This is a genomic window from Gottfriedia luciferensis, assembly GCF_002156865.1.
GTDB lineage: Bacteria > Bacillota > Bacilli > Bacillales > Bacillaceae_G > Gottfriedia > Gottfriedia luciferensis.
The window spans coordinates 115,343-173,013 of record NZ_NCTA01000003.1 but is presented as its reverse complement, the minus strand read 5'-3'; the positions used below and the strand labels follow the sequence as shown (position 1 = coordinate 173,013).

60 protein-coding genes (2 of these 60 running past the window's edge) are annotated in these 57,671 nt (G+C 31.2%); 39 read left to right on the top strand and 21 right to left on the bottom strand.

Going from position 1 to position 57,671, the window contains the following annotated elements:
• The 3 genes from adhE to B7R67_RS04515 form a co-directional block, all read left to right on the top strand.
• Positions 1-1,793, top strand: partial view of a bifunctional acetaldehyde-CoA/alcohol dehydrogenase gene (gene adhE / locus B7R67_RS04525; RefSeq protein WP_088067957.1) — the 3' portion only. 811 nt of this gene lie to the left of the window's left edge; 1,793 of the gene's 2,604 nt are visible here — the last part of the coding sequence; its start codon lies beyond the left edge, outside the window; it ends in the stop codon at positions 1,791-1,793.
• 105 nt (positions 1,794-1,898) lie between these two features.
• Entirely contained in the window at positions 1,899-2,810 is a 912-nt protein-coding gene (locus tag B7R67_RS04520; protein ID WP_088067955.1) for an RluA family pseudouridine synthase, read from the top strand.
• A 6-nt stretch (positions 2,811-2,816) separates the two neighbouring features.
• On the top strand, positions 2,817-3,503 hold the full coding sequence (locus tag B7R67_RS04515; protein WP_328587363.1) for a copper homeostasis protein CutC: 687 nt from the start codon (positions 2,817-2,819) through the stop codon (positions 3,501-3,503).
• A gap of 222 nt (positions 3,504-3,725) precedes the next feature.
• On the opposite strand, the gene B7R67_RS04510 is transcribed toward B7R67_RS04515, so the two are convergent.
• The 6 genes from B7R67_RS04510 to phaQ form a co-directional block, all read right to left on the bottom strand.
• Positions 3,726-4,553 (bottom strand): CAP domain-containing protein, encoded by an 828-nt coding sequence (locus tag B7R67_RS04510; protein WP_235822083.1) that lies wholly within the window; start codon positions 4,551-4,553, stop codon positions 3,726-3,728.
• Positions 4,554-5,251: 698 nt separating this feature from the next.
• Positions 5,252-6,616: an N-acetylglucosamine-specific PTS transporter subunit IIBC gene (gene nagE / locus B7R67_RS04505; RefSeq protein ID WP_088067953.1), complete on the bottom strand. Its 1,365-nt coding sequence runs from the start codon at positions 6,614-6,616 to the stop codon at positions 5,252-5,254.
• Between the two features lie 180 nt (positions 6,617-6,796).
• Positions 6,797-6,985: an alpha/beta-type small acid-soluble spore protein gene (locus B7R67_RS04500; protein ID WP_088067951.1), complete on the bottom strand. Its 189-nt coding sequence runs from the start codon at positions 6,983-6,985 to the stop codon at positions 6,797-6,799.
• Positions 6,986-7,076: 91 nt separating this feature from the next.
• Positions 7,077-7,520, bottom strand: a complete 444-nt coding sequence (locus B7R67_RS04495) for a MaoC family dehydratase (protein WP_088067949.1) — start codon at positions 7,518-7,520, stop codon at positions 7,077-7,079.
• Between the two features lie 57 nt (positions 7,521-7,577).
• Positions 7,578-8,087 (bottom strand): hypothetical protein, encoded by a 510-nt coding sequence (locus B7R67_RS04490; RefSeq protein WP_088067947.1) that lies wholly within the window; start codon positions 8,085-8,087, stop codon positions 7,578-7,580.
• A 46-nt stretch (positions 8,088-8,133) separates the two neighbouring features.
• The gene (gene phaQ, locus B7R67_RS04485; RefSeq protein ID WP_088067945.1) at positions 8,134-8,553 is read right to left on the bottom strand and encodes a poly-beta-hydroxybutyrate-responsive repressor; all 420 of its coding nucleotides are present in this window, start codon (positions 8,551-8,553) and stop codon (positions 8,134-8,136) included.
• 206 nt (positions 8,554-8,759) lie between these two features.
• On the opposite strand from phaQ, the gene B7R67_RS04480 reads away from it, so the two are divergent.
• The 7 genes from B7R67_RS04480 to B7R67_RS04450 all read left to right on the top strand — a co-directional run bounded on the left by B7R67_RS04480 (position 8,760) and on the right by B7R67_RS04450 (position 14,431).
• A complete protein-coding gene (locus B7R67_RS04480; protein ID WP_088067943.1) occupies positions 8,760-9,230 on the top strand; it encodes a DUF4349 domain-containing protein in 471 nt (156 codons plus the stop codon).
• A gap of 24 nt (positions 9,231-9,254) precedes the next feature.
• A complete protein-coding gene (locus B7R67_RS04475) occupies positions 9,255-9,995 on the top strand; it encodes a 3-oxoacyl-ACP reductase (protein WP_088067941.1) in 741 nt (246 codons plus the stop codon).
• 33 nt (positions 9,996-10,028) lie between these two features.
• Entirely contained in the window at positions 10,029-11,108 is a 1,080-nt protein-coding gene (phaC, locus tag B7R67_RS04470) for a class III poly(R)-hydroxyalkanoic acid synthase subunit PhaC (protein ID WP_088067939.1), read from the top strand.
• Between the two features lie 134 nt (positions 11,109-11,242).
• Entirely contained in the window at positions 11,243-12,460 is a 1,218-nt protein-coding gene (locus B7R67_RS04465; protein WP_088067937.1) for an NAD(P)/FAD-dependent oxidoreductase, read from the top strand.
• A gap of 153 nt (positions 12,461-12,613) precedes the next feature.
• Entirely contained in the window at positions 12,614-13,282 is a 669-nt protein-coding gene (locus B7R67_RS04460; RefSeq protein WP_088067935.1) for a DUF421 domain-containing protein, read from the top strand.
• A gap of 24 nt (positions 13,283-13,306) precedes the next feature.
• Positions 13,307-13,813, top strand: coding sequence for a DUF3189 family protein (locus B7R67_RS04455; protein ID WP_088067933.1), 507 nt, complete (start codon positions 13,307-13,309; stop codon positions 13,811-13,813).
• Positions 13,814-13,999: 186 nt separating this feature from the next.
• Complete coding sequence (locus B7R67_RS04450) at positions 14,000-14,431, top strand: DinB family protein (protein ID WP_158095022.1); 432 nt, start codon at positions 14,000-14,002, stop codon at positions 14,429-14,431.
• Between the two features lie 67 nt (positions 14,432-14,498).
• Here the strand turns inward: B7R67_RS04450 and B7R67_RS04445 are convergent, their stop codons facing one another.
• Together B7R67_RS04445 and B7R67_RS04440 are read right to left on the bottom strand one after the other, a co-directional pair.
• Positions 14,499-14,801: a DUF3905 domain-containing protein gene (locus tag B7R67_RS04445; RefSeq protein WP_088067997.1), complete on the bottom strand. Its 303-nt coding sequence runs from the start codon at positions 14,799-14,801 to the stop codon at positions 14,499-14,501.
• A gap of 144 nt (positions 14,802-14,945) precedes the next feature.
• Positions 14,946-16,688 carry a B12-binding domain-containing radical SAM protein gene (locus B7R67_RS04440; RefSeq protein ID WP_088067929.1) on the bottom strand — a complete coding sequence of 581 codons (1,743 nt, stop codon included), beginning with the start codon at positions 16,686-16,688 and terminating at the stop codon, positions 14,946-14,948.
• Positions 16,689-17,219: 531 nt separating this feature from the next.
• Between B7R67_RS04440 and mtnB the strand changes: the two genes are divergently transcribed.
• The 3 genes from mtnB (at position 17,220) to B7R67_RS04425 (ending at position 18,923) form a co-directional block, all read left to right on the top strand.
• On the top strand, positions 17,220-17,855 hold the full coding sequence (gene mtnB / locus B7R67_RS04435; protein WP_088067927.1) for a methylthioribulose 1-phosphate dehydratase: 636 nt from the start codon (positions 17,220-17,222) through the stop codon (positions 17,853-17,855).
• A 358-nt stretch (positions 17,856-18,213) separates the two neighbouring features.
• On the top strand, positions 18,214-18,411 hold the full coding sequence (locus tag B7R67_RS04430; RefSeq protein WP_088067925.1) for an aspartyl-phosphate phosphatase Spo0E family protein: 198 nt from the start codon (positions 18,214-18,216) through the stop codon (positions 18,409-18,411).
• Between the two features lie 65 nt (positions 18,412-18,476).
• Positions 18,477-18,923, top strand: coding sequence for a MarR family winged helix-turn-helix transcriptional regulator (locus B7R67_RS04425; RefSeq protein WP_088067923.1), 447 nt, complete (start codon positions 18,477-18,479; stop codon positions 18,921-18,923).
• Positions 18,924-19,066: 143 nt separating this feature from the next.
• On the opposite strand, the gene motB is transcribed toward B7R67_RS04425, so the two are convergent.
• A complete protein-coding gene (motB, locus tag B7R67_RS04420; RefSeq protein ID WP_088067921.1) occupies positions 19,067-19,819 on the bottom strand; it encodes a flagellar motor protein MotB in 753 nt (250 codons plus the stop codon).
• Positions 19,812-20,603 carry a flagellar motor stator protein MotA gene (motA, locus tag B7R67_RS04415; protein ID WP_088067919.1) on the bottom strand — a complete coding sequence of 264 codons (792 nt, stop codon included), beginning with the start codon at positions 20,601-20,603 and terminating at the stop codon, positions 19,812-19,814. Before motA ends, motB begins: the two co-directional genes overlap by 8 nt.
• Positions 20,604-20,813: 210 nt before the next feature.
• Here motA and B7R67_RS04410 point away from each other — a divergent pair, with 210 nt between their 5' ends.
• Entirely contained in the window at positions 20,814-22,508 is a 1,695-nt protein-coding gene (locus tag B7R67_RS04410; protein WP_088067918.1) for a M3 family oligoendopeptidase, read from the top strand.
• Between the two features lie 219 nt (positions 22,509-22,727).
• Complete coding sequence (locus tag B7R67_RS22450; protein WP_235822082.1) at positions 22,728-22,838, top strand: DUF6254 family protein; 111 nt, start codon at positions 22,728-22,730, stop codon at positions 22,836-22,838.
• 194 nt (positions 22,839-23,032) lie between these two features.
• On the opposite strand, the gene B7R67_RS04405 is transcribed toward B7R67_RS22450, so the two are convergent.
• Positions 23,033-23,218 (bottom strand): YkvS family protein, encoded by a 186-nt coding sequence (locus B7R67_RS04405; protein WP_088067916.1) that lies wholly within the window; start codon positions 23,216-23,218, stop codon positions 23,033-23,035.
• Between the two features lie 175 nt (positions 23,219-23,393).
• Here B7R67_RS04405 and B7R67_RS04400 point away from each other — a divergent pair, with 175 nt between their 5' ends.
• The 6 genes from B7R67_RS04400 (at position 23,394) to B7R67_RS04375 (ending at position 28,867) form a co-directional block, all read left to right on the top strand.
• Positions 23,394-23,702: a spore germination protein GerW family protein gene (locus B7R67_RS04400; RefSeq protein WP_088067914.1), complete on the top strand. Its 309-nt coding sequence runs from the start codon at positions 23,394-23,396 to the stop codon at positions 23,700-23,702.
• Between the two features lie 84 nt (positions 23,703-23,786).
• On the top strand, positions 23,787-23,981 hold the full coding sequence (locus tag B7R67_RS04395) for a hypothetical protein (RefSeq protein WP_088067912.1): 195 nt from the start codon (positions 23,787-23,789) through the stop codon (positions 23,979-23,981).
• 344 nt (positions 23,982-24,325) lie between these two features.
• Complete coding sequence (nrdI, locus tag B7R67_RS04390; RefSeq protein ID WP_088067911.1) at positions 24,326-24,685, top strand: class Ib ribonucleoside-diphosphate reductase assembly flavoprotein NrdI; 360 nt, start codon at positions 24,326-24,328, stop codon at positions 24,683-24,685.
• Positions 24,672-26,756, top strand: a complete 2,085-nt coding sequence (nrdE, locus tag B7R67_RS04385; protein WP_088067909.1) for a class 1b ribonucleoside-diphosphate reductase subunit alpha — start codon at positions 24,672-24,674, stop codon at positions 26,754-26,756. Before nrdI ends, nrdE begins: the two co-directional genes overlap by 14 nt.
• 155 nt (positions 26,757-26,911) lie before the next feature.
• Complete coding sequence (gene nrdF / locus B7R67_RS04380) at positions 26,912-27,880, top strand: class 1b ribonucleoside-diphosphate reductase subunit beta (protein WP_088067906.1); 969 nt, start codon at positions 26,912-26,914, stop codon at positions 27,878-27,880.
• Positions 27,881-27,898: 18 nt separating this feature from the next.
• Positions 27,899-28,867, top strand: a complete 969-nt coding sequence (locus tag B7R67_RS04375) for a quinone oxidoreductase family protein (protein WP_088067904.1) — start codon at positions 27,899-27,901, stop codon at positions 28,865-28,867.
• Positions 28,868-29,021: 154 nt separating this feature from the next.
• On the opposite strand, the gene B7R67_RS04370 is transcribed toward B7R67_RS04375, so the two are convergent.
• Positions 29,022-30,266 carry a two-component system sensor histidine kinase NtrB gene (locus B7R67_RS04370; protein ID WP_088067902.1) on the bottom strand — a complete coding sequence of 415 codons (1,245 nt, stop codon included), beginning with the start codon at positions 30,264-30,266 and terminating at the stop codon, positions 29,022-29,024.
• A gap of 304 nt (positions 30,267-30,570) precedes the next feature.
• Between B7R67_RS04370 and B7R67_RS04365 the strand changes: the two genes are divergently transcribed.
• Complete coding sequence (locus B7R67_RS04365; protein WP_088067900.1) at positions 30,571-31,419, top strand: DUF72 domain-containing protein; 849 nt, start codon at positions 30,571-30,573, stop codon at positions 31,417-31,419.
• On the opposite strand, the gene B7R67_RS04360 is transcribed toward B7R67_RS04365, so the two are convergent.
• Both B7R67_RS04360 and deoD read right to left on the bottom strand, forming a co-directional pair.
• Positions 31,416-31,829 carry a disulfide oxidoreductase gene (locus B7R67_RS04360; RefSeq protein ID WP_088067898.1) on the bottom strand — a complete coding sequence of 138 codons (414 nt, stop codon included), beginning with the start codon at positions 31,827-31,829 and terminating at the stop codon, positions 31,416-31,418. The two genes, B7R67_RS04365 and B7R67_RS04360, sit on opposite strands and share 4 nt — an antisense overlap.
• 254 nt (positions 31,830-32,083) lie before the next feature.
• Entirely contained in the window at positions 32,084-32,788 is a 705-nt protein-coding gene (gene deoD, locus B7R67_RS04355; RefSeq protein ID WP_088067896.1) for a purine-nucleoside phosphorylase, read from the bottom strand.
• 304 nt (positions 32,789-33,092) lie between these two features.
• Here deoD and B7R67_RS04350 point away from each other — a divergent pair, with 304 nt between their 5' ends.
• The 6 genes from B7R67_RS04350 (at position 33,093) to B7R67_RS04325 (ending at position 38,808) form a co-directional block, all read left to right on the top strand.
• Positions 33,093-33,821, top strand: a complete 729-nt coding sequence (locus tag B7R67_RS04350; protein WP_088067894.1) for a hypothetical protein — start codon at positions 33,093-33,095, stop codon at positions 33,819-33,821.
• A 10-nt stretch (positions 33,822-33,831) separates the two neighbouring features.
• Positions 33,832-34,650 (top strand): HAD family hydrolase, encoded by an 819-nt coding sequence (locus B7R67_RS04345; protein WP_088067892.1) that lies wholly within the window; start codon positions 33,832-33,834, stop codon positions 34,648-34,650.
• Between the two features lie 391 nt (positions 34,651-35,041).
• Entirely contained in the window at positions 35,042-35,929 is an 888-nt protein-coding gene (locus tag B7R67_RS04340; RefSeq protein ID WP_088067890.1) for a ComEC/Rec2 family competence protein, read from the top strand.
• Between the two features lie 298 nt (positions 35,930-36,227).
• Positions 36,228-37,364 (top strand): N-acetylglucosamine-6-phosphate deacetylase, encoded by a 1,137-nt coding sequence (nagA, locus tag B7R67_RS04335; protein ID WP_088067888.1) that lies wholly within the window; start codon positions 36,228-36,230, stop codon positions 37,362-37,364.
• Complete coding sequence (nagB, locus tag B7R67_RS04330; RefSeq protein WP_167374905.1) at positions 37,361-38,071, top strand: glucosamine-6-phosphate deaminase; 711 nt, start codon at positions 37,361-37,363, stop codon at positions 38,069-38,071. The genes nagA and nagB overlap by 4 nt, the downstream gene beginning before the upstream one ends.
• Positions 38,071-38,808 carry a GntR family transcriptional regulator gene (locus tag B7R67_RS04325; RefSeq protein ID WP_088067886.1) on the top strand — a complete coding sequence of 246 codons (738 nt, stop codon included), beginning with the start codon at positions 38,071-38,073 and terminating at the stop codon, positions 38,806-38,808. Before nagB ends, B7R67_RS04325 begins: the two co-directional genes overlap by 1 nt.
• Before the next feature lie 393 nt (positions 38,809-39,201).
• Here B7R67_RS04325 and B7R67_RS04320 read toward each other — a convergent pair whose 3' ends face one another.
• On the bottom strand, positions 39,202-39,984 hold the full coding sequence (locus B7R67_RS04320) for a Cof-type HAD-IIB family hydrolase (RefSeq protein ID WP_088067872.1): 783 nt from the start codon (positions 39,982-39,984) through the stop codon (positions 39,202-39,204).
• Positions 39,985-40,154: 170 nt separating this feature from the next.
• Here B7R67_RS04320 and glcT point away from each other — a divergent pair, with 170 nt between their 5' ends.
• The 5 genes from glcT (at position 40,155) to B7R67_RS04295 (ending at position 45,882) form a co-directional block, all read left to right on the top strand.
• A complete protein-coding gene (gene glcT / locus B7R67_RS04315) occupies positions 40,155-41,009 on the top strand; it encodes a glucose PTS transporter transcription antiterminator GlcT (protein ID WP_088067870.1) in 855 nt (284 codons plus the stop codon).
• A 241-nt stretch (positions 41,010-41,250) separates the two neighbouring features.
• Complete coding sequence (gene ptsG / locus B7R67_RS04310) at positions 41,251-43,299, top strand: glucose-specific PTS transporter subunit IIBC (protein ID WP_088067868.1); 2,049 nt, start codon at positions 41,251-41,253, stop codon at positions 43,297-43,299.
• Positions 43,300-43,441: 142 nt separating this feature from the next.
• Complete coding sequence (locus tag B7R67_RS04305) at positions 43,442-43,705, top strand: phosphocarrier protein HPr (RefSeq protein WP_088067866.1); 264 nt, start codon at positions 43,442-43,444, stop codon at positions 43,703-43,705.
• Positions 43,705-45,414 carry a phosphoenolpyruvate--protein phosphotransferase gene (gene ptsP / locus B7R67_RS04300; protein WP_088067864.1) on the top strand — a complete coding sequence of 570 codons (1,710 nt, stop codon included), beginning with the start codon at positions 43,705-43,707 and terminating at the stop codon, positions 45,412-45,414. The genes B7R67_RS04305 and ptsP overlap by 1 nt, the downstream gene beginning before the upstream one ends.
• 168 nt (positions 45,415-45,582) lie before the next feature.
• The gene (locus tag B7R67_RS04295) at positions 45,583-45,882 is read left to right on the top strand and encodes an ArsR/SmtB family transcription factor (RefSeq protein ID WP_088067863.1); all 300 of its coding nucleotides are present in this window, start codon (positions 45,583-45,585) and stop codon (positions 45,880-45,882) included.
• Positions 45,883-45,945: 63 nt separating this feature from the next.
• On the opposite strand, the gene B7R67_RS04290 is transcribed toward B7R67_RS04295, so the two are convergent.
• Positions 45,946-46,560 carry a nitroreductase family protein gene (locus B7R67_RS04290; RefSeq protein WP_088067862.1) on the bottom strand — a complete coding sequence of 205 codons (615 nt, stop codon included), beginning with the start codon at positions 46,558-46,560 and terminating at the stop codon, positions 45,946-45,948.
• A 411-nt stretch (positions 46,561-46,971) separates the two neighbouring features.
• On the opposite strand from B7R67_RS04290, the gene B7R67_RS04285 reads away from it, so the two are divergent.
• Both B7R67_RS04285 and B7R67_RS04280 read left to right on the top strand, forming a co-directional pair.
• Positions 46,972-47,862, top strand: coding sequence for an NAD(P)-dependent oxidoreductase (locus B7R67_RS04285; RefSeq protein ID WP_088067995.1), 891 nt, complete (start codon positions 46,972-46,974; stop codon positions 47,860-47,862).
• Between the two features lie 24 nt (positions 47,863-47,886).
• A complete protein-coding gene (locus B7R67_RS04280; protein WP_088067861.1) occupies positions 47,887-48,336 on the top strand; it encodes an RDD family protein in 450 nt (149 codons plus the stop codon).
• Positions 48,337-48,781: 445 nt separating this feature from the next.
• Here the strand turns inward: B7R67_RS04280 and B7R67_RS04275 are convergent, their stop codons facing one another.
• A complete protein-coding gene (locus tag B7R67_RS04275; protein ID WP_088067860.1) occupies positions 48,782-49,942 on the bottom strand; it encodes an aminotransferase A in 1,161 nt (386 codons plus the stop codon).
• Positions 49,943-50,086: 144 nt separating this feature from the next.
• Between B7R67_RS04275 and corA the strand changes: the two genes are divergently transcribed.
• Positions 50,087-51,031 (top strand): magnesium/cobalt transporter CorA, encoded by a 945-nt coding sequence (corA, locus tag B7R67_RS04270; protein ID WP_088067859.1) that lies wholly within the window; start codon positions 50,087-50,089, stop codon positions 51,029-51,031.
• A 164-nt stretch (positions 51,032-51,195) separates the two neighbouring features.
• The gene (locus B7R67_RS04265; protein WP_088067858.1) at positions 51,196-52,500 is read left to right on the top strand and encodes an ATP-binding protein; all 1,305 of its coding nucleotides are present in this window, start codon (positions 51,196-51,198) and stop codon (positions 52,498-52,500) included.
• A 72-nt stretch (positions 52,501-52,572) separates the two neighbouring features.
• Here B7R67_RS04265 and B7R67_RS04260 read toward each other — a convergent pair whose 3' ends face one another.
• Positions 52,573-53,751: a DUF3967 domain-containing protein gene (locus tag B7R67_RS04260; protein WP_158095021.1), complete on the bottom strand. Its 1,179-nt coding sequence runs from the start codon at positions 53,749-53,751 to the stop codon at positions 52,573-52,575.
• 271 nt (positions 53,752-54,022) lie between these two features.
• Complete coding sequence (locus tag B7R67_RS04255) at positions 54,023-54,289, bottom strand: phage holin (protein ID WP_088067856.1); 267 nt, start codon at positions 54,287-54,289, stop codon at positions 54,023-54,025.
• 364 nt (positions 54,290-54,653) lie between these two features.
• On the opposite strand from B7R67_RS04255, the gene B7R67_RS04250 reads away from it, so the two are divergent.
• Positions 54,654-55,559: a chemotaxis protein gene (locus B7R67_RS04250; protein WP_088067855.1), complete on the top strand. Its 906-nt coding sequence runs from the start codon at positions 54,654-54,656 to the stop codon at positions 55,557-55,559.
• A gap of 99 nt (positions 55,560-55,658) precedes the next feature.
• Here B7R67_RS04250 and B7R67_RS04245 read toward each other — a convergent pair whose 3' ends face one another.
• Positions 55,659-56,198: a YkyB family protein gene (locus B7R67_RS04245; protein WP_088067854.1), complete on the bottom strand. Its 540-nt coding sequence runs from the start codon at positions 56,196-56,198 to the stop codon at positions 55,659-55,661.
• A 213-nt stretch (positions 56,199-56,411) separates the two neighbouring features.
• Positions 56,412-56,771, bottom strand: a complete 360-nt coding sequence (locus B7R67_RS04240) for a hypothetical protein (RefSeq protein WP_088067853.1) — start codon at positions 56,769-56,771, stop codon at positions 56,412-56,414.
• Between the two features lie 240 nt (positions 56,772-57,011).
• Between B7R67_RS04240 and B7R67_RS04235 the strand changes: the two genes are divergently transcribed.
• Positions 57,012-57,671 carry the start of an EAL domain-containing protein gene (locus B7R67_RS04235; RefSeq protein WP_158095020.1) on the top strand. The gene runs 1,428 nt beyond the window's last position, so the window shows 660 of its 2,088 coding nt (coding positions 1-660); the start codon lies at positions 57,012-57,014; its stop codon lies beyond the right edge, outside the window.

Sequence of the window (57,671 nt, the reverse complement as noted above, 5' to 3'; positions counted from 1 at the left end):
TGAAAACTGAATTAAAAGAAAATAATTGTCACTTTGCTACAAAAGAAGAAAAGAAGAAACTAGAAAAGCTTGTCATTAATGAAACAACTTGTGCTGTAAACGGTGATATTGTAGGAAAATCAGCATTTGAAATTGCAACATTAGCTGGAATAAAAGTAGCTGAAGATACTAAAATTTTAATTGTTGAGTGCAATGGTGTTGGTGATAAAGAACCTTTAACTAGAGAGAAATTAAGTCCGGTATTAGCTTCAATCAAAGTTAAAGGCAAAGAAGAAGGATTTAAACGTTGTGAAGAAATGTTAGAGCTTGGTGGTTTAGGACATTCTGCTGTCATTCATAGTCAAAACGAAGAAATTCAAAAAGAATTTGGATTAAGAATGAAGGCTTGTCGTGTTATATCAAATTCTCCATCTGCACATGGAGGTATTGGAGATTTATATAATGCTTTTATTCCTTCATTAACATTAGGATGTGGTTCACATGGTAAAAATTCTGTATCAACCAATGTTACGACAGTGCATTTATTAAATATAAAAAAATTAGGAAGAAGAAATATGAATATGCAATGGGTTAAACTTCCACCAAAAATTTATTTCGAAAAGTATTCAACAGGTTATTTAGAGAAAATGCCAAATGTTAAAAAGGCATTTATCGTAACTGATGAAGCAATGGTTAAATTAGGGTATGTTGATGTAATTAAATACTATTTAGAGAAAAGAAACGAAAATATTCAAATTGAAATTTTTTCAGATGTAGAGCCAGATCCTTCAGATGTAACTGTTATGAAGGGTGCTGCTAGGATGGCTTCATTTGATCCTGATACAATTATTGCTTTTGGTGGTGGATCAGCAATGGACGCTGCAAAAGGAATGTGGATGTTCTTTGAATATCCTGAAACAACTCTAGATGGACCGAAACAAAAGTTTTTAGATATTCGAAAAAGAGCTTATAAATATCCTAAATTAGGCCGCAAAGCTCAATTCGTAGCAATTCCAACAACTTCAGGGACAGGTTCAGAAGTGACACCTTTCGCAGTAATTACAGATAAAGCAAATAATATTAAATATCCTTTAGCTGATTATGAATTAACACCAGATGTAGCCATTATTGACCCTCAATTTGTAACAACTGTTCCAAAAAGTATTACAGCGGATACTGGTATGGATGTATTAACTCATGCTATTGAGGCATATGTAAGTGTACTAGCAAATGACTATACTGACGGTCTCGCTTTACAGGCAATTAAATTAGTATTTAATTATTTACCAAGAGCATATAATGACGGAAATGATTTTGAAGCTCGTGAGAAAATGCATAATGCATCAGCGATAGCTGGTATGGCATTCGCAAATGCATTTTTAGGAATTAATCATAGTTTAGCACATAAAATTGGAGCAGAATTCCATATCCCACATGGCCGTGCGAATGCGATCTTAATGCCACACGTTATCAAATTTAATGCTAAGAAACCAACAAAGTTTACAGCATTCCCTAAATATAAGCATTTCATTGCTGATGTAAGATATGCTGAAATAGCACGTTTCTTAGGACTTCCAGTTACAACAACCGAAGAGGGAGTTGAGAGCCTAATTAATGCTGTAATTAGTTTATCAAAAGAGTTAAATATAAATATGAGTATTGAAGCACAAGGTGTAAGTGAAAAAGAATTTAAAGAGAAAGTATCTTATCTAGCTGACCGTGCTTTCGAGGACCAATGTACTACTGCAAATCCAAAGTTACCACTTGTGAAGGAGCTTGAAGAAGTATATATGAATGCATTTAAAGGCTGTTAATTCACAAATTCATAAGTAAAATTAAGGAGCACTTTAAAATGGGTGCTCCTTTTTTGAACTTTCTTATTTTGATATAATAGCCATATTGAAAGTGGTGATTAGAAAATGGAAGTAAAGAAGTTAGATTCCTGGTTCCAGGTAAAAGTAAGTGATGCACAGAAGAATCAAACGATTGAATCGTATTTAAAGAATGAATGGCAATTCCCGAAAAAGCTCCTTCATGAATTAAGAATGGCAAAAGGATGTAAAGTTAATGGTGAAATCAAACCATGGAATATGATACTTCTACCCGATGATCAAGTTGAAATTTTATTGTTCAATGAAGAAGATTACGGTGTGACTCCTCAAAATCAATCAATCGAAATTTGCTATGAAGATGATCATTTACTTATTGTAAATAAACCATTTGGAGTCGATACTCATCCTAATGAAAAGGGACAATTAAACACATTAGCAAATGGAGTAGCATATCATTTTCAAGAAAACGGATTGAAAATTAAAGTAAGGCACATTCATCGTTTAGATAAAGATACAACAGGTGGTGTAGTATTTGCTAAACATGCATTAAGTAGCTCAATTCTAGATTCAATGCTAAGTCAGCGTAAAATTAAGCGTACTTACACAGCAATTGTTGAGGGAAATGTTAAGTCTCTAAAAGGTACAATTAATGAACCAATCGGAAGAGATCGACATCATCCAACTAGAAGAAGGGTTTCTCCTAAAGGAGATAAAGCAATTACCCATTATACGAAGAAAAAATATATCTCCAAATCAAATATAACGATCTTAGAGTGCCAGTTAGATACAGGTCGAACTCACCAAATCCGAGTTCACTTAAGCTTTTTAGGGCACCCATTGATTGGAGATGTTTTATATGGTGGTAAACGTAAATTATTGAATCGTCAAGGATTACATGCAAGTAATGTTCAATTGATTCATCCATTTACGAAAGAGGAATTATCGATCAACATTCCATTTCCTACTGACATACAACAAATACTAAATGAAAAGAGATGAATGTATATGATGTTATTAGAAGTAATTGCAACAAATGTTAAAGATGCAATTGATGCAGAAAAATACGGAGCAAATCGAATAGAATTAGTTACTGGAATAAAAGAAGGAGGTTTAACTCCGAGTTATGCAACAATAAAAAATGTCATTCAAAATGTTTCAATTCCCGTCCACGTAATGATTCGTCCTCATAGTCGTTCATTTATATATGATACATATGATAAAGAAGTAATTTTAAATGATATTTCTATCTGCAAGGAACTGGGAGCAGCAGGTATCGTATTTGGCGCTTTAACTGAGGAAAATACAATTGATGAAGAGTTTTTGAAAAGCGTGACAAATCATGTTAGAGGTATGAACTTTACGTTTCATAGGGCGATAGATGATTCGAAAAATATAGTAGAAGCAATTAAAACATTGATGCAATATCCAGAAATTACTCATGTCTTAACATCTGGTGGTATGACTAGTGCGATTGATGGAAAAGAAGTAATTAAAAATATGGTTGAACTGACAAATGAATCAAACATTAAAATTTTAGCAGGCAGCGGTTTAACAATCGAAAATGTATCTGATTTTGTTGATTTTACGACTGTAAGAGAAATCCATTTTGGTTCTGGTGTACGTAAGAATAATTCCTCAATTGAAGGTATTGATTCAAATTCAATGGCACGATTACTTAGTCAATTAAGCTAACTAAAGTATTTTTACATTAAGAAGAGGAATAGAAAACAAGACGTGGTTGTTGTATAAGTGAAACATAAGCTTCTATTTTCGACTAAAGGCTCGCAAATTAGCGAGTTTTCTTTATGGATTAACTTATAATTTATTATGATCTTCGTATAATAAAAAAAGTAGTCCATCATTCAGATGGACTACTTTTAGAGACAGCTAGAGACAATTTTAATTATTTATTAATTATTTACCGATAAATTGTTGAGTCCAAGCATTTGATCTTGAATCGTAACCTACACCAATTTGGTTTAAGTTAGGGTTTAAGATATTAGCACGGTGACCAGCACTATTCATCCAAGCAGTTACTACTTCTTCAGGTGTTTTTTGACCTTTAGCGATGTTTTCTGCTGCATAGTTATAAGTGATACCGAATTGTTTCATCATATCAAATGGTGATCCATAAGTCGGTGAGTTGTGGTCAAAGTAATTTTTATCAGTCATATCTTGTGATTTTAAACGTGCAGTTTTAGATAAAGTTGCATTAACTGTAAATGGTTTTAATCCAGCTTTAGTACGTTCTGCATTTGTTAATTCAACTACTTTTGCTTCATATGCTGATAATGAAGCAGTATTAGATGATGTATCTGTTGATGGTGTAGTTGGTTTAGTTGGTGTTGACGGCGTAGTTGGTTTAGATGGTGTAGTTGGTACCGTCGGTTTAGTTGTTGGCGTTTCAGGTTTAGCAGGCTTTGTTGGAGCCGAAGGTGTTGTAGTTCCTGGGTTAGCAGGCTTTGTTGCACCTTGTTGTGCTAATTGTTGTTTAATAGAATCCTGAAGTTGCTTCATATCTAAACCATTGCTTGATAAAAATTTAGTTAAATCGATTTTAATAGGACCATTTGTAGTTGATAAGTTTGGTAGATTAAAATAATTGAATAAAGAATCACTTAAGTTAATAACGTGGTTATATGATTTTGTATCCTTATTAATTGTATCTGCTTTTACTGCACTTACAGGAGCACCCACTAGTAGAGTAGCAGCCATAGTTGATAAAGTAACGATTTTTTTCATGTTCTTTCTCCTCCATTTGTTCTGTTCTCGCTGTACAAGTAATACTTTAGCATGAAAACGCATGACATAATTATGGGAAATAATGGGGAGGCAAATTTGAGGGTTTTTTTGGTAAACTGTTTTAATACAGAAATTAAAAAAATCGTTGTTATAACTACTATTTTACTAGAATAATAATCATTAATTTGATTAATTCTATGTATAATATTCCCAAAAAAAAAATCAGATAGTAAGTAAAAGCCTTATTTTCTCGTTATATTTGTGGAAGAAAAATCCAAATTTGTTTACATTCAGTTAACTTTGTAATCATTCTGTAAAATTCGTATTAAAGGTGAATAAATTGAAATTATTTATTGATGTTACAAAACAGTACCTTTTGATTTTGTGTTAGCTAAATGATATTAATTTAGGTTTTAAAAAAGAAGATGGATTAGACGAGTATTGAAAATGGAGAATGATAGTAGATCTTCTATATATAGAAGGAAAAATTCAGCTTGGTCTTAAAATCACTAAAAAGCGATTAATAAATTGTACTAAAAAAACTGTTCTACAATTGTTTTACACAGTTTTTTACTTTTAATTGAAAGATCAATACAGATTGAGTAGGAATAATGAAAGACAGGATTAATGAGAAAGTAAAACTAAGTCATTTAGAAAACAAAAAAGCTTGTCCTCAAAGGACAAGCTTTAATTTTGATTTATTTTACTTGTTTTTTTAAGTCTTCAGCAACAAATTCTACATTTGTTCCGACAACTACTTGAACGTTTTTATCATCTAATTTAATAACTCCACGAGCACCAGCTTTTTTAAGAAGTGACTCATTTACTTTTGAAGCATCTTTAACTTGTAAACGTAAACGAGTAGTACAGTTATCAATATTTGTTAAGTTTTCTTTTCCACCTAAAGCTTGTAGGTATAAAGAATCACCAATTTCAGTCGTTACTTCATCATTTTCTACTTCTTCATCTTCACGACCTGGCGTTTTAATGTTAAATTTCTTTATAGCGAAATAGAATACAACAAAGTAAATTACGCCAAAGATTAGACCAATTAAAATTAACAGAATCGGTTTTGTTGCAATGTTGTAGTTAAGGATATAATCCATGAAACCAGCTGAGAAAGTGAATCCATCTTTAATACCTAAAGCATTTACGATACCCATTGATAATCCAGTTAAAATAGCATGAATTGCATATAATACTGGTGCGATGAACATGAATGCAAATTCAATTGGTTCTGTAATACCAGTTAAGAAAGAAGTTAAAGCAAGCCCGATAAACATACCTGAAACAGTTTTACGTCTTTCTGGTTTAGCAGCAGCAATCATTGCGAATGCAGCAGCTGGAAGACCGAACATCATAATAGGGAAGAAACCAGTCATGAACATTCCGGCAGATTTGTCACCAGCGAAGAATCTGTTTAAGTCACCGTGAATTAATTTGCCAGCAGCATCTGTAAAGTCACCTAAGTTGAACCAGAAAATTGTATTTAAAACGTGATGTAATCCTAATGGGATTAAGATACGGTTTAAGAAACCGAATACAGCAGCACCGATTGGACCTAAATCAATAATCCAGCTACCTAGTGAGTTAATTCCATCTTGAATTGTTGGCCATACATAACCAAAAACTAAAGCTAAAACAAGCATTGTAGCAGACGTTATAATCGGAACGAATCGACGTCCACTAAAGAAACCTAACCATTCTGGTAATTTAATACCACTGAAACGGTTATAAAGTAAACCGGCAATAACCCCTGTAATAATACCACCAAGAGCAGCCATATTAATATCTTTATTAATTGTTGTTGTTCCTGCAGTTAAAACGAAATAACCAATTGCACCCGCGAGACCAGCAGCACCATTTCCATCTTTAGATATACCAATTGCAACACCAATTGCAAATATTAATGGAAGGTTAGAGAAAATTGCATTACCTGCAGCAGCCATAAACGGAATGTTTAGCAAATCAGGTTGTCCAAAGCGCAGTAAAAGCCCTGCAGCTGGAAGGACTGCGATTGGTAGCATTAATGCTTTACCAATACGTTGTAAGAAACTAAGCATAGTTTACTCCTCCAATAAAAATTAATATTATGATTACGCTTTCAATATTAACTTAAAAGTTCAGACTTGTCTATACAACTAGTTAAGATATTTGTGTTATTTTTTTCCAAAAAATAAAAATAAAAAGGGAAGAATAAAATCTCCCCTATATTAAGCCATCTTATATAGTTATAAATTTGATTACATACCTTTTAAATGACTTTGCGCTTGAGCAATTAAACGTTTAGTGATTTCGCCACCAACTGAACCATTTGAGCGCGCAGTTGTATCAGAGCCTAAAGTCACTCCAAATTCGTTAGCGATTTCGTATTTAAATTGATCAAGTGCTTGTTCTACACCTGGAACTAATAACTTATTCGTTCTAGTCATGATAATCTCCCTTTCTGTAAGAAAATAGCTTACAATTATATTTTTTACAGATAGGTTTTTATCATGCTTGGTAAATACAGTCATATTAGGTTTATGTTAACTTTTTAACCAATGCAGTACCTTCAACGACGAGCATATTTTCTTGGTTATATACATTGGTTTGGAGTGTTAATAATTTTTTGTCTTCTCTTTTACGTAATACACTGACAATTACTTTGATCGTGTCATTAATTTTTACTGGTGCTTTGAAAAATACTTCTTGAGATAAGTAGATGGTGTTTTTACCGGGAAGTTTAGTACCTAGTACTGAAGAAATAAAGCTGCAAATCAACATGCCATGTGCAATTCTCTCTTTAAAGATGCTTTCTTTAGCAAAATCATCTAATAAGTGAATTGGATTTACATCTGTTGATATTGCAGCAAATTGCTCGATTAACTCTGCAGTAATTTTAACTTCAAGAGTAGCTTCATCACCAACTGATATGGAGTCAAAATGAACTTCCTGTACATTTCTTGCACTTTCGAAAACATTCATTTTGTTTCATCCTCTCTTTGATGAAATATCTAGCTATTCAAGAAAATTGATAGTCAATTAAAGTTTTGCGAAAGAGAATTCTTGTAGTTGTTTTAACCAATCTTCTTGATTTTTTTGGAACTGTTGAAATAAGTTCGTCCAACTAGTGAAAGGTGAGTTAGTTGCTGGTTGTTTAAAAATTTGTTGGAAAAATTGTTGTTGCTGATTCGAAATTGTATTCATTGTTTGAAAAAATGTTTGATATGGATTTGGATTCATATTCATCCAAAATGATTGAAAAGGAGCAAATTGATCAAATAATTTTTTCCATGTTTTTTCATACGATTCTTGATTCAGAGTGGGCTTAATTTCGTTAATTAATTTAATCATTTCTTGAAATTGTTCATATGATTCTTGTTGCTGTACCTGTACTTGCTCATTTAAAGCTTTCCATTGTTTTGCTTGCTCTTGTAATAAAGACTCAGTCCATTGTTGAATTTGTAATTGATTATCTAATAAGTATTGAAGCATTTTTTGAAAATTCTCTGCTGCTAATTCTGATTGTAACTCAAGTGTTTTTTCAGTCATTAGTGTTTCCTCCAAAAAAATTTATTATTGAATGCATTACGCAATTTCAATCATCTTTAAAATTTTCATCAGAATTGCTAAATGGAAAGAAAGAGCTAGTATAGATTGAAAAAAATGTTTGAAGCATTTGATTATATTGAGTAAATGAATTATGACATGTTTTTAAATATTCCTCGCCTGCATCTGTAATCGAATAAATCCGTTTAGCAGGACCTTCGATTCCATGTTCCCAACTCGATTTAATATAACTTTCTTTTTCAAGTTGTCGCAGAATTCGATAAACATTACTTGAATCCAGTGTTGTGAAACCTAAATCAAACAAAACTTGCATTAATTTATAGCCATGCATATTCCATTGCTTAAGGCTTAGAAGTAGGAAGGGAACTAAGAAGTTTTTTGGCAATGTAAGTGAATCAGAAGCTTCTTGCTTATTTTTTTTGTTTGTGTCCTTATTACTTGTTGTCATAAAGTATTGTTCCCCCTTATAACGTAGTATGGAATCATCCTTTATGTGTAATTTACACTTAGTTAAATTTATTGTCAATGTATTTTAAATATAATGAATATTAAAAAACAATATTCGACATGTACTGTAGAAATATCACGAAAATCTAGCATTGTTTTGTCGTCAGCTTGTTTTCTATACTTAAAGTAGAGTGAGGAGGATTAAAGATGTCAGAACAAAATTTTTCAGATCCATTGAAAATGTGGAAGCAAATGTATGATGTTAATGAAAAATACTGGGGAAAAATGATGAACGATGTTGTTCAGAAGGAAGAATTTTCTGAGTGGATGGGTTCTGTAGTTGATTTTAATCTATTTTGTAAAAAAATGATGAATGATCAATCCAAAACATTCTTAGAGGCTTCGAATATTGCTTCAAAAGATGATATTGCAAATGTAGCAAGCCTAGTGATTAATTTAGAATCTAAGGTTGATACATTAGAGGACCAATTATATTTCGAGAACCATCAAGATTTAGATGTAGCTACTTTGAAAAAAGAGTTAGACATAGCCGCATTAAAACGAGATCTTACAAAAGTGAAAGCTGAAACCAAATCAATTCAACAACAAGTTAGTGAATTAAAGTCTTCAATGACGAATATTGAGCAACTTTTACAACAATTAACAACAAAACAATAATTGGGTAAAAAAGGAGAATGATTAATGGATTTAGTAAATCGTGTAGCGATCGTAACAGGTGGAGCAAAAGGAATAGGAAAAGCTATAGCATTCGCATTAGCAGAAAAAGGTGCAAAGGTTGTAATTAATTATAATAATAGCGAAGCACATGCAAAAGCAGTTGTAGATGAACTTTTTGAGAATGGTTTTGAAGCTTTAGCAGTTCAAGCGAATGTTGCTGAATTAGATCAAGCAAAAGCATTAGTTGATCGTACGGTTGAACATTTTGGACGTTTAGATATTATTGTTAATAACGCTGGGATTACGAGAGATCGTACCTTTAAAAAACTTAGCGAAGAAGATTGGCATGAGGTAATTAATGTAAATTTAAGCAGTGTTTATAATACATGTAATTCTTCATTACCGCATTTACTAGAATCTGATAATGCACGAATTATCAATATTTCGTCTGTAATTGGTCAGGCTGGTGGATTCGGTCAAACAAACTATTCTGCTGCAAAAGCAGGGATGATTGGATTTACTAAATCATTAGCGCTAGAATTAGCGAAAACGAACATTACAGTTAATACAGTATGTCCAGGATTTATCGAGACAGACATGCTGAGTGAAGTTCCTGAAAATGTGAAAGAACAAATTAAATCAAGAATCCCGAAAAGAAGATTTGGCACAGTTGATGAGATTGCAAAAGCAGTTCTTTATTTATGCCAAGACGGAGAATATATTACTGGACAACAGATTAATGTAAATGGTGGTCTTTACGTCTAAGTAATTTGACATTCTCATATAGGGGGGAATAGTATGTTTAGTTCACAAACGTTAGAAGAAGCATCTGAATCGCTTCCAAACGGATTAAAGGAATCTTATAAAAGATTGAAAAAAACTGCTGATATTTTAATTAAAGAAGGAGAACCATTAGTCGGGCAATCTCCTAAAGAAGTTATTTGGACTAAAAATAAGAGTAAACTGTATCATTATATTCCAACTACAAAAAAAGTAAAAAAGACTCCAATATTGCTAGTATACGCATTAATTAATAAGCCTTATATACTGGACTTAACGAAGGGGAATTCCTTTGTAGAGTATTTAGTTAATGAAGGATTTGATGTCTATTTATTAGATTGGGGAACATTTGCACATGAAGATCGTCATTTGAAGTTTGATGATATCATTCATGATTATATTGCAAAGGCAGTAAATCGAGTTTTACGTTTTTCAGGTGCTGATGAATTATCAATTTTAGGCTATTGCATGGGTGGTACTCTAACAAGTATGTATGCTGCCTTATATGAAAAGGCTCCAATTAAAAATTTAATATTTATAACTAGTCCATTTGATTTTTCAGATACTGGTTTATATGGTGCATTTTTAAATGAAAAATATTTTGCACTAGACAAAGCTGTCGATACATTAGGAAATATTCCACCAGAAATGATTGATTTTGGTAACAAAATGCTAAAACCAATTACAAATTTTGTTGGACCTTATGTAACACTTTTAGATCGCTCTGATAATTCGAAATTTATTAAGTCTTGGCAGTTAATGCAAAAATGGGTTACTGATGGAATTCCTTTCCCTGGCGAAGCATATCGCCAATGGATTCGTGAGTTTTATCAACAAAACAAGTTAGTAAATGGTGAATTAGAGATTAGAGGTAGAAAAGTAGACTTGTCTAATATTAAAGCAAATGTATTAAATATTTCTGCTACGAAAGATCATATCGCGATGCCATGTCAAGTAGAGGCATTAAATGAGTATATTTCAAGCGTGGATAAGCAATATGTATCCATTCCATCAGGCCATGTTTCAATAATGTTTGGACCAGTTTCTTTAAAAACAACTTATCCGACAATTGGTAAATGGTTAACTGAAAGGTCGTAATCTATGTTTTTTATGGAAACAAAAAAATAAAATAGTAATTTAAAGTATAAAAAATCTCACTTTTAAAAAGTGGGATTTTTTTCATGAAATAGACAAAAACTACTATAAAGAAGAACTGTTGAAGGGAGAAAATTATGAAAACGATTAGTGGTAAGCTATATTGGCCTTCGACTTATTCTCTTTCACAAACAGAGCAAATTCGCTTTAAACCTTTAGATGAAGATGAAGATTGTGATTATGTAATTGTTGGAAGCGGTGAATCAGGATGCTTATGTGCTTATTTTCTAAGTCAAACTGGTGCGAAAGTAATTTTATTGGACAAGCGTAATATTGCTCAAGGAAGTACAAGTGCAAATACAGGATTATTACAATATTCAAATGATAAATCGTTGAATTCATTTATAAATTCTTATGGAAAAGAAAAAGCAGTACGACATTATCAATTATGTGTAGAGGCAATTAAAGGTTTAGAAGAAATGTCAAAAACAATTGATATTGATCCTGATTTTATAAAAAGAAAAAGTTTATATTTTGCAAGTGATCAAGATGGAAAAGAGAAGCTTGAATTAGAATTCAAAGTCTTAAAAGAAAATGGATTCAATGTAGAACGATTCACTCAGTCACAAATTAAAGAAAAGTTCAATTTTACTAAAGAGCTTGCACTTTATACAGGAGCTGATGCAGAGGTAAATCCATATAAATGCGCACATGGCTTACTATTATATGCCATGAAAAGAGGTTTAAAGATTTATACTGAGTCGGAAGTGACAAGTATTATTGGAGTAGAAAATGGGGTACAATTATTTACTAAAAATAAAAGAAACATTCGTGCAAGGAAAGTAATTTTTGCAGGAGGGTATGAATCCTTAGAAGTAAAAAGTGAGAAAAATGCTACATTGACTTCAACTTTTGCGATTACGACCCAGCCAATTATTGAAGATTATCATGCTTGGTATGAAAATTGTTTGATTTGGGAGACAGCAAGACCGTATTTATATTTGCGAACGACAGTGGATAGAAGAATTATAGTTGGCGGTCTCGATGAACCTACAATTATTCCTGAAAAACGAGAATCATTACTATTTCATAAAAAAGAACAACTTATTACTAAACTGGTTGATTTATTTCCTCAATATAATAAAGCAAAAGCTGAATTTTATTGGACAGGAGCATTTGGAGGTACTCATTCAGGGTTACCTATGATTAGACAATACAATGAATATCCCAATTGTTATTTTCTGATGGCATATGGGGGGAATGGAACAGTTTATAGTTATATTTTAGCTAAGATATTAAAAGACTTAGTTACAGTTGGAGATCATCAAGACGCTCATATTTATCTAAATCGTTGAAGTGAATTTGCATGTGCATTCAAATCATAATCAGCAATTATTTAAGTAGATAACTAATAATTAAAAATGGATTAGAATTTTCTTTCAAATGTATAAAAAGCATTAAATAGTAAGAAAATTTAAAGGTAATAAAAGATTAGGAGTGTTTTACACATGAGTTATCAAGAAATGTTTAGCGAATTATTTTTTGGATATATCGCACTTTTTATTGTCGTAAAAATTAATGGAAAAACACAAATCACTCAAATAACACCATTTGATTTGATTTCCTCACTTGTGCTAGGAAATTTACTTGGGGATGGAATATATGATAGCGAAGCAACTCTAGCAAAAATACTATTTAGTGTATTTACATGGGGGGCTTTAATATTAGTTACAGAGTTTTTAACGCAAAAGTCAGTTAAAGCTAGGAAGTTGTTAGAAGGAGATGCTTCGGTTGTCATAAAACATGGAGCAATTCAATGGAAAGAACTGAAAAGAAATCGTCTAGATACTGATCAATTGATGCAATTACTTAGAACAAAAGATACTTTTTCTGTTAGTGAAGTTGCATTCGCTATTTTAGAAAACGACGGTACTGTCAGTGTCTTAAAGAAATCAGATTTTGATACGCCTACAAAGCAAGATTTAAAAATTCAACGAGAAAAAGAATTTTTACCAGTTGTAGTGATAAGTGATGGAAAAATTATGAAAAGAGCACTTAATTCATTAGAGAAAGATGAGAATTGGGTACATAAAAAACTTAAAGAGGCAGATTTATCATTGAAACAAGTATGCTTTGCAGAATGGGATTCAAAGCAATTACATTTACATACTTATTAATACAAAAATTTGAGGATGAGATGAATGAAATATTATATTTATTATTGTTTTGGAGGGACACATTCTTCTGCTTTAGCTGCAGCCTATCATTTGAAACAATTACCGCTTGATCGAGAACCTACAACAGAAGAAGTGAAAAATACTTATCTATTTAATAAACTGAAACCAAAAGATGGTGGGAAAATATTTTTTCATGGAGCAGATGAAAACGGTGATCAAGTTTATACAGTCGCAAAAAGATATACTAAAAATGTACCTAATGCAATTGAAAGCTTAGGTCTAATCTTACTAAATGGCGAAGATAAAATTATTTTATCCTGCACTTCACCGACCGTACCATTAGCAATGACATTAGGCGGCTTTACATCAAGATTTTTGAAAATCGATTTTATTGGAGTACCTTTACTAGTACTGGGTGCAAAACAAACTTATAAGAACTTGATAAAGCTTGTTGAAAATACAAAAAAATATCACCACTTGGCTGCTGAAAAAGTTACAGACTTATCTAATAAAAACTTTAATAAAGATTAAAAATGGGCGGGTAACGTCCATTTTTTTTTGATATATTAGAGGTAGGAAGGGCAGGAAAGATCGTAAAGGGGGAAGGCAGAGAGAAAGAAGGCAGAAATTATAGGGGACTTGAAAATACTCCTTTTATTTCGGCATTTTTTTAATTTTGCTAATTATAATATGTATGTTGAAAATGTGATTCACCAGTTGAGTTTTTCAGTCGATTGTGTTTTAGAGATGATTGATTTAATAGATGATCAGGATTTGAATTTTCGTCCTGTTGATGATAAGAAGTCAATCGAAGAAGTATTGCAGCATTTATGTGAGTTAATCGGAGCAGATTTAGAAATTATGAGTGGTGCTAATCAAGAAGAAATGGCAAATTATTATAAAGCTGTCAAATGTAAAACGGTAGATGGAATGAGGGGCCTACTTTTAAAAAACTTATTTCAAATAAAAGAGACCTATTTAAATATGAAGGAAGACGACCTATTTGTAAAAGTCACTTCATATTGGGGACTTGAATATTCTAGATTCGAATGGTTAGTAGAAATTCTAGTTCACTTTACACACCACAGAGCACAATTACATATGCTGTTAGTGCAAAAAAAGGGGAATATAAATATCACACTGTTTTAATGGATAGGGTGCGGAAGGAGAATGTTATTTTTCCTATCCCCACCCTTGTTTACTTTCTATCAGGCATTTAATCTTTCGTTTCATGTTGTGGATGCATAAATTGTTTTGTTGGTTCTCTCTTTTTTGACTCCAGAAGTAATGCGTTTTCTTTACTTGCCCATCCAATATCATTCGTTGGATGAACCCATTCGTCTCCAGCCATTATTGAAGGATCAACTTCTTCAGACCAATTATTTAGTGGTGAGTTTGGTGAGCTATACTTACTATCTCCAATAACGACTCCTTGTGAATTAACGAATGGCTCTTCCATTTTAATTTCTGTACCCTTAAAGGAAGGGAAATTTGAAATATGTGGCAATGTGTCATGCATTACCGGTGATTCAATTTCAGGTTTGTCTTTTTTTCTTTTCAATTTAATATCACCTCTACTTGCTACTTATTATTTGCTAATAAATGAAATCAATACAAAAGGACAATATCCATTAAGAATATTGTCCTAGTTGTTGGCAATGTATTAAGCTTCAACTGTATAAAATGATGGTGAGTAAGTTTTTGGCGAAAAATAAACTAGCATTGCATAATTTCCAGTTCGGTATTCATTTGTACGTAAGAAATGTTCAATATCAAATGAAAGTGGTTCAATCAAAGTATGTTTATAAATTTCTTTTTCGTTTAATTTTAATTCAGTAAATTTTGAACCAAGTATTTCTTGATTTTCAATGATTCTTTTGTAAATTTCTTTCGTAAAATTAGTGTTTGCTTCTTCATCCCACCATGGTTTACGAGGCTTGTGTTTATGATTTAAATAATAATCAATTTTCATAATATCTTTAACGAGTGAACCATTTTTCATTTCGTAATGAGTTAAAAATTCATTTAAGCGTCTAAATAAATCTTCTAATTGATGCCCAATTCTTGACCAACCACGTTCTTCCCAATAAGAACCAAATAATTGGAAGAAATCAAATGGACTTTCAAACTCATTTTCAATTAAGTATTCAATCGTATTATTTGTTCGATGGTCGTTCCAGTATTTTTCAAGAACGTCTTCTACTTGCTTAATTCTAACAATATCGTCAAAAGATAAAATATTATTACCTAAAACTTCATAAGGAGCATAATCCATATATACATAATTATGCTCATGAGCTCTTAAACGCACGCCAGTCCCTCTAAGCATTTTTAAAAATCCTAGTTGAAGTTCTTCAGGACGCAAAGCAAAAACATCATTGAATGTTTGACGGAAGGAGTTATAATCTTCTTCAGGTAAGCCAGCAATCAAGTCTAAATGTTGATCTATTTTTTCACCATCTCGGACTAGCGTGACAGTTCTACATAACTTTTCAAAATTTTGTCTTCTCATTACAAGCTCGTTAGTCGCATCATTTGTTGATTGAACACCAATTTCAAATCTGAATAAACCTTTAGGTGCATGATTATTTAAAAACTCGATGACCTCTGGACGCATAATATCTCCAGTAATTTCAAATTGAAATACAGTACCTTCAACATGTTCATCAATTAAAAATTGAAACATATCCATTGCGTAGCTTCGACTAATATTAAATGTCCTGTCTACGAATTTAAAAACTTTCGCACCATTTGCCATTAAATAACGAATATCATCTTTAATCACTTCTCTATTAAAATAACGTACTCCCACTTCAATAGAAGATAAACAGAATTGACAATTAAATGGACAACCACGGCTTGTTTCGATATATTGAATTCTTTTACTTAAAAATGGTAAATCTTCTTTAAATCGATAGGGTGAAGGAATCGTCGTTAAATCTAATTTTTCAGTTTGAGGTTTAATGATATTTTTGCCATCTTCACGATAACCAATGCCGCTAATAGAAGTTAAATCCTCATCGTTTTCAATTGCTTTAATTAATTTTTTAACAGTAATTTCGCCTTCTCCAATCGTCACGACATCAATTTCTTTTACTCGATCTAGCCAATAATGGACATCATAACTTACTTCAGGTCCACCAACAAAAATGACAACTGAAGGATCAATTTTTTTATACATTCTAATGACTTCAATTGTTTGTTCGATATTCCAAATATAGCAGCTGAAACCAAGTATTTTTGGCTTTCGCTTATATAAATCTGTAATGATATTGAGACTAGGATCCTTAATTGTATATTCAGCTAATTCAATATCATATTCCGGTTGGGCATAAGCTTTTATATATCGAATACCTAAATTAGTATGAATATACTTTGCATTTAACGTTGCTAAAACAATGTTCATTTCTTTACCTCGTTCTATAATTTTGTCGATTTATTTTATCATAAACTAATAAAAATATTAAAGGCGGGAAAAGCAGGAAAGGAAGGAAATGCAGGAAAGAAGCAGGAAAGGCGTGCATATAGGACAAGAAAAACTTTAGAGGAAATCATCATATTCTCTCAAGTCTTTTATCTTTTCCTTGTTCCTGCCCTTAAATTTTTTCACAAAACTTACAAATGAATCATATGATTTACTAAACGCAAAAAAGTTTCCCTAAGGAAAGAAAGGACAAAAACATGAACAGGAAATTAATATTTTTTACTTATTTATGTAATAAAATTGGCGTTCTGTCTAATCAAGAAGTAAAAAAAGTACTAAATCAATAATTCTTATCAAAAAAAGGTAAAAGATGTAAATAATTGGTGTTTGTTCATTTACTTAGAACTATTGACAATGAAGTCCGTGACATGACATAATTTTGATAAATAGTAAGAATAGTTTGAATTTTTAACGGAGTCCAAATAGATAGTCTAAATAAGTGGAGGTGTAAATATGAGTTTATTTCTAGAACAGTGGAAAAAACTTGCGAATATTAAGTGTGATTTAGCTAAAAGAGACTGGTTTTATGGAACAAGCGGTAATTTATCAATGAAGATTTCTGATGATCCATTATTATTTCTTGTAACAGCGGATGAGAAAGATAAGCGAGCACGTTGTGATGAAGAATTCATTGTTGTGAATAACTTAGGTGAACCGGTTTTTGATACAATATTAAAACCGTCACTCGAAACATTAGTTCATGCCAACATATATGAAAAAACATCTGCAACTTGTGTGCTCCATGTACATACTGTAGATAATAATGTTATTTCTGAACTATTTGGAGATGAAGGAAAGGTAGAGCTTGAGAATAATGAAATGATTCATATTTTAACAAGCTCCTATTTTGAAAATAAAATATCAGTGCCAATCATTGAAAATGCTCAAGATATGGAAGCGTTTAAACGTGCTTATACTCCATTTTTAACAAATGATTTTGGGGCAGTTCTCGTTCGAAATCATGGTATAACAGTTTGGGGACGAAATCCACTGGAAACAAAAAAATGGCTAGAAGGCATTGAATTTCTTATTAGTTATAAAGTTAAAATGATGATGATTCAGGGACATAAAATTAAAGCAGGCAATTAATCGATAGGAAGAAAGCTGAAATTGTAATGGTTAATAAATTCCATTACATTTCAGCTTTTTTAATTTATAATAGAAATAACTGTTCAATTTTCTTTTTTTAACAGGTCTTTAAAATAGCAAAATTAATCAATAATAGAAGGATTTCGTAGAAAGTCGTCTAATTTATTAATAAAGAAGTTTTAAAATAAGCTGTCATTAATAAACTAAAAAGACCTACTAGGTAATTTTGCTTAGTAGGTTTCAACTTGTATCTATTTTAGAAAAATAGTTAAAATGAATAATATTAATTAAATGGTTATTTAAATCTTTTCATGACATACTGAATAGAAAAATTATCCTGTAGAAGGGAAATAAGCTAATGAATGAATCTCAACTCAGTCATTTGTTATTATCAATTTCAATAAAAAGAGATGAAATGGTATTTTTTGCGGAAACGAGAGGAATAAACGAGCGATTGACATTAAAAGCCAGCCAAGAGTTGGATGAGTTAATCATTTCATATCAAAAGAAATTACAAAATGAAATAAATAAATCATTTACAATAAAGAAATCGTAATATAAATTAATAAGCAAATAATAAAATAGAATGAATTATGTAAAAGAAATTAAAGGGGTACTTATATGGATGAGACTAATAGAGAAGATATAGAGCTTTCTTTAAAATTATTTATTGTATTATCACGCGCACATAGAAAAATTAATGATTCAGCAAACAAATCAATCGCTAGTTTTAATTTAAATCCTACTGAATTTGCAGTACTAGAACTTTTATATCACAAAGGAAACCAGCCACTACAGCATATTGGAGAAAAAATACTTATTGCCAGCGGAAGCATTACATATGTGGTAGATAAGCTTGAGAAAAAGGGACTAGTTGTGAGAAATCCATGTATAGCAGATCGAAGAGTAATCTATGCAGAAATAACGGAATGCGGAAATGAACTAATGAAAGAAATTTTTCCTGCACATGAAAAATTTCTACATGAACAAATGAGTGATCTTTCAAATGAGGAAAAAAAATTCTTAATTCACTTATTAAAGAAAATTGGATATCATGAATCAAAATAAAAAAGCTCATCATTGAGCTTTTTTATTTACCATTCAATTGCCAGCGGTATAGAAAACTCGAAGTAGTTGCTAATGTTAAAATATAAGTGCAACAAGCCTCTACCTTTGCCTAAAAGGCTAGCCAATCATTTTTATTGTTAGAATTATTTAGATTGATCTGTTTTACCCGCTGGGAGAACTAGAATTTCTACACGTCTATTTTTTGCTCGACCACTTTCGGTTGCATTACTTGCTATAGGCTGATATTCACCAAACCCTTTCGCACTAAATGATTGTGGTTTTAAATTCTTATTTTCGAGCATAATTTTCATAAAGTTTACTGCACGAGTTACGCTTAAATCCCAATTGTCTTGGAATAATTCATTTTTAATAGGAACATTATCAGTATGTCCAGAGATGATTACACTAAGAGGAGGATTTGTTACTATTAATTTAGAAATTTGAATTGCAATACTTTGCTCATCTTTACGAATGACTGCACTTCCGGAATCAAACAACACATCATTAGTGATCGTAATTAATAAGCCTTCATCAGTTAACTTCGTTTGTAAAATATCCTTTAGATTATTTTGTTGGATATAGTTTTCAACTTTAGCTTGAACAGCTTGTAGTTCTTTCTGATTTTGCTCTCCATTTCCTCTATTATCATGCTCATTCGACGATCCACTTGTATTTTCAGGAATTGTATCAGAAGGGTAATTCATAACACCCTTACCTCCACTAAAAATTGTTTCAAATGAATCAGAGATTTGTTTAAACTTCGTTGCATCAACGCTACTGGAAGCAAATAAAACGATAAAAAGAGCCAATAATAAAGTTAGCAAGTCGGCATATGGGATAAGCCAGCTTTCATCAATATGTTCTTCATGATCGTGATTTTTTCGCTTCTTAGTCATCCATTTTCTCTCCACTTATATTAATTAACGAGCGTTCCTTAATAGGTAGGTATACAGCTAACTTTTGTTCAATTAAACGAGGTGGTTGTCCCTCTAAAACTGATAAGATACCTTCAATCATAATTTCTTTTCTTTTTACTTCTGATCTTGATTTTCTTTTTAACTTATTAGCAAATGGATGCCATAATACATAACCAGTAAAAATCCCCATTAAAGTTGCGACGAATGCAGCTGCGATTGCGTGTCCTAATAAATCTGTATCACTTAAGTTTCCAAGGGCAGCTATTAGACCAACTACCGCACCTAAAACACCTAATGTTGGAGCATAGGTTCCTGCTTGTGTAAAGATTAAAGCTCCTGAATTATGTCTCTCTTTCATTGCATCAATTTCTTCGTCTAAAACATCTCTAATATATTCAGGTGATTGACCATCGATTGCTAATGTTAAACCTGATTTTAAAAATGGATCTTCAATTTCATTAAGCTTTGCTTCTAATGCTAATAATCCATCTCTTCTTGCAACTACAGCTAAATCAGAAAATAATTGGATGACATCCAAAACACTGTTCTTTTCTTCATTACCAAAAATAATTTTAAATAATTTAGGTATTCTTTTTAACTCACTAGCTGGAAAGGCTATTGTGACAGCTGCAATCGTTCCAACTACGATGATTAAGGTAGCTGCGGGATTAAGAAGTACAGAAGGAGAGACACCTTTTAAAAACATTCCTACTCCAACTGCAATAAAACCTAATATAATTCCAATAACTGAACTTTTATCCATAGACCCAAATGTTCCTCTCTGTATTAAATCTTGTGTTTGAATGATTTTTATTCACTAAACTAATTCTCCTTATTAGTATCGGATGAAAATGATAGTTATCTAGTTCTAAGTAAATAATTTTAAATTTTCAGAAATTTATTAAAAATTAGGTTTTTTTACCAGGTGTTTTTTTATATAATAGCAATATCACAAAAAAATGGAGGGATTAACATGGGTTTTCAAAATTACCAGTACTCTAGACCAAATATAAAAAATTTCGGTGAACAATTTAAACGTTCATTACAAAATTTTTATGATGCTTCTACGGTCTATGAACAAGAATTAGCAATGAATGAAATTAATGATTTAAGAAATGAATTTTCAACGATGGAAAATTTATGTGCAGTTCGCCATTCTGTAGATACGAACGACAAATTTTATGAAGATGAGCAAGCATTCTTTGATGAGAATACACCAATTGTTCAATCATATGGACAACAATACTATAAAGCATTAATTGGCTCACCATTTAGAGAACAGCTTGAAGAAAAATATGGAAGCCAATTATTTGCCTTAGCGGAATGTGAAGTTAAAATACTAAGCGAAGAGGTAATACCAGATTTACAGGAAGAAAATAAATTAACGACTGAATATGCAAAGTTAGTCGCTGCGGCTAAACTTCCATTCTATGGAGAAGTGAAAACGTTAGCACAAATTTCGGCATATTTTGAAGACAAAGATCGAGAAGTTAGAAAGTCTGCTTGTGATACATACTTCGGTTACTTCTCAGAGAATCAAGACAAATTTGATGAGATTTATGATAAATTAGTAAAAATCCGAACTCGTATTGCAAAAAAATTAGGTTTTTCTAACTTTATTGAACTTGGTTATGCACGAATGATGAGAACTGATTATGATGCAAATGATGTTAAGAAGTTTAGAGAGCAAGTTTTAGAAACAATTGTTCCAATTGCTACCGAATTAAGAGAGCGTCAAGCAAAAAGAATTGGAGTAGAACAACTGTATTATTACGATGATAAATTCGAATTTGTATCTGGTAACGCCACTCCAAAAGGTGATCCTGAGTGGATTATTGAAAATGGAAAGAAAATGTATGATGAATTATCGAAAGAAACAAGTGAATTTTTCCAATTTATGCTTAATGAAAATCTACTTGATTTAGTAGCTAAAGAAGGAAAACAAGGTGGAGGATACTGTACGTATATTCCAAATTATAAAGCGCCGTTTATTTTCTCGAATTTTAACGGGACTTCTGGAGATATCGATGTATTAACTCATGAAGCAGGTCATGCGTTCCAAGTTTATGAAAGCCGTAAATTTGAGACACCTGAGTATAATTGGCCGACTTACGAAGCTTGTGAAATTCATTCGATGAGTATGGAATTTTTCACTTGGCCATGGCAAGAAAACTTCTTTAAAGAAGATACACAAAAATATTATTTTACACATTTAAGTAGCGCAGTAACATTTATAAGCTATGGTGTGGCTGTAGATGAATTCCAGCATAAAATTTACGAAAACCCTGAGTTAACACCAGAAGAACGTCATAGTCTGTGGAAAAGTATTGAAGAAAAATATTTACCTCATCGAGTTAATGATGGGAACAGCTATTTAGAAAAAGGTGGATTATGGCAAAGACAAGGCCATATCTATCAATCGCCGTTTTATTATATCGACTATACATTAGCTCAAATTTGTGAACTCCAATTTTGGAATAAAATGCATGAAGATCGAGATGCAGCTTGGTCAGATTATGTTGGACTTTGCCAATTGGGTGGTAGTCAGTCGTTTTTAGGATTAGTTAAAGAAGCGAAGCTAGAATCACCATTTAATGATGGTTGCATCGAGAAAACACTAGAACCTGTTAATAGATGGTTAGCAGGTGTAAATGATCAAAACTTATAAGTATAGTTTCTACTTTTATAAGTAATGTTCTGTTAAATCAATATTCTTTTTTAACAGAGCCAAAAATAAAAAGAGAAAGGATTAATTCCTTTCTCTTTTTTTATGTTACTTCTGATAATTTTTTTAAAAAATGACCTATGTAAAAAAATAAATAACATAGATTTTACAAATATGTGAAATGATAAAATGAAACGATATTTCTTTTTAGGAGTGACGAAAATGACAAAATCAAAAAAAGAAAAGGAACGTTTTTGGAATGAGAGAAAGACGAACCATAATCCACATGATAAAGTAAAATCTTTTAAAGAATTGGACAAAGAAACAAAATAGCCATCTCCTCTACTTAAGAATGAATGGTTGAAATCCACAATTGCATTATTATTTGTAATAATAAAAAAAAGTCCCGTGATACACACGGGACCTAAGACGGATTTGAAAAGAAATCTTATAAAATTTTAATAGAAATAAAAACTATGTAGATTATAACTTGTAAAAAGATCGTATTAAACTGATTAGTAATATCGTTATTCTGCAGCTATTACTATTTTATAATTTTTATGGTTTACAACCGTAAGTGGTTCCATTTCTAAATCTCTGAAGTTTTCCATTATGGATATGTCAACGATGACAGAATTTTTATTTACTTTTTGTACTCTACCTTTTAACCCCTGTTTAAACTCAATGATATTTCCTGCTTCTGCAATTTTCATGAGCATATCTCCTAACAAAGTTTTGACTTGACACCTTCTATTATTCATGAAAACGGTTTAAAGGTAAAGAGAAAATTTAAATTTTTTTACAATTAAGTCTATTTTCATGGGAAATTATGTTTAAAAACCTTTTGAAAGGCAAAAATGGTTGTAGCACTTTCTGGAGGTAAGTTTGTTGAATGAATGGTTTAAAGAATTTAAAGTAGAAATTTCAAATGAATTAAAGGATTTAGTAAGCAACAATACATTGATTGGTGATCCGGTTTTATTTTTTGAAAACATTATATTAATACCATTTTTTGAAATGCATGTAGTACTCGGAGAAGCTCATTCTTCATTTGAATTTGCTTCTCTTGGAACAGGTGTTGAAATCATTCCTAAAGCATTTTTAGTTTTAAAAAACGGTAAAAGTGAAGTGATTTTAATAAACAATAAAAATTTGAATTTAGTCGTAACTGAAAAAATTCTTGATGTATCGATTTAGTTTTCAATCAATCCATTCTTTGTTAATGTTAGAAGAGAGTATGTTTTTTTTAATATAATCGATCTAATGATAAAGGGTGAGTATATGGAACAAAATGAAATGAATCATTTAATAAATCAGCTAATTAATGGAGAAATTTCAGAAATTAGTGTGACAAAAGAAGACTTTTTAAATTTCAGACAAATAATCGTAAATCGAGAAGATTTTAAGCATTTTCGTGGAATTGCTCAGCATGGCGGCGGTGTAATTTATACTTATTTAAAAGAAGCTAGAAGTTAATAGAATTGTAAAAATTATATTATTTTAATCAAGTACCCATTAAAAGTTTGCGAAAAAAAAAAGTTTTTTTAGCTTTTTTTCTTATTTCGCAAGGTGTTAATGAGTACTTTTTTTGTGAAATGACATTTAGGTCAATTGACAAAAAAATCGTTTTACACTTTATTGCACTCTTCTCCATAATTTGTTAAATTTCACTTATTGTTTTATTTCGAGATAAATTGTCGAAATGTTTCTTTTTATATTTTAAGAACTATATATTGTGTTTGTTCTAAAAAGATAATACAATATGTAGGTATATAACATAAGTATTTTCAATATTCTTACATATTAACGAGGGTGATAATATGGTGATAGTTTACAGTTCAATGACTGGCAATGTTAAACGATTTGTCAATAAAATTAGAATGCCGTCAATCCAAATAAAAGATGGATTAAAAATTGAAGAACCGTATATTCTCGTAACTTATACTACAGGATTTGGTAATGTACCTGAAACAGTAAGTACTTTTTTGAAAAATAATTCTGAGTATTTAAAAGCAGTCAGTGCAAGTGGTAATAAAAACTGGGGAGATTCTTTTGCAGCTAGTGCAGATAAAATAGCATCAGACTATCAAGTTCCAGTGTTATCAAAGTTTGAACTGTCAGGGACAAGTCGAGATGTACAATATTTTATTGAGGGAGTGGAAAAGCTTGAGACATATTGAGCTGAATAATGAATTAACGATTAAAAAAGATGGTTTTTTTGATCTAGAGAAAGATAAAGAAGCGTTACTTTGTTTCTTAAAAGAAGTTGAAGATAAAAAAATTCAGTTTTCTTCATTAAAAGAACGCTTAAACTATATGATTCAAGAAAACTATTATTATAATGTTGAGTTAGACTACTCCTTTAATGAAATAGAGAAATTATATGAGTTGGTTTACAGTGCTGAATTCACATTCCAATCATATATGGCTGCATCAAAATTCTTTAAAGATTATGCGCTAAAAACAAATGATGGAAAGTTTTACTTAGAAGGATATGAAGATCGAGTTGCGATCGTTGCGCTATATTTAGGAAGAGGTAATATTGAAAAAGCATTAATGTTAGCAAAAATGATGATTCAACAAAACTATCAACCCGCTACTCCAACATTCTTAAATGCTGGTAGAAGTAGAAGAGGAGAGTTAGTCTCATGTTTCTTACTTGAAATGGATGATAGTTTAAACTCAATAGGATTTCAAATTAATACAGCAATGCAACTGTCAAAAATAGGCGGAGGAGTTGCCTTAAACTTATCGAAGTTAAGAGCTCGTGGTGAACAAATTAAAGAGATCGATAACGCTGCTAGCGGTGTAGTTCCTGTTATGAAACTTTTGGAAGATTCATTTTCATACGCGAACCAGCTTGGACAACGTAAAGGTGCTGGTGCTTCATATTTAAATATTTTCCATTGGGACGTAATTGAATTTCTAGATACTAAGAAAATCAATGCTGACGAGAAAAGTAGAATTCAATCACTTTCAATTGGTTTAATCGTACCAAACAAATTCTTTGAATTAGCTGAGAAAAACGAACCATTTTATGTGTTTGCACCGTACACTGTATATAAAGAATACGGGATCCATTTAGATGACTTTGATCTAGATGCAAGATATGACGAATTAGTAGCAAATGATAGAGTTAAAAAGAAAAAACTAGATTTAAATGCTCGTGACCTTTTAGTTAAAATTGCTGCTATTCAATTAGAATCAGGATATCCATACTTAATGTATAAGAGTAATGCAAATCAACAGCATGCATTGAAGGATATCGGCGATATAAAAATGTCTAATCTGTGCACAGAAATTTTTCAAGTTCAAGAAACATCTGAAATCAATAACTACGGTGAAGAAGATGTCATTAAACGAGATGTGAATTGTAACTTAGGTTCATTAAACATCGTTAACGTAATGGAAAATAAATCAATAAGAGAATCTGTACATGTTGGAATTGAAGCATTAACTGCAGTTTCAGATATGACAGAAATAGATAATGCACCTACTGTTAAAAAAGCAAATGAAGAACTTCATTCAGTTGGTTTAGGTGCAATGAATTTGCATGGATTTTTTGCGAAAAACGGAATCGCATATGAAAGTGAAGAAGCAAAAGATTTTGCAAATACTTTCTTTATGATGATGAATTTTTATTCAATTGAAAAAAGTATGTTAATCGCTAAAGAAACTGGAAAAACGTTCAAGGATTTTGAAAAAAGTGAGTATGCAAAAGGTACTTACTTCGAAAAATATACGTCGAATTCATATGAACCGAAAACAGAAAAAGTAAAAGAGTTATTTAATGGAATTTATATCCCTAATGAATTTGATTGGGTAACATTATGTAAGCAAGTACAAGCGTATGGTTTATACAACAGTTATCGTTTAGCAATTGCACCTACACAATCAATTAGTTATATTCAAAACGCTACATCATCAGTTATGCCGATCGTAAATGTCATTGAATCTAGAACATATGCAAACTCTACAACATATTATCCAATGCCTTATTTATCAAAAAATAGCTTTTGGTACTATAAATCAGCATATGATATAAACCAATTTAAATTAATTGATTTAATTGCTGAAATTCAACAACACGTAGATCAAGGTATCAGTACAATTTTATATGTAAATAGTGATATTTCTACGAGAGAACTAGCTAGATATTATATTTATGCTAATAAAAAAGGATTAAAAAGTTTATATTACACACGAACTCGTAAATTAAGTGTTGAAGAATGTATAAGTTGCTCAGTTTAACTTTAGACTTAATGAGTTACGATAAATAGTCGATATTTATAATGAAGCCAAATTAAATTACTTGATGATCTAAATTGTAAAGCTCGAATATAGAATGCTTCGTGCAATCTGTTCTATATCATCGAGCTTTCTTTATGATTAGGGGGATAATATAGATGAAAGCAGTAAACTGGAATAAAAAAGAAGATGACTTTAGCCTAGTGTTTTGGAAACAAAACCTTTCTCAGTTTTGGACTGAAGAAGAAATCGTTGTTTCCTCAGATAAAAATACTTGGAACAATTTATCAATTGAAGAGCAAGAAGCGTTTAAAAAAGTATTAGGTGGATTAACATTATTAGATACTAAGCAAGGCGGAGAAGGGATGCCATTAATCTTAGTTCATCTTAAAAACTTACAAGCTAAAAGTGTACTAGCTTTCATGGGCGCTATGGAAGAAGTACATGCTAAAAGTTATTCACATATATTTACAACCCTTGCAACTGAAGATGAAATAGATCAGTTATTCAAATGGGTAGATGAACACCCTGTCCTTACTAAAAAATCCGAATTGATTTCTTCATATTATTTAACATTATTAAAACGTGATGTGTCAGATGAAGAATTATATATGGCAATGGTTGCAAGTGTATTTTTAGAGAGTTATTTATTTTACAGTGGATTTTTCTTCCCGCTATATTTAGCAGGACAAGGAAAAATGACAGCTAGTGGAGAAATTATTAATCTTATTTTAAGGGATGAAAGTATTCATGGTGTCTTTGTAGGATTACTAGCTCAACAAATATATGAAAAATTCTCGGAGGAGCAAAAAACTCGACTTTTCAATGAAACAATGTCATTATTAGTTCAACTATATGATATTGAATTACAATATACGGAAGAGATATATACTTCAATTGGTTTAGTTGAAGAAGTTAATAAGTTTATCCGATACAATGCAAATAAAGCGTTAATGAACTTAGGATTTGATTATTATTTCGAAGAAGAAGATATTAATCCAATTGTATTGAATGGATTAAAAACAGATACTAAAAATCACGATTTCTTTTCTGTAAAAGGTAATGGGTATGTAAAAGCAGTTACTGTGGAAAAATTAACAGATGAGGATTTTGTTTTTGAATTTTAAAAGTAAGGACGAATGAAAATGAAAGCACTAGTTTTTAGAGAATTTGGTCAATCGGATGTATTAACATATGAAGAAATAGCAACACCGAAAATTTCAAATGATGAAGTATTAATCAAAATGAAGGCTGTAGGCGTTAACTTTGCTGATATATATCGTCGAAAAGGAAATTATCATTTAGCTGGAAATCCTCCATATATTTTAGGCTACGAGGGCTCAGGAGTTATTTCAGAGGTTGGTTCGGATGTAACAGGCTATAAAGTAGGAGATCGCGTTGCGTTTGCAGATGTACCTTATGCAAATGCAGAATATGTTGCTGCAAAAGAAACTCATATTGTACCAATCCCTGTAGAAATTAGTTTTGAAATTGCTGCTTCCATTATGCTACAAGGATTAACAGCTCATTATTTAATTAATGATAGCTATAAAATAAAACCTGGAGATACTGCGCTTGTCCATGCAGTAGCAGGTGGCGTTGGCCAATTGTTGACGCAAATGATTCGATTAAAAGGTGGGGAAGTTATTGGTTTAACGTCCTCTCAGGAAAAGAGAGAAAAAGCATTATCCATTGGAGCAAAAGAAGTATTCTTATATAATGATAATTGGGTTTCTCTTACAAAGGAATTTACAAAAGAAAAAAATGGTGTAGATGTTGTTTATGAATCAGTAGGTTCTACGATAATGGATAGTTTTGAAGCAACAAAAATTCACGGAACAGTTGTATTTTATGGTATGGCTGGGGGAGATCCAGTACATATTGATCCGAGAATGTTAATGGATACTTCAAAAACAATAACAGGTGGGGACTTATGGAATGTCCTAATCTCTAAAGAAGAAAGAATACGTAGAAGTAATGAACTATTTAATTGGATCGCGAATAAAGAATTACTTGTACAAGAACCAACAATATTTGAACTAAAAGATGGAAAGCTAGCTCATGATTTATTAGAAAGCAGAAAATCTACAGGGAAAATTATTTTAACAGTATAATAAAAAAAGACCAAAATTTGATTTTTGGTCTTTTTTTATTAGGTGTAGAAAACTGGATCTAGTTGCCAATTTCTGGTGTTAAGTATGAGTGCAACTAAGCCTCAGTCTTTGCCTAAAGACTCGCCAGTCGACGAGTTTTCTTTATTTTTAATCATTATGAACGATTGTCTCTCACTGGTAATGAAATCGTAAAAGTCGTACCATTTTTACCACTAAAAGCAGAAATTGTTCCATTGTGATTTTGAATTAGTTTCTTTGTTAGTGATAAACCAAGTCCGGTTCCATCGTCTTTAGTTGAGAAGAATGGATCAAATATGTATGGTAAATCTGCAGGAGGTATCCCTGAACCATTGTCTTTAAAAGCAATATAGATCACATCATTTTCAATAAAAGTTGCGATATTAATGGTAAGTAGCCCATCTTTTTTAGCATCAATTGCATTATGGAATAAATTTAAAAATATTTGAACGAGTTGGTTCCGATCAAAGTAAATATTGTGCTCATTTAATTCATTTGATAGGTTATATTGAACGTTAACATTATTTAATACAGTCTCACTAAAGAATAATTGCTTAATATGATTTGTTAAAAAATGATTTATTTTAATTGGTTCTGGTTTATATTTTGAGTTTTTAGTAATGGATAAAAAGTCAGTTATAATACCATTTGCTCGATCCAATTCTGGAATTAATAGCTCGTTAAATAATTGTTTATATTGAACAGGTGCATCTTCTTGTAAAAATTGTAAATACCCTCTAACCGTCGTAAGAGGATTACGAACTTCATGGGCAATACCAGCAGCAATTCTACCTGACATAGCTAGTTTTTCGGATTCTCTAGCGTCATTTAAATTATGAAATACACCTACTACTCTTAAAATATCTCCATTTAAATCACGGATAATACGAGTATTAATGATCCCATAGCTTATATTTAATATTTCTTTATTATAAAACTCTTCACCTGTTTGTAGTGTTTGGAGAATGAAAATATCTTTTTCTCCAACTTTTAAAAGGTCTTTAATAGGTCGTCCAATAAATTCATATCTTGTAATTTTAAAATCTAACGCAACTTGTTGGTTATATAACGTAATAATCCCATTTTTATCAATAAATAAAATGTGGTGTGGAAATGCGTCGTAGATCGATTGTAAAGTTCTTTTACTATTCGTTAAAAAGGTAGAGAATTTTGTATGTAATGGAAGGTTTTCTTCAATTTCATTCGTTGTTTTAGAAAAACTTGTTTCTCTTGATGAATGATATGTGTTTGATAATTCACGAGTTTCTTTTGAAAATATAGAGCCAGAAGTAATTGTACTTAAAATGTTTTCATACGATTTTATTTGTTCTTCAAGTTCAGCTATTTTAATTTTTAAATCATTCATTGTCTCGTTTATCATTTACACTTTACTCCAATTTCTACTAAAATAAGTTTATACCTTAGACATTATATCAAACTCTACTGTTTATTTTAAAGAAAATTTAAAATAATTATTTAATAATACTCTCTATCATGAAATTGGCCAATAAGGGTTATTGTATGGGGATTTGAAGGTGCGAACAATGGTACAGTGACCAAATATGGGTAAGATTGATCTTAAAAATATATTAGTAGAAGTTAAAAAGATTTTATCTATATTGAAACTTTATACAAGTATTAAGTAGAAATGTTAAGATTAAGAATATAAAAATTTGGAGCGGATTATGGAAATTAAAATTGGGGTTACTGGATGGGGTGATCATGATAGCTTATATCCTGAGCGGATTCACTCATCAAAAAAATTAAGACAGTATTGTACTCATTTTCCAATTGTTGAAATTGATTCTTCCTATTATAGCATTATGCCACAATCAAACTATCAAAAATGGGTAAATCAAACAACAGCTGACTTTTCATTTATTGTAAAAGCTTATGGTGGTATAACTGGACATTCGAGGCAAAATTATTCAAAAGAAGAACAAATATTGCTTTTAACTCCATTTTTGGAATCGATACAGCCTTTAATAGAAGCTAATAAACTCAAAGGTGTCTTGTTTCAATTTCCTCCGTGGTTTAATTGTAAAAAAGAGAATGTTGAATTATTAAGAACGCTAAAAAGTAAGTTAAAAGATCTACCGGCAATTTTAGAATTTAGGAATCAATCTTGGTTTTATTCTCAATATCATGACCAAACTTTAGAATTTATGAAAAACGAGGGGTGGATTCATTCAATTTGTGATGAACCTCAAGCAGGTACAGGAAGTATACCAATTGTACTTCATCCTACGAATCCAGAATTAACTTTAATCCGGTTTCATGGACGAAATATTTACGGTTGGAATCATAACGGGCAAGAAAATTGGCGTGAAGTTCGTTATTTATATCGATATAACGAGGAAGAACTTTTAGAATGGGTAGACCGAATTGAACATTTAGCAAAAAACTCGAAGGAACTTTGTATCCTTTTTAATAATAATTCTGGTGGAGATGCAGCGGATAATGCAAAACAATTAATGAAGCTGCTTGGTATCGAATTTGGACCTTCTTCAACCGAGCAGCTTGAATTATTTTAATTTGATTTTCGTAATATTGTAATACAGCAAATATTAATTAGTAGAAAAGCAACAAATGCTAACATTGGAATTGTAATAAATCCAAACCAATTTAAATAATCGCCAGTACAAGGAACAGGACCACATTGTGTTGCTGTTTCCTTCAGAGCAGGTACTTTTTGGATTAAAATATGATAGATTGAAATACACATACCAATTAATGATAATGGAAGAACATAAATTACATCTTTCATTTTATTTTTATAAAATGCAATTCCTACGATAAAAACGATTGGATACATAAAAATACGCTGATACCAGCATAACGAACAAGGTGTCCAATGATTTATGACCGAAAATGATAAACTACTTAGTGTTGCAATAATGCTTACAATCCATGTGAAAAATAAGATTGATTGCTGTTTCTTCATATATAACCATCCTTACTATGAATTCGATATTGCTATTGTACCTTTGATTGAACAAAAAGTGGAATAATAAGTTATCATAATATTAATAAATAAAAAAAAGCCTGGAATATTATACTATTCCGGCTTTTTAACAAAATAATAAAGTATAAATTAGGAGCGATGAAGAAAACTCGACTTAGTTACCAATTTTAGGTTTTAAATCAGTGTAACTACGTCGCTGTCTTTGCCTAAAAGCTCAATCAATTCATATGATTTTATGCGATCGCTGCATCTAGAGCAATAACAATCATATCGTTAAAAGTAGTTTGTCTTTCTTGCGCAGATGTTTCTTCGCCAGTGAAGATATGATCACTTACAGTTAGTACAGTAAGTGCATCTACATTATGTTTAGCTGCAATTGTGTATAATGCAGTTGTTTCCATTTCTACTGCAAGAACTCCGTATTCTCCTAATTTTTGATACATGTCCATACTTTCTCTATAGAAAATATCAGAAGTTAGGATATTTCCTACTCTTACATTTAATCCTTTACTAACAGCTCCATCATAAGCTTTTTTTAGTAAATCAAAGCTAGCACATGGAGAGTAATCAAAACCAGGGAATGTTTGGCGATTCATATTAGAATCTGTACAAGTTGTCATCGCCATGATTACGTCACGTATTTTTACATCTTTTTGAATTCCGCCACAAGTACCTACGCGAATTAATGTTTTTACACCATAGCTGTTAATCAATTCGTTTACATAAATTCCGATAGATGGTATACCCATTCCAGTTCCTTGAACTGAAATTCTTTGACCTTTATATGTACCAGTAAAACCAAGCATTCCACGAACTTCATTATAGCAGACTACGTCTTCTAAAAATGTTTCTGCAATATATTTAGCTCTTAATGGATCACCTGGTAATAAAATTTTATCCGCAATCGCGCCTTGTTCAGCACCAATATGTATACTCATTTATTTATCCTCCTATTAAATCTAAATAAAATAACCTATTTGTTATCAGTATATTAGTTTCTACAGTTCAATAAAAAACATTCTTAATTTGAATGGCTACTTAAAGGAAATAGTAGGTTCAACGTAGTACATATTAAATATAGTATTTTGAAAAAATACAGATTTAACCAATACTGATAATTTATGGCGAATATTAATTATTGCATATGTAAGAAAATAATGAAAGAGATTACAATAAGAAATTAAGCTTACTTATTAATAGAAAGAAAAATGCTAATTACATCTATTAAAGGGAGAATGATTTATGAAATTTCGATTTATTGAAACTATATGTCTTGCTATATTAATTATTCTATTAATTAGTAACCGTCTTCTTAACCATAGTATACTGTCTAATGGTAATCAAGTAAGTTCACTTAAAGTTCAAAAAGTTAATTGGCATCTTACCTCAAAAGAAAGTAGTCAGGAAGTAAGTATCATTTCGAGATCAATGAGCGTACCACAACGTGACAATCTTAAAATTTTTATTACTTCAGAGAAGTTAGATTTTTATAAAGTGATCGATCCAGTTTATAATGGAAATAATCATTTTACTTTTAAGTATACGTTTAAGAAAAAAACTCCGTATTTTGTAAGTATATTTTTAAATGATCAAACGATTGATACAAAGATTTTCCAAATGAATAAAGAGGAAAATGATAATCTTTATCCAACTTCAATTTTAACGAAGAAGACGAGTGATTACAGAGTATCTTTGTTATATACTTCAATTTTTCCGAAAACAAAGAGTAAAATTACATTCAACTTCGATCAATTTAAAAGGCATTCTAAATTCAGTAATCATCAATTTTATATTATTAAAGATGACGGTACATATTTCAAACAAATTAATAATCCAGAAAAAAAATCAAAGGTAAAATATGAACTTGATTTACCGAAAGCAGGAATGTATAAAATATTTTATGAATTTGATTTAAATGATGAAAATAAAACATTTAATTATCTTCTAGATGTAAATGACAAAGTTAACTAAGGAGTAGGGAATGCACAATCTATTAATGAAATCAAAAGTATTAGTATTCGATTTAGATGGTACTTTATATGATGGTACTGAACATTACGATTACTATGCTGAATTATTAGCAAATGAGATTAGTCCAGATAAACGAGAATCCTTTTTAAGAGATTATAAAAAAATAAAAGATTATGATCATGCATTAACAATCGGTAAAATTTATGATTCAGAGAAAGATTTAATCATTTCTTTGGATCCAATAACGTTAAAACCAATTCAGGTTTTTACTTGGGAAGGACAGCTTCTTTCAAAGGATGAATTAGAAGCGGACTATCTTGAAAAAGTTAATTATGAACTACCATTTATTCCAATTGGAGATGGATGGTGGATACCTTTAGTAACAAGTTATCATTATGGAGCAAGAGATGTGTACCATTGTTATGATAAAACGAAAGAATATATGGCCACTGAGGATTTTAATATCCCATTTATTAAAGGATTAAAAGAAGGATTAAACAAGATAAAAGATTCAAAAAAAATCGTTTTATTAACGAACTCAGATCGTGAAGACGTAACTAGACTATTAAAATTACTGGGATTAACTGATTTGTTCCATTTAGAAATTACCGATGGAAAGAAACCATTAAAAACAGAAAAACATTATAAGAATATAATGGAAAGATTTAATGTATTGCCACATGAAGTTGTTTCGATCGGGGATAACTTTATCAATGAAATATCACCTGCCTTGAAATTAGGTATGCATGGCATATATATTACAAATCAAACCACAATCCAAGTTAGTGAATCGCTATTCGTTGTAAAAAGACTTGAAGAAGTATTTTAAAACGCTGTATTACAGCGTTTTTTTATTTCTTTTTATGTTAATTGTTTATATTTTACAAAGACATTTCATAAAAGATTTTATTGTTTAAAATTTAGAATATTTAAAGATATTGATTGGAGTGGAATGTGCTTCACTCCTATGGGAGTAGCGGGAAGGGGGAGACCCCGCAGCTTGCCGAGGAGGCTCACCTCACGCCCCATGGAAAGCGAGCATCCTGGAACGGAAATCAACCTTCTTTTTAAGAGGTTATTATACTTCAGAAAAAGAGAAAGTAATAAAGTGCTATGAATAATTGAATCGATATGAAGAATACTCATAATCCAACTTATTTTACCCTCACATACATACTTTTGAATTCACGATGAGAAAATATTATTAGGAGGAAGGGTGAATGAAGAAGAATCGAAGACTTTATTCTCTAATAATTTTTTTCTTTATTTTTTTTACAACAATTTTTAGCAACAAATTAACGATTGAGGCAAGAACAACTAATTATGGCTATATTACTCATCCATTATTAGTATATTTTTTTGACGTAGGACAAGGAGACAGTATGGTAATGATCTTACCAAACGGGAAGACAGTACTTATTGATGGAGGAGATGTTGAACATGGCGGTGTTGTCATAAAAAAGCTTAAAAAACTTCATATTAGTGAAGTTGATTTACTTGTCAGTTCTCATCCAGATATTGATCATATTGGTGGATTATTAAAAGTAATGAATAGGGTTAAAGTAAAAAATATCCTAGATAGTGGAAAAAAATATAATTCCCACTCATATTATTTGTATAAAAAAGAAGCGTATCAAAAAAATATTCCAATTCGTATTGCTAAGCTAAATGATAAAATAGAACTTGATCCAAACGTAGAAATTACAGTTTTAAATAGTGGAAAAAAATCATACTCAAATAACAATAGTTCGATTGTTCTAAAAGTCAAATATGATGATATTTCAATCTTATTAACAGGAGATATTGAAAGAAAGGCAGAAGAACGTCTAATTAAACATGATAATATTGATGCCCAAGTATTAAAAATACCACATCATGGTTCATCGACTTCTACATCAGAGGCTTTTCTTTTTGCAGTAAACCCAGTAGTTGCAATCCTTTCATATGATCGATTTAATTTATTTGGTCATCCACATCGATCAGTAATGAAGAGATTAAACCATTTAGGGATTCAGCAATTTTCTACAGTTGAATATGGAGATATAGAATTATCAACGAATGGTCAAAAATTATATATTGAAAAAAAAGAAGTATTGGTGAATCCATGAGGAAAATACCAATACTTTTCATTTTGTCCCATATGTATTCTGAAATTGTGAATCCCTCACCAAAGGTTCTAATCAAAAGAACAAGTGAACGATATTTTACTATTTATGAACAAATAGCAGTATATTTTACAAAAAATTCACTTAGGTAGTATAGACAACTAGGTGTATATAACTTAAAATGAGGATGTAGAAATCAGCTTTCTTTTCTCAATGGAATGTGAATGATGATTAAGTAAACACTATTTTCTATATTGTTAAATTGATAAAGACTTCTTATGAATAGGAAAGAGGAGAACATATGAAATCAATTATTAATGTGAAGATTTATACAGGAACAGAAGTAATTGAAAATGGTTACATTCGTTATGATGAAAAAATTACACGTATTGAACACATGGAAAGCTTTATAAGCGAAGGTGAAGAAATAATCGATGGAACTGGTACAGTTATAATCCCTGGAATGATCGACATTCATATTCATGGTGCATATGATGTAGATGCAATGGATGCTAATCCAAACACAATGGTTACGATGAGTAAAAAAATGATGAAAGAAGGGGTAACAACCTTTTTTCCAACAACTATGACGCAATCTAAAGAGAATATTAAAAATGCATTGAAGTCCTTAAAGGAAGCTAAGAAATTAGGAGCTCATTTTGAATCGATTCATTTAGAAGGTCCATTTGTGAATAAGGACAAGGCCGGAGCACAACCATTAGAATACATTATTAAACCTGATGTTGAATTATTTAAAGAATGGCAAGACGCTTCAGGTGGTTTAATAAAATTGGTAACTTATGCTCCAGAAGTTGAAGGTGCAAAAGAGCTAGAAGCAGAGCTTCAAAATACTGGTGTTGTTGGGACAGTAGGTCATTCTGATGCAATTGGTGCTGATTTTGAAGGAAGAAATATTTCACATGCCACACATTTATATAACCAAATGAGACCAATGCATCACCGAGAAGTAGGGACAGTAGGTCATGTATTACTTGATGATCAAGTAATGGTAGAAGTAATTCCAGACGGAATTCATATTCATCCGGATATGGTAAAACTTGCATATCGTTTAAAAGGCCCTAAAAAAATTAGTGTAATAACGGATGCAATGAGAGCAAAAGGATTAGAAGATGGTGAGTATGAATTAGGTGGTCAACCTGTATTTGTAAAAAATAACAGTGCTAGACTAAAAGATGGTACTCTAGCAGGCAGTATTTTAAAAATGGATGAAGCATTTAGAAATATTATGAAGTTTACGGGTTGTACACCTGAGGAAGCAGTTCAGATGACGTCAATAAATCAGGCTGAAGAATTCGGCTTAAAGCATAAAGGTGCATTAGAACAAGGTAAAGATGCTGATTTTGTTCAAATGACTCCAGAGTTTTTCGTAATTAATACTACTAGACAAGGTAAATCAATGAATGAGGTGACTTTATGAACGTAATCGTTGTAAAAAATGCAGAAGAAATTTCAAAAGTAGCATACGAACAAATGGTAAACGCATTTAAAGGGAAAGTGGAATTTACGTTAGGTCTTGCAACTGGTGGTTCGCCACTAGGGATTTATGAGCAATTTCGTATTCATAAACCTGATGTATCAAATGTAATTACTGTGAATCTTGACGAATATGTTGGATTAGCAGAAGATGATCAAACTAGTTATCACACATATATGGCAGATCAACTATTTAGTCATCTAAAATTTAAAGAAAATCATTTACCTAATGGAAATACAAAAAATTTAGAAGAAGCTTGTAAAAATTACGAAGAAATTCTTAGAAAGCATCCTGTAGATTTACAACTTTTAGGTATTGGTGAGAATGGACATATTGCATTTAATGAACCAGGAACATCATTTAATACTCCAACGCATATCGTTGAACTGACAGAATCAACACGAAATGCAAATAAAATCTATTTTGAAAATGAAGAGGATGTACCTACTCATGCTGTAACAATGGGAATCGGATCAATTCTGAAAGCTAAAGAAATTATTTTAGTTGCTTCAGGAATTAAAAAAGCAGAAGCTGTTAAGGAAATGTTATTTGGAAAAGTAGATACGAATTGTCCAGCTACTGCACTTCAAAACCATCCTAATGTAACAGTTATTGTTGATGAAGAAGCATACTCACTTTGTCGTAAATAATGATTAAACTAGATAAAAATTCTCCGTTACCGATTTATTTCCAAATTCAAGAGATTTTAAAGCAAAAAATTAATTCAGGGGAATGGCAGCCTGGTGAGCGTATTCCTTCTGAGCAAACATTAAGTGAGATGTTAAACGTTAGCAGAATGACAATAAGACAAGCTTTAAATAATCTTGTTAAAGAATCTTTAGTAAGTCGTAAGCGAGGAATTGGTACGTTTGTTTCTGTTAAAGATGGAATAGAAGTTGAAGAATCGTTAAAATCATTAAGGAGTTTTTCGGAAGATATTACATCGATTGGATTAACACCAACAAATAAGTTACTTGGGTTTTCTACAATTGAAGCCGATGAATACTTGGCAGAAGTATTATCAATTGAAGCTGGCTCTGAAGTATTTAAAATTGAAAGATGCCGTTTAGCGAATGATCATCCAATTGCCATAGAAACTACTTATTTACCTAAACATTTAGTAAATCGTATTGATGAAAAAGCATTGAATCACTCTTTGTACGAGTTTTTTGAAGTTACATTAGGCTATTCAATTAAAAAGGCCACTAAATGGATTAAAGCATCTTTAATGTCGGAAAGAGATGCATTAATTCTTGAAGTGGCTGAGGAGTCACCAGCTTTAGAATTACATCAAGTTACATTTATTAATGATGCTATACCACTTGAATATGTTAGCTGTATTTACAGAGCAGACCGATATCGATTTACAATTGATATTGATCGATAAAAAAGAGTGCTATTAAAGCACTCTTTTTATTTTGGTAAAAATGAATAACATGACCTTGATTTCCACTACAGGATGCTCGCTTTCCGTGGGGCGTGGAGCTGAGCCTCCTCGTCACGTCCGTTCCTGTGGGGTCTCAGCCTTCCCGCATTTCCCACAGGAGTCGAGCAACCTTTCGTTCCAATCAATATCTTTAAAGAAAAAGTATTTCTTTAAAACATTTTGAGTACCATTTTAAAAATTGATATCAATATTATGATAAATCTCCTGTTAACTATTCTCCTTTCTAACATCATGAATAACCACTTTAAATCATTTGTACAAGTCTTTATTAAAGAATTTCTCAAGAAAATTTATACTAAAAAAGAGTGCTTATGTAAGCACCCTTTTTTTATATTATTTAATTTGTAAAACAATTTTAACTGCTTCTGAAACTGATGGGACAGTGTACGAAGCATATTTTTTAACTTCATCGTCAGCATCTTCCATAGCAAAACTATTTGGAGTTAGTTCGAACATTGAGATGTCATTGTACGCATCGCCAATACATGCAATTTCATCAGGTTGGATTCCTAGTTTATCGATTAGTATTTTGATTGCCGATCCTTTACTAACATTAGCAGGAACAATATCTAAGCAATTTTTTGCGGATATAAACGATGTTATATACTCTGGTAATTCTTCTTGTAATTCTTTTTGTAGTTGAAGTAAGTCTTCATCTTCTCCTAAAACTACATATTTCTTAGGAGTGATGGTTTTCCCTAAATCCTCTTTTAATGTTTTTAGTTCTACAGTTTTCATACTGGAGTTCTTTTCGATTTCTTTTACTAAATCAGTTTTTTCTTCTATGTAGTAAGTTGAATTATCAGCTACATATATTAAAAATTTATCTTGGGAAATCATATCGAAAACTTTTGCTACTATGCTTGGATGGAAAGTGGCATCTAGTAGAGCTTCACCGTCATTTGAATAAATATAAGTTCCATTCATACTTATACGGTGGAAATTTCCTTCTAATCTTTCCATAATTTGAACGATTTCATAATCTAGACGGCCGGAAGCAAAGCATAGTATGACCCCTTGATTTAAAAGGTTTTTTAATGCTTCAATGTCATGTTCAAATAACTGGCCTTGATGAAACATCGTACCATCAAGATCGCTAACAAATAACTTAATCATAAATTTAAACACCTACTCAATTAATATTTATACCATTATATTCTATCCTACTATAATAGATATTCAAAAAAATATGATTATTTTATGAAACATTATTAGTGTTTTAACTATTTGCGGAAAATTATGTTATGATAGTAAAGCAAATTTTTAAATTGGGGGTGATAAGTAAAATGACAGAGTGTTATACAATTAAAAAAGTTCTTAATAATAATGTATTAATAGCAAAAGATCCCGATCAAACTGAAGTTGTTCTTTTAGGTAAAGGAATCGGTTTTAATAAAACTAGAGGAGATTTAATTCCCGAAGGTGTAGTAGAAAAAATGTTTATCTTAACAGATGAACAAAAACAAAAGCAATATAAATCATTAATTAATTTTATGGATGAAAAGTTAATGGGGACTTTGCAACAGGCAATTTATTTAATTTCTGAAAAGACAGGGTGTACATTAAACGAGCAAATTCACATCGGTTTAACGGATCATTTAATATTTGCAATTAAAAGAATTCGTGAAGGCTATAAGGTTGATAATCCATTCTTGCTAGAAACAAAAGCAATGTATCCTGAGTATTTTAAAATTGCAGAAGATGTTATCGATTTAATAAATAAAGAAATAGATATCTACTTACCAATTGAAGAAGTAGGTTTTGTAACCCTTCATATTGTAAGTAATTTATCAATGGAAGTTTTATCAGATGTAAATAAGTTCTCTCAAATCATTAAAGATTTAGTAGTTTATATAGAAGATTATTTGAAAATTGAAATTGACAAAGAAAGCATTCATTATTCAAGATTAGTTCGTCATTTGCGATTTTTAATTGATCGCATTTTCCATGGTAATCCTTCAGAGGAGTCGCCTGCTTTGGGAATAATCTTAAAAAAAGAATATCCCGTTTGCTATGACTTAGCGTGGAAAATCATAAAATCGATTGAAGCGTCATTAAATAAAAAAGCGAGTGAAGCTGAAGTAATCTACTTAACTTTACACTTGGAGCGATTAGTTCAAAGTAAAATAAATAAAAACTAAAAATAAAAATAAAATAAGTATTTTTTTATTGATATTCTTTTAATATATAGATATAATGAAAGCGAAATCATAACAAACACAACTGAATAGTACACATAATAAACGTGTTACTGATTCGATCAGGCATGAGTTGAAAAAATGTGAATTATTAATCATGGGTAGGGGAAACTATACCCAGGAATTTTAATAGTTACATTTTTTCTGCTCATGCCTTTTTTGTTTGGATATAAGGAGGATAACAATGTTTAAGAAAATCTTTGGAGTTTTACAAAAAGTTGGTAAAGCGCTAATGCTTCCAGTTGCAATCTTACCAGCTGCCGGATTATTACTTGCATTCGGTAATGCATTTCAAAATCCACAAACATTAAAGTATTTACCATTTCTAGATGCTCACTGGTTCCAGCTAGTAGCAAAAGTTATGGAACAATCTGGTGACATCATTTTTGGTAATCTGTCATTATTATTCGCAGTAGGTGTTGCCGTAGGTTTAGCAGGAGGAGAAGGTGTTGCAGGTTTAGCTGCAATCGTTGGATTCCTAATTATGAATAAAACAATGAGTGTGTTCATGAATGTTGGACAGTACGTTGTTTTAGATAAAGCTTTAAATATCGCTAAATTTGATGATCCATCTTATGCGTTTGTACTAGGTATTCCTACACTTCAAACAGGTGTGTTTGGTGGGATTATCGTTGGTCTAGTAGCTGCATGGGCTTACAACAAATACTATGAGATCGATTTACCTTCTTACTTAGGTTTCTTCGCAGGGAAACGATTTGTTCCTATTGCTACTGCAGCATTCTCGGTATTACTTGGAATTTTAATGTGTTTCATTTGGCCACCAATACAACATGGCTTAAATGCATTCTCGCATAATATGATTGATGCGAATTTAACGTTATCAGCATTCGTTTTTGGTGTGATTGAACGTTCATTAATCCCATTTGGTTTACACCATATTTTCTATGCGCCGTTCTGGTTTGAGTTTGGTTCATATACTGATAAAACAGGTATGGTTGTACACGGAGATCAAAAAATCTTCTTCGCTCAATTAAAAGACGGAGTAAAATTAACTGCTGGTACTTTCATGGTAGGTAAATTCCCATTCATGATGTTTGGATTACCAGCTGCTGCTTTAGCTATGTATCATGAAGCTAAACCAGAGAACAAAAAAATCGCTGGTGGTATTTTAGCATCAGCAGCATTAACTTCTTTCTTAACAGGTATTACAGAACCAATTGAGTTCTCATTCTTATTCGTTGCACCAGTATTATTCGGAATTCACGCAATCTTTGCTGGTTTATCATTTATGGTCATGCAATTATTAAATGTAAAAATTGGTATGACATTCTCAGGTGGTCTGATTGACTTCTTATTATTCGGTGTACTACCTAATCGAACTGGCTGGTGGTGGGTAATCATCGTTGGTTTAGTATTAGCAGTGATTTACTACTTCGGTTTCCGATTTGCAATTAGAAAATGGGATTTAAAAACTCCTGGACGAGAAGATGCAATCGCAGAAGATACTACTGCTACTACACCATCTAGTGAATTACCATATGAAATTTTACAAGCATTAGGTGGTAAAAGTAATATATCTTCATTAGATGCATGTATTACTCGATTACGTGTACAAGTTAATGCAAAAGATGAAGTTAATAAAGAGCGTTTAAAAGCTTTAGGTGCAGCAGGTGTACTAGAAGTTGGTAACAATATTCAAGCGATTTTTGGTCCTAAATCGGATACATTAAAATCACAAATTAAAGATATTATGACAGGTAAAACACCGGTTATTAATAATGAAGTAAATGAAGTAGCTGCTACAACAAATACTTCAGTTGCAGAAGAGATTATTAATCCAATTGAAGGAGAAATTATTCCGATTACTGAAGTACCTGATCAAGTATTTTCAGGAAAAATGATGGGTGATGGATTTGCGATTATTCCTTCAGAAGGGACAGTAGTATCTCCTGTAGATGGCGAAATCGTAAATGTATTCCCAACAAAACATGCAATCGGTATTTTATCAAATGGTGGAAAAGAGATCCTTATTCACATTGGTATTGATACTGTAAAACTTAATGGTGAAGGCTTTGAGGTTTTAGTATCTCAAGGAGAAAAAGTAACAAAAGGTCAACAATTAGTGAAACTTGATTTACACTATATTCGCGAAAATGCACCATCAACAATTACTCCTGTTGTGTTCACAAATTTAGCTGAAGGACAACAAGTTGTAATAGAAAAACCAGGTAAACAATCAAAAGGTGAAGTTGGCATCATAAACATTAAGTAATTCTAATTAAAAGTACGAAAAATGTTGAAATTTAAGGGGGGTTGTATAGTTGACACTATGCACCCCTTTTAATAGAATATTTATAGTAGGCCAAATGTCTATACCAAAAATGTAGATTTAATCACAAAGGAGATAAATAGTCATGGAAAAAACGTTTAAAGTAACAGCAGATTCTGGAATTCACGCACGTCCAGCAACATTATTAGTAAATGTAGCAGGTAAATTCAATTCTGATATCAATCTTGAATACAATGGTAAAACAGTAAATTTAAAATCAATCATGGGTGTTATGTCTTTAGGGATTCAACAAGGAACTGAGATTAAAATTAGTGCAAATGGTGAAGATGCTGATCAAGCTCTAGCTGCAATTGAAGATACAATGAAAAAAGAAGGATTAGGCGAGTAATGTCTTTACATATTAAAGGTATTGCTGCTTCTAGTGGAATTGCAATTGCAAAAGCATTTCGCTTAGAAAATCCTGAATTAAACATTGTTAAGAAGCAAATTTCAGATGTAGATGCTGAAATTGCAAGACTTGACAGTGCAATTCAAGTTTCTAATGGTGAATTAGAAAAAATTCGTGATCATGCGAATGCTGAACTTGGCGAAGATAAAGCCGCAATCTTTTCTGCACACATCTTAGTTTTAAATGACCCAGAGCTAGTTAACCCAGTAAAAGACAAAATTAAGTCTGAAAATGTAAATGCTGAATTTGCAATGAATGAAATCGCTTCAATGTTCGTTCAAATGTTTGAAAGCATGGACAATGAATATATGAAGGAACGTGCAGCTGATATCCGCGATGTTACAAAACGTGTAATGGCGCATTTATTAGGTGTAACGATTTCAAACCCTGCTAACATTACAGAAGAAGTAATTATTATAGCAGAAGATTTAACACCATCTGATACGGCACAACTAAATCGTAAATATGCATTAGGGTTTACAACTGATATTGGTGGTCGTACTTCTCACTCAGCAATTATGGCTCGTTCACTTGAAATTCCTGCAGTAGTAGGTACAAAAGAAGTAACTAGTAAGATCGAAAATGGCGTTATGGTCATTGTTGATGGACTAGACGGACATGTAATTGTTGATCCTTCAAACGAAGAATTAGAAGAATACAAAGCTAAAAAAGAGAAATTTGAGCTTCAAAAAGTTGAATGGGCTAAATTAAAAAATGAACCAACTGTTACAAAAGATGGACATCATGTGGAATTAGTAGCTAATATTGGTACACCAAATGACGTCGATGGAGTTATTAATAACGGTGGAGAAGGTGTTGGTCTTTACCGTACTGAGTTCTTATATATGGGACGAGATAACTTCCCTTCTGAAGAAGAGCAGTTTGAATCATATAAAACAGTTCTTGAAAGTATGGGTAATAAACCGGTAGTAGTAAGAACACTAGATATCGGTGGAGATAAAGAACTATCTTATTTACACCTACCTAAAGAAATGAATCCATTCTTAGGCTATAGAGCAATTCGTTTATGTTTAGATCAAAAGGATATTTTCCGTACACAGTTACGTGCATTATTACGTGCTAGTGTTTTTGGTAATTTAAAGATTATGTTCCCGATGATTGCTACACTAGACGAGTTTAGAGCTGCAAAAGCAGTTTTATTAGAAGAAAAAGAACAATTATTAAAAGAAAATGTTCAAGTCTCAGAAAATATTGAAATTGGTATGATGGTAGAAATCCCTGCTTCTGCTGTCCTAGCAGATGTATTTGCTAAAGAAGTTGATTTCTTTAGTATTGGGACAAACGATTTAATCCAATATACAATGGCTGCTGATCGTATGAATGAACAAGTTTCGTATTTATACCAACCATATAATCCATCTATTTTAAGATTAGTTAAAATGGTTATTGATGCTGCAAATAAAGAAGGTAAATGGGCTGGTATGTGTGGTGAGATGGCCGGTGATGCACTTGCTATTCCATTACTTGTTGGATTAGGCTTACATGAATTCTCAATGAGCGCTACTTCAATTCTACCTGCGCGTAGTCAGATGGCTAAATTATCTAAAGCTGAGATGGAGAAATTAGCTGAAAAAGCATTATCTATGTCAACAGCTGAAGAAGTTGTTAATTTAGTTAATAGCATCTAATAAAAAAACAACAGGGAAACCTGTTGTTTTTTTATTGTGTAATATATAGATGCGTCCTACCCAAATCAGAGTTACCTCTTGTTGACAAATTCGCTTCTTTAATTTAGTGTATGTTTAAATTATTAAACGAATATGTTTATTTTTTGATATTAAAAGTAGGTGGAAGATTTGAGTAAAGAAGCAATCGAAGTGTTTCGGGAATGTATCCCATTATTTCAGGCATTAAGTGATCCATATAGACAGGATATCATTTTAATGTTATCAGAAGATGAAGCTCTGACTGTAAATGAAATTACGGAAAAAACTTCATTATCAAGACCAGCTATATCACACCATTTAAAAATATTACGTGATAATCAATTAGTTCAAATTGAGCAAAAAGGAACACATCGATACTATTCATTAGCAATTGATTCTTCATTAGAATTACTGAAAAAGTTAATCCTTACAGTAGAGCAAAATTGTTAATAATCGTAATGAAATAAAAGGGACTCCGACATTAGTCAGAATCCCTTTTCATTTTAAATACTGTTAAATCCAGATAGACATTTCTTTTGCAGAGAAACGAGTTGTATGATGACCAGGTACTTTTTCTTTACCAATTGCAATTAACATCGTAGGAATATAACGTTCGTCAGTTAAGAAAGTTTCTTTAAATGCTTGCTCGTTAAATCCACCAATCGCACAAGTATTCCAGCCTTTTGCAGAAGCTGCCATAATTAATTGCATAGCAGCTAGTGAAGAATTTAAAATACCTTGTTCGCGATTTCTTTGTTCTGTTGCATATGCATTTTCTACGTTTGCTTTTAATTTATCTTTTGCTTCTTGTGTCATATAACCAGCTTCAACCGCAGGACCAAATACTAAATCAACATTCTTTGCTGATTGAGTATCTGCTAATACAGCAACAACACATGAAGCATCTTTAATTTGACCTTGGTTATAAGCAACAGGTAATAATTTACCTTGCGCATCCTCACCATGGAATACAACAAATTTCCAGTGCTGTAGGTTCCAAGCTGAAGGTGCTGTCATTGCAGCTTCTAATAATTCAGTTATTTCGCTGCTACTTATTTCAATAGAAGAATCAAAAGCACGAGTAGAATTTCGTTCCTTAATCATTTCAAAAAATTGCTCGTTTTTCATAAGAAAATACCTCCAAAAATTAGGTTCATTAGTTACATTTTTATGTACTTTTTAAATATAGTGACTTACATTATTAGAGTCAACAAATTAGTATTGAAATACTCTTGATTTATTGGTTTTGTTTTAATAGATTGATTGGAGTAGAAGGTGGAATTGCAGGGAAAGCAAATAACAGGGTGTATTTTAGAGGAATACAATAAATGACTTTAAAGTCTTTTAATATCTTCTCCTTGATCCTGCCAACCCTTGTTTCCTGCTCTTAAGAAGCCTAGTGTCCTGAAACGAAAATCAACATTTTTTTAATGAGCCAGTTTATTAGTAAAAATTGTAATTGCTTCAGCTTTTTAATTAATATTTTTTGTGGTAGTTTTATTTAAGGATAAAAAAAGAGGAGTGTGTCAGATGGAAGGTATTAATCTAAAGGATCTTCAAGTTGGTTTTATTGGAATTGGTGTAATGGGTAAAAGTATGGCAAAGCATTTAATCAATGCGGGAGCGAAATTACATATTTATAATCGTACAAAGGAAAAAGCAAACGAATTAATTGACCTAGGTGCGACTTGGTATGATACACCTAAAGAGTTAGCATCACATTGTCAGGTAATTTGTACGATGGTCGGATATCCAAGTGATTTAGAGGAAGTATATTTTGGAGAAAACGGGCTTATCCAAAATGCAGATAAAGGAACAACGTTTATCGATTTTACAACATCGACTCCAACGTTAGCTAAAAAGATTGATGAACAAACTAAATTAACGGGTATGTCATCATTAGATGCTCCAGTATCTGGTGGAGATTTAGGTGCTAGAGAAGCTAAATTAGCGATCATGGTTGGTGGGGATGAAGAAACTTTTCATAAAATGTCCACATTATTTAATGTTTTAGGAAAAAATATTGTTTATCATGGAAATGCAGGTAATGGGCAACATGTAAAAATGTGTAATCAAATTGCCATTGCTTCAGGAATGTTAGGAGTTTGTGAAGCGCTAGCTTATGCAAAATCAGCAGGCTTAGATGGTGAAAAAGTTTTAAGTAGTATATCTACTGGTGCAGCTGGTAGTTGGTCATTGAGTAACTTGGCTCCGCGTGTACTAAGAGGTGATTTCGAGCCTGGATTCTATATTAAGCATTTTATAAAAGATATGGGAATTGCCATTGAAGAAGCAGAAAAAATGGAGTTAAATCTTCCAGGTCTTTTACTTGCCAAAAAATGTTACGATCAACTATCTAAAAATGGATTAGATGAAAAAGGAACACAAGCACTATATATGTTATATGATCCATCTCATCACGTTCAATAATATTTAATGAATTGAGGTTTACAAGTGCAGAATTTTCAACTTGCAAAGTTTTATCAAAGATTAAGTGGATTTTTATTCGATACGTTTATCGTATCGGTAGTATATGGAATCATTATTGCCATCATTACTATGAATCCAGAGAAGATATTAAGCCGATTTAATTCTACATCAGGGAATTCAACAGTCGATTTAATCGTTATTTCAATTATTATGATTATTTTATTGGTTGTTGTTCCCGTGTTTAATAAAGGGATGACATTTGGTCAAAGATTGATGGCTGTTAAAATGATTAAAGATAATTATAAAGAAACAACAATTATTACTTTTTTGGGTCGATTTATTTTTATCGCAGCAATTTCGGTTTTATTTTTAGGTGTTCCATTAATCGTTAACGTATATTTGATGTTATTTAGAAAAGATCATAAGACGATTCAAGATTTGTTATTCAAAACTAGTGTAATTCAGGCTAGATAAAAAAGACGTGATTTCTTAATTGAAATCACGTTTTTTTATTTAAAGTATGTGTAGTGTTGATTTCCACTACAGTATGCATGCTTAAGAGCAGGAACAAGGAAATGCAGGATCAAGGTCAAAGTGAAAGGAAAAGATATTAAAAGACTTTAGAGATCCCAAATATAATATATTTCCTATCTGTTTTTCCTGTTTTTCCTGCCTTTCCTGCCATTCACATAGGAGTCGAGCACCCTTTCGTTCCAATCATGATCTTCATAAAAAGTGTTTTGACAATAAATCATCAATAATATCTATAGAATTAACTATAAATGACAAATTCTAAAATAAGTATTATTGATTTGTTGATTGCAAATTAAGAGCAGGATCAAGGAAAAGACGTTAAAGAATTTTATTGAACTCTTCTAAGTAATTCCTATCCTTTCCTCATTCCCTGCTCTTCCTGCCTCTAATCTCTTAGGCTATTGATGAAATCTTCTAAACGATCACATGCTTTTTCTAGTTCATGCATTGAGTAGGCATAGGATAGTCGAATATAGGAATCTCCATATTCTGAAAAGGCTTCTCCAGGAATTACTGCTAAGTTATGTTTTTCGACTAATTTCAATGCGAATTCCATTGAAGGTATATTAAATTCCTTTATAGATGGAAATAAATAAAATGCTCCTTCTGGTTTAATACATGGAAGACCCATTTTTTCTAGTCGATCAATCATATAATTACGTCTTGTTTTATATTCATTTGCCATTTCGATAGGGCTGTCTATGCAATCTGTTAATGCAGTGATTGCAGCATATTGTGAGATAGATGTAGCACAAGATACGTTATATTGATGCACTTTTAAAATTTCTTGAGCTAGGTAGGTAGGGGCAAATAAAAATCCAATTCTCCATCCAGTCATCGAATGTGATTTACTAAGACCATTTATTACAATTGTCTTTTCTCTCATACCAGGGAAACTCGCAATTGAAATATGCGTTGAATCATACGTAAGTTCACTATAAATTTCATCAGATAGAATAAATAAATCTTTTTGAGATAAATAGTTAGCTAAATTTTCAAGTTCGTCTTTTGTTAAAGTTACTCCTGTTGGATTGTTTGGGTAAGGTAAAACGATACAACGAGTTTTTTCGGTAATAAATTCTTCTAGTAGCTCGGGTGTAATTTTAAATCCATTATTTGATGTATCGACAAATACAGGTTTTGCACCACATGTAGATATAATAGGAGCATAACCTGGATAAATTGGAGCAGGTAAAATTACTTCACAATCATCATTTAGTATCGTACGAAATGCAATGTCAAGTGCTTGACTAGCCCCTACAGTAACGATTACTTCACTTGCGGGGTCATATGTTAAAGAGTATTTTTTCTTTAAGAAATTAGAGGCTGCATTTCTCAGTGTAGGTAATCCTGCATTTGGAGTATAAACAGTTTGATTATTATTTATAGCTTGAATTGCAGACTCTTTTATTGGTGCTGGAGTAGGAAAATCAGGTTGCCCTAATGTTAACGCAATGACATTGTCATATTTTTCAATTTGTTGGGCAAATTTTCTAATACCAGAGATTTGTATATCTTTTACACTTTGATTAATAAATCTTTTCATTATAAATCCCTCATCTTAATAATTTAGATAAAAATAGTAACCATTCTGACCGATAATATCAATGAAATTACCTTCATTTTACCATATAATATAAAAAGTATTTAGTATGGAATTAATACGATCAACTTAAGAAGGTGACAAAATTTGTTGCAAGTAATAGGAATAACAAAAAATAAAGTAATAGAACGAAATATATCGATTGCAGAAGCAAAGTCAAGTAAATATCTATGGTACTGGGTGGATATGAATGAACCTACTCAGGAAGAGATTCAGTTATTATCAACAGAATTTAATTTTCATCCACTCGCAATTGAAGATTGCCTTGAATATGTTCAAAGGCCAAAACTTGATTATTATGAAGGATATCATTTTTTAATTTTACATGAATTAAACAAACTAGATTTAGACGAAACAGAGCTCGATATATTTGTAAGTGATCATTATGTTATCACGTTTCATACACATCGTAGTCCAACCATACAGCAAGTTTTGGAAAATATACAATCAGATCGACGAGCTTCTAAAAGTCCATTACACTTAACTCATCGAATTATTGACGAACTGGTTGATAGTTATTTTCCATTAATCTATCGGTTAGAAGATGAGTTATCAGATTTAGAAATCGATCCGTTAAGAAAACAAGTAAGTAATGCAGTTGAAAGATTATATGATATTAAATCTGATTTATCTAAATTAAGAAGAACGATCCTACCAACTCGTGATTTATTATATCGAATTCTTAACTCGAATCGATTTAAAGATATATCAGAGCATCGGATTTATTTTGAAGATATACATGATCATCTAATGAAACTATCAGATATGATTGAATCGAATCGAGATTTGGCATCTGATATTCGTGAAACTTATTTTTCATTGAGCTCAGAAAAAATGAATAATATTATGAAAACATTAACAATTATTTCGTCTTTCTTTTTACCACTAACTTTTATCGTAGGTTTATATGGAATGAATTTTCACTATATGCCTGAATTAGCATGGAAATATGGCTACTTATTTATATTAATTTTTATGGGAATTGTAACGATATTAATGTATATATTTTTTAAGCGAAAAGGTTGGTTTTAAGTCGTTAAGCACTTAAGCTTGACGACTTTTCTTATATTTTAGAATACTTTGTAGGAATGTGGCGTACTGTGTAGAAATGTTTTTTTAGAATTTTTTGTATTAATAATTAGAAGAATATATAACTATGTTATAATTTGTTGAAAGAAGGGGTGGGGGATACATTAATGCTGCAATTAAAAGACTTATTAATTCAATTTGCAATCATAATCATTCCGGTCTTTTTATATGAAATGTTTTGGCTAAGCAGATACCACAATACTAGTCCAAAACAAAATAGAATACTAGTTGGATTGCTTTCTATTTTTAATATTTTTATTTGCTTGCTATATCCAATTCACATAAGTAAAAGTATGGCGATTACATTTAGTGTTTTATTAATCTACTCATCAATTTTATACGGTGGAAGATTAATAGGGTCGATTATTATTTTTACAAAGGCATTATTTGTCTATTTACTATATGGTTTAACATTCTTAAAATCAGTTCCTTTTGAATTAATTTCATGTATTTTACCTTTTATTGTCTCACCACAATGGGTAAGTTTTTCTAAAAGGAAAAAGTTTGTATTAAGTATATTAATGCCTATCTTATTTTCAATTAGTATGATTTGTTTACTTTACTATGAAGCAACAATTAATGGGATAAAAGAGTTTCAATCAGATGAAACGATTATTTCTGCATGCATATTTTTTACAGTTTTAACAATCACTATGTTATTTCACGTTTATTTACGAGAGTTTTTATTTGAAAATGCCGAAATTCGTGTCCAAATGCAGAAGTCTGAAAAATTAAATATGGTAAGCGAGCTTGCAGCAAGTGTTGCTCATGAAGTTAGAAACCCATTAACAGTTGTAAGGGGTTTCATTCAATTGATCGAAAATCAAGAAAGTGGTACGAATAGAGAATATATGAAACTAGTATTAACAGAATTAGATCGAGCTGAAAATATTATCTCTGATTATTTAAATCTTGCAAGACCTCAAATTGAAGAGAAAAAAATGATTAATATGACAGAACAGCTTAATGAAGTAACTACTTTAATGTCGACTTATGCTTCATTACAAGGTGCATTTTTGCAAGTAAATGTAACAGAAGATATGTATACAGTCGGTGATCGGGCAAAACTGAAACAAGCAATCATAAATGTATTAAAAAATGGTGTTGAAGCAATAAAAGACACGAAAGGATACATAAAGATTGAAGCGAGTTTGGAGAAGGATAGGGATCGAGAATATATTCGAATTGTTGTAAAAGATAATGGCGTTGGAATGTCAAAAGTACAATTAGATCGACTTGGACAACCTTTTTATTCATTAAAAGAAAAAGGAACAGGGCTCGGTTTAATGGTAACATTCAGCATTATCGAGGCTCATAAAGGATCTATTGAGTATTTGAGTGAAGAAGGTAAAGGTACAGAAGTTCATATATTATTACCTGCATTCCATCATGAACAAGAACAAACAAATTAAAGAGAAGAGAAAATTATTTTTCCCTTCTCTTTTTTTACTATTTATAAGTTCAATTTTAACTAATAAAATAATTTACTTAACTGATTTAGGTTTAATAAAAAGTGATTTTATTGCACTTTTCCAGTCTCTTTCTTTAGAGGCAGCAACCATTCTCTTTGTTTCCTGTAATTCTCTAATCATTCTCATTAATTGAGCATCTCGACCTGCTTCTTTTAACTGGATTTCCTCAAACATTTGCTCAAGTTTTTCATCTTTTTCTTCTATTACAGTGGCTAGCACATGAAGCTCTTCACTTTTTTCTTCAACTGAATTTAATATTCTTTCTAACTTATGATCTTTTTCGAGATTTTGTTTAATTAAAGTTTGGTTTTGATGAAGAATTTGTTCATTTTGATTTGCTAGACTTGTAATTTGTGACATGAATTCTTCAAACATTATTTGATTTGAATTTAATGGAACAAAAGGGGGAACAATTTCATCACGTAAATCCTCCTCAAATAGTGCATTGTTGTCGTCAGATTGAGAATAGATTACCTCTTCATTAATAAGATTATTTTCTCTTATAACTGAAGATTGTTGCTCAACATTTTTTCCATTCATTCGATAATTTGAGATGATTTCATTTTCAAATTGAGTATTAACTGTCTGTATAACAGAGTTATTCTCACTTATTTTCTCAATGTTCTGTGGGATTGGAGATTCGATAATTGTTTCTTCAGTTCCTTCAAGTTGAGAATTTACATCTTCTTCCATTGGATCTGGCTGAGGAACAAATTCTTCTTCAATAGTTTCAAATTGTGAAAGAATTACTTTTTCAAATATTTCAGGCTGAGTAGCTTGCTCATCTTCATTTATAATAATCTGGCTGTCTTCTGTTTCTTCAATCACTTTATTTTCATTATTGATGTCAAAATTAGTATGTAAGTTATTTTCTAGAAGATTAGGAGGTGTGTTATTAGATTTTATTTCTAGATCAAACGGAAGGGGCTCATCAATTTTTTGGTCAGAAAGGCTTTCATTTAATAGGTAAGTTAAGGCGAATTGTACTGAGTTCGGTATATTTTCACTCGTTTGATAATCTTTAATAATCAGTTGAAATAATTCAAAATCTTTTTGAGTATAGATTCTTGTATCTTGATTTTTAGTAAAAAGATAGTCTGCTTTTTCCAATTCCCTGCTAATTTCTCTTACGCGAGATTTTCCTATTTTTAACTTTTTTGAAATGTCTTTACTAGTAAAAATTAGTGACATTTGTAATCCTCCTGAAAAATATGTGTTTTTAGAACATTCCATACAAAGTTAAATTTTTCCTACTAATTTTCCTTAAAATAATTCTACAATGTCTAACAAAGACTATATGAATTCAACAATTTAGTTCAATTTATGTGGAAAAACGATGGGGAATTGTAAAATTTATGGGAGAAAGCTTTCGATAAATTTGACCCAAAAAAGAGAGTGGAACGAAACTATCACTCTCAAAAGGTAAATCCTAATGAATTATCTATTATGGAATTTACTAATTCTATTCTTCCGTTTTAGTTGTCGTATTAGTAGATTTTTCTAGGCCAGCTTCTTGAAGTAATGCTTTCTGAGCTTGTCCTTTTTTTCCTACATAATTATGCTTTGCTCCGAAATATAAAATATATAGGAACGAAACTATATTTACTACAGCATCTATTTGATCATTATTTAGAAATTTAAAGCCAAATGATCTTAATAACAATTGAAGAGCAAATAGGAAACCGGCAAAATAGCGAATAATATCTTTTAAATTATTATTCTCAAACATAGTAATCACCTCCTATTTATAAAATATGCAGGCTCAGATAATAGGTGAAGGTAATCTAGTTAAAAAGTCATAAGAATATATTTTCAATTCTAGTAAAAAGTATCAGTGTACCGAAAATAAATTATTACTATTAATTTACTTTCTTTTCTCTTCCCTATTAAAAATAATAAAAATAATCCGATTATTTAAATGAATAGTTCGTATTGTTTTTGGTGGAATTTGATCATCAAATTTAGTAATTCTTTTATTAAAAAAGGGATTAAATTGATTGAATGTTTTTGTAAGCCTAAAGTCTGTATAAAATAGCAATCATTAGAAATGAACCAAATAAAAATAATTGAAGTTATAGGGAAGGTTGACTATCATGGAGCAAAATCAAGGTATATTAATGGATAGCGGTACAAATGAGTTAGAAATCGTAGAATTTACAATTGGTGCTAGTAAATTTGGGATTAATGTAATAAAAGTCCGTGAGATAATTAATCCATTACCTATTACACCTGTACCAAGATCGCATGCAAACGTAGAAGGAATTATCGAATTAAGAGGAGAGGTTTTGCCGGTTATTAATGTTGCAACAGCAATCGGGTTTCCACCTTCAAATGAACCTCAATATGATAAATATATTGTTACCGAATTTAATAAAACAAAAATGGTATTCCATGTCCACAATGTATCACAAATTCATCGTATATCATGGACTCAAATTGAAAAACCAAATGAAATGTATCAAGGATTGGAAACACAAATTACAGGTATTGTAAAACATAATGGTGAAATGATCCTTTTATTAGACTTTGAAAAGATGGTTGTCGAAATTAACGAAGAAACAGCTATTTCAAGAAAAAAATTAAATAATATAGATCAAAGAGAAGTATCTAAAAAACCGATTTTCATAGCAGAAGATTCTCCATTACTTCGAACGTTAATAAAAGATACATTAAGTGACGCTGGTTATGTAAATACAGTATTTTTCGAAAATGGAAAAGACTTATTTGACGAAGTAAAAGCTAACTTAGCTGATGGGAAGAAATTAACGGATTTTGTAAAATTGGTTATTACTGATATAGAAATGCCACAAATGGATGGTCATCACTTAACGAAATTAATGAAAGAAGATAAAGAAATAAGTAATTTACCAATTATTATTTTTTCTTCATTAATTACAGAAACGTTAAAACATAAAGGTGAACAAGTTGGAGCAACAGCTCAAGTAAGTAAACCAGAGATTGGTGAGCTTGTTCAATTAATTGACCAATATATTCTATAAAAAAATGGGAATGATTATAAAATCCTAAAGATAGGTTTTATAATCTTCCCATTTACTCTATTCGAGTTATCATCTTCTTAATAAAAATTTTTAACTAAATTATTTATTATGTTTACCTTTATTTTTACGAATTGGTTCACTCGGAAAAGTAAATGTAGAATTACTTAGATAAGAAGTAGGTCTTGAAAATTGACCGGGGGTATTTCTGCGATGAGTAGTACCTGTCTTTAAATTACTTTCAGTATTTACTTTTGCTTTACCTAAGAAATGATGAAGAATTTTTTTGGCATAACTTAATGACATGGATACTTTTGGATTTCGATGAGTATTTTCTAATATTCCTAAATGTGGAAGAAGTTTAAAATCTTCTTTTAAAGGTGGGATATGAAAGAAAAATTCTCCACAAGCAATTAACACATCAGACTGTTGTTTACTTGATCTGGGGTTATTTGAAAAATGTAATCCGACTTTTTTAGCAATACCTTTATCAATTAGTTTTAATATAGCTTGTCTTTTAAGTGAATAGAGTTCACTAGGTTCTAAAGCAGTCTTAGCATGCTTATTAACAACAAATATTGCCTGAAAAATTTCTTCGTTTGTAAAATTTAGTTTATTCAGGCCTGGTTCCTTTGATTTCATGCTTTTTGGCAACCTCCATAAGATAGATATGAGTATATTATAGCTTTTGTTAGAATTTTTTCAAACTAATTCTAAGAATGAAGTTAGATAAGTAACAAACTTAAAGGTATTTCAAGTCGTAAAATGACAAACATCTAAAGTTTAGTCACTAGTATTAAGTAAAAAGCTAATCGAAATAATAAAGATTAAAACGACTAGCCCTTCTATTTTATATTAATATGGATATGGTCCAATATTGCCTGGTGTATTTAATCCAGCATTTCCTGGTAAATATGCACCTGTATTCACAGGTGGATATGGTTGCTGATAACCAGGGAAAGCACCGTATGAAGGATATGGAGGATATGATGGGTATGCTCCATAAGGTGGGCATGCACCATATGGTGAACAATATGGTGGTCTAAATGCTAGTGCACCTAACGCAAATCCGCCCGCTAATCCAGCTAATCCTCCCAATATTGGTAGAATTGGAAAAAAGGGTAAGAAACGTTGTTCATTATGATCATAGTAATATGATGGGGAATGATCAGTTCTATAATATGGATAATAATTAGGGTGATATTGATAATTCATGAGTAACCTCCTCTCTTGTCTTCCATATTAGTGTATGGAGTCTTAAATTAATTGAGCAAGTACCCAAAAAATTGGGTAACCAACCTAGTTAAAAACTCACGGGTAATATAAACCGTGAGATGAATTACCTATTTTATCTTGCTAGGAAATGACATATAGTAGATACATAGAATAGGAAATATGACATCATTTGATAAATTTCATCAGGATTCTTTAAATTTGAAAAAAAGGACGCATATGATGGATACTTCTATTAAACTAAATAAATTAAAAAACTTAGACCAATCAATGATTAATGCATTACTTACTTCAATAAATGATCTTCTTTTTATAATGAAAGTTGAAGGTGATAATTTTATTTATCACTATGCAAATGATCAAGCAATTAAGCACGCAAATTTAAATGAACTAGAATTCGTAGGACGATCAATTCAAGATGTTATGCCAAGTGATATTTCAAAAAAACTGATCGAGAGCTATCATATTGCAAAAAGATCGAAGCAAGCACTATGGTACAACGATTATTTATTGAGCGATGGTAGAAAACTATATTTTGAAACAGTATTATCTCCAATTATAAATGAGTACGGTATTTGTGAATTTATTGTAAGTGTGACACGTGACGTTACATTATGGACGGAAGAAACAAATGAAAAACTTGAAAATGAATTAAGATATCGTTCATTATTCGAACATAATCTAGATAGTATTATCATGTTAGACAGTAATGGATATATTCAACAAACAAATACATCAACTTATCATGTATTAGGATATAGAGATAAAGAATTAAGAGGAAGACATATTACAAGTTTGATTGACCGAAAGGACACGGATGATTTAGAAAAGGTGCTGTCTTCTACACTTTTAGGTGTATCAACTGAAATAAAAAGTACCCTT

Excerpts from the sequence above, each read along its gene's own strand:
- B7R67_RS04520 (WP_088067955.1), top strand. The coding sequence starts at position 1,899 with ATGGAAGTAAAGAAGTTAGATTCCTGGTTCCAGGTAAAAGTAAGTGAT.
- B7R67_RS04515 (WP_328587363.1), top strand. The coding sequence starts at position 2,817 with ATGATGTTATTAGAAGTAATTGCAACAAATGTTAAAGATGCAATTGAT.
- B7R67_RS04510 (WP_235822083.1), bottom strand. The coding sequence starts at position 4,553 with ATGAAAAAAATCGTTACTTTATCAACTATGGCTGCTACTCTACTAGTG.
- nagE (WP_088067953.1), bottom strand. The coding sequence starts at position 6,616 with ATGCTTAGTTTCTTACAACGTATTGGTAAAGCATTAATGCTACCAATC.
- B7R67_RS04500 (WP_088067951.1), bottom strand. The coding sequence starts at position 6,985 with ATGACTAGAACGAATAAGTTATTAGTTCCAGGTGTAGAACAAGCACTT.
- B7R67_RS04495 (WP_088067949.1), bottom strand. The coding sequence starts at position 7,520 with ATGAATGTTTTCGAAAGTGCAAGAAATGTACAGGAAGTTCATTTTGAC.
- B7R67_RS04490 (WP_088067947.1), bottom strand. The coding sequence starts at position 8,087 with ATGACTGAAAAAACACTTGAGTTACAATCAGAATTAGCAGCAGAGAAT.
- phaQ (WP_088067945.1), bottom strand. The coding sequence starts at position 8,553 with ATGACAACAAGTAATAAGGACACAAACAAAAAAAATAAGCAAGAAGCT.
- B7R67_RS04480 (WP_088067943.1), top strand. The coding sequence starts at position 8,760 with ATGTCAGAACAAAATTTTTCAGATCCATTGAAAATGTGGAAGCAAATG.
- B7R67_RS04475 (WP_088067941.1), top strand. The coding sequence starts at position 9,255 with ATGGATTTAGTAAATCGTGTAGCGATCGTAACAGGTGGAGCAAAAGGA.
- phaC (WP_088067939.1), top strand. The coding sequence starts at position 10,029 with ATGTTTAGTTCACAAACGTTAGAAGAAGCATCTGAATCGCTTCCAAAC.
- B7R67_RS04465 (WP_088067937.1), top strand. The coding sequence starts at position 11,243 with ATGAAAACGATTAGTGGTAAGCTATATTGGCCTTCGACTTATTCTCTT.
- B7R67_RS04460 (WP_088067935.1), top strand. The coding sequence starts at position 12,614 with ATGAGTTATCAAGAAATGTTTAGCGAATTATTTTTTGGATATATCGCA.
- B7R67_RS04455 (WP_088067933.1), top strand. The coding sequence starts at position 13,307 with ATGAAATATTATATTTATTATTGTTTTGGAGGGACACATTCTTCTGCT.
- B7R67_RS04445 (WP_088067997.1), bottom strand. The coding sequence starts at position 14,801 with ATGCATGACACATTGCCACATATTTCAAATTTCCCTTCCTTTAAGGGT.
- B7R67_RS04440 (WP_088067929.1), bottom strand. The coding sequence starts at position 16,688 with ATGAACATTGTTTTAGCAACGTTAAATGCAAAGTATATTCATACTAAT.
- mtnB (WP_088067927.1), top strand. The coding sequence starts at position 17,220 with ATGAGTTTATTTCTAGAACAGTGGAAAAAACTTGCGAATATTAAGTGT.
- B7R67_RS04430 (WP_088067925.1), top strand. The coding sequence starts at position 18,214 with ATGAATGAATCTCAACTCAGTCATTTGTTATTATCAATTTCAATAAAA.
- B7R67_RS04425 (WP_088067923.1), top strand. The coding sequence starts at position 18,477 with ATGGATGAGACTAATAGAGAAGATATAGAGCTTTCTTTAAAATTATTT.
- motB (WP_088067921.1), bottom strand. The coding sequence starts at position 19,819 with ATGACTAAGAAGCGAAAAAATCACGATCATGAAGAACATATTGATGAA.
- motA (WP_088067919.1), bottom strand. The coding sequence starts at position 20,603 with ATGGATAAAAGTTCAGTTATTGGAATTATATTAGGTTTTATTGCAGTT.
- B7R67_RS04410 (WP_088067918.1), top strand. The coding sequence starts at position 20,814 with ATGGGTTTTCAAAATTACCAGTACTCTAGACCAAATATAAAAAATTTC.
- B7R67_RS22450 (WP_235822082.1), top strand. The coding sequence starts at position 22,728 with ATGACAAAATCAAAAAAAGAAAAGGAACGTTTTTGGAATGAGAGAAAG.
- B7R67_RS04405 (WP_088067916.1), bottom strand. The coding sequence starts at position 23,218 with ATGAAAATTGCAGAAGCAGGAAATATCATTGAGTTTAAACAGGGGTTA.
- B7R67_RS04395 (WP_088067912.1), top strand. The coding sequence starts at position 23,787 with ATGGAACAAAATGAAATGAATCATTTAATAAATCAGCTAATTAATGGA.
- nrdI (WP_088067911.1), top strand. The coding sequence starts at position 24,326 with ATGGTGATAGTTTACAGTTCAATGACTGGCAATGTTAAACGATTTGTC.
- nrdF (WP_088067906.1), top strand. The coding sequence starts at position 26,912 with ATGAAAGCAGTAAACTGGAATAAAAAAGAAGATGACTTTAGCCTAGTG.
- B7R67_RS04375 (WP_088067904.1), top strand. The coding sequence starts at position 27,899 with ATGAAAGCACTAGTTTTTAGAGAATTTGGTCAATCGGATGTATTAACA.
- B7R67_RS04370 (WP_088067902.1), bottom strand. The coding sequence starts at position 30,266 with ATGATAAACGAGACAATGAATGATTTAAAAATTAAAATAGCTGAACTT.
- B7R67_RS04365 (WP_088067900.1), top strand. The coding sequence starts at position 30,571 with ATGGAAATTAAAATTGGGGTTACTGGATGGGGTGATCATGATAGCTTA.
- B7R67_RS04360 (WP_088067898.1), bottom strand. The coding sequence starts at position 31,829 with ATGAAGAAACAGCAATCAATCTTATTTTTCACATGGATTGTAAGCATT.
- deoD (WP_088067896.1), bottom strand. The coding sequence starts at position 32,788 with ATGAGTATACATATTGGTGCTGAACAAGGCGCGATTGCGGATAAAATT.
- B7R67_RS04350 (WP_088067894.1), top strand. The coding sequence starts at position 33,093 with ATGAAATTTCGATTTATTGAAACTATATGTCTTGCTATATTAATTATT.
- B7R67_RS04345 (WP_088067892.1), top strand. The coding sequence starts at position 33,832 with ATGCACAATCTATTAATGAAATCAAAAGTATTAGTATTCGATTTAGAT.
- B7R67_RS04340 (WP_088067890.1), top strand. The coding sequence starts at position 35,042 with ATGAAGAAGAATCGAAGACTTTATTCTCTAATAATTTTTTTCTTTATT.
- nagA (WP_088067888.1), top strand. The coding sequence starts at position 36,228 with ATGAAATCAATTATTAATGTGAAGATTTATACAGGAACAGAAGTAATT.
- nagB (WP_167374905.1), top strand. The coding sequence starts at position 37,361 with ATGAACGTAATCGTTGTAAAAAATGCAGAAGAAATTTCAAAAGTAGCA.
- B7R67_RS04325 (WP_088067886.1), top strand. The coding sequence starts at position 38,071 with ATGATTAAACTAGATAAAAATTCTCCGTTACCGATTTATTTCCAAATT.
- B7R67_RS04320 (WP_088067872.1), bottom strand. The coding sequence starts at position 39,984 with ATGATTAAGTTATTTGTTAGCGATCTTGATGGTACGATGTTTCATCAA.
- glcT (WP_088067870.1), top strand. The coding sequence starts at position 40,155 with ATGACAGAGTGTTATACAATTAAAAAAGTTCTTAATAATAATGTATTA.
- ptsG (WP_088067868.1), top strand. The coding sequence starts at position 41,251 with ATGTTTAAGAAAATCTTTGGAGTTTTACAAAAAGTTGGTAAAGCGCTA.
- B7R67_RS04305 (WP_088067866.1), top strand. The coding sequence starts at position 43,442 with ATGGAAAAAACGTTTAAAGTAACAGCAGATTCTGGAATTCACGCACGT.
- ptsP (WP_088067864.1), top strand. The coding sequence starts at position 43,705 with ATGTCTTTACATATTAAAGGTATTGCTGCTTCTAGTGGAATTGCAATT.
- B7R67_RS04290 (WP_088067862.1), bottom strand. The coding sequence starts at position 46,560 with ATGAAAAACGAGCAATTTTTTGAAATGATTAAGGAACGAAATTCTACT.
- B7R67_RS04275 (WP_088067860.1), bottom strand. The coding sequence starts at position 49,942 with ATGAAAAGATTTATTAATCAAAGTGTAAAAGATATACAAATCTCTGGT.
- B7R67_RS04265 (WP_088067858.1), top strand. The coding sequence starts at position 51,196 with ATGCTGCAATTAAAAGACTTATTAATTCAATTTGCAATCATAATCATT.
- B7R67_RS04260 (WP_158095021.1), bottom strand. The coding sequence starts at position 53,751 with ATGTCACTAATTTTTACTAGTAAAGACATTTCAAAAAAGTTAAAAATA.
- B7R67_RS04255 (WP_088067856.1), bottom strand. The coding sequence starts at position 54,289 with ATGTTTGAGAATAATAATTTAAAAGATATTATTCGCTATTTTGCCGGT.
- B7R67_RS04250 (WP_088067855.1), top strand. The coding sequence starts at position 54,654 with ATGGAGCAAAATCAAGGTATATTAATGGATAGCGGTACAAATGAGTTA.
- B7R67_RS04245 (WP_088067854.1), bottom strand. The coding sequence starts at position 56,198 with ATGAAATCAAAGGAACCAGGCCTGAATAAACTAAATTTTACAAACGAA.
- B7R67_RS04240 (WP_088067853.1), bottom strand. The coding sequence starts at position 56,771 with ATGAATTATCAATATCACCCTAATTATTATCCATATTATAGAACTGAT.